Here is a 54,974-nt window from a genome sequence, read left to right on the forward strand (position 1 = left end):
TCGTCAAATCCGTCCCAGTGTACGTGCAGAGGCTTGTTCTTGCGGGTCGCACCGGCAAAACCGTCAATGAAATCTTCATGTGTACGTCCAATTTTACGCCACCACACTCTTAATTCTGTCAGCCAGCGCTGGCTGTCTCCGCGAATTAATAAGCTTTTCACCAGCTGAGCATCTTCACCGGTAAGCCATACCGACGCATAGGGACCATGATAATTACTGACATTAAAACGGGGCAGCGTCACATCGATATCCAGCGCAGTCACACCGGCATCATCCTTCCCCCGCCAGAAGGCAAAGTAACCGTCTGACGTATTCACCCTGCCTTTCTTATCAGTGGTTTTTACCAGCACATCCTGTTTGTCGCTGAGTAAATCCTGCATCTGTGTCGTTGTGGTTATCACCGCCAGTTGAGCGGCCAGAGCCGCATCAAACACATTTTTCGCCACCACATGAGACGTTAAACCGGAGGAAGGCCAGCCATCACTGCTGTCCAGCACGCCGGCTTCCTTTGCTCCGGCAACAACCTTTCTCGTGACAGTATTTATGACCGTGCCGGAAAAGGGTTCGTTATGATCAGCCACTGGTTCACCAAATAGCATACGGTCCTGCGGCGACGCCCCGTAAAAGGACACTGTATCGTTCACCTGAACGGAAAACGCAGCCCCGGCACCGGCTTTCTCAGTGAGATAACCGGAAATCCGGTTAACCATCAGCGCATCACCAATAATGCCTGTGTTCCAGAATGGTCCGTCAGGCATAGCCTGCGGCATGGTAAGTTGTGCCGGCGCAGTTAATGACACTGCCGTAACTCTGGATGCTCTCGCCAGTTTCCGTGCATCCCGCCGTTCCAAAGACTCGTTCCCGGCAACATACTGCTCCCAGTAACGGTACAGCGCACCATTACGGCAACTGACTTTCCCTTCAGTCAGTTGAAACCAGGCTTCACATTTCGCGATGCCCTCATACAACCAGGATGGCAATTCATGCTTTCCCCCGCGGGAGAGTTTAGTCAGTAAGCTGCCTTGCGGGTTTGTAGCCTCTGCCGTGTCGTGCACCAATGCATTCAGCGCTTCCTGCTCAACACTTGCATGGCCACTTTCCATGATGACCGTGACGTCGTAACCGGGCTGCTGAATGTGAAAAGATTGCTTTGCCGGCTCAGGTTGAGCTGAACCGGCGGCCTGAACAGTTGCCGCTGTCCAGGCACTCAGAAGGCAGACAATGAAGCGACGTTTCATGGATTACTGACTCTCGCAGTTTGCGTTGCCTTGTCGTCATTATCATTGCTTTCACGTTCAAATACCGGAGCCGGATCGTCGATGGTGATGAAACCATCACCGGTGGTATCGTAACGGCTGAAAGAACGGAAGCCGGACTGCATGTATTCGTTAAATGTCATATGCCCGCTTTCGTCTTTGTCCAGTACACCAAAACGCACGTAAGTTTGTTTTACCTGTCCCTCATAGGTTTTTTCATACTGCGCGTCCAGACGGTCTTCAAACTCCAGCACATATTCCTGCTCAGTCAGTACCTTATCGCCATTCTCGTCAGTGCGGGCAAATTGCTCATCTCTGACAGCCTGAAATTCAGCCTTATCGACTTTGCCGTCACCATTGGTGTCATATAAATCCATGAAGCCTTTGATATTATGTGTGGTCGGCATGCGCAACATGGGGCGCTGCTCCAGCTTTGGCTTGTCATCACTGTCTGCACTGCGGCCTTCGCGTACCGGGTCAGGATCAGAGGCCAGGATCAATCCGTCTTTATTCTGATCCATGAAGTCAAAGCCCCGACCGCCCACTGCATCCATTTCAGCTTTGGTGATTTGTTTATCGTCATCTTTGTCTATGGCGTTGAAGCGAATATGTGTCTGTTTCACCGATGCTTTTCTGTCAGCCGCCATGCGTGTTTTCATATGACCTTCCCACTCGTAAACATACTCATCTTCTTCGATGGTACCGTTGTGGTTGGTATCCGTTGCGGCAAAGCGCTGTCTGCGGGCATCAACAAATTCTTCCAGAGACAGCTTTTCGTTACCATCCAGATCGTAGGTTAAAATAATACCGCTGGCACTGTGAGGGGCGGCCAGTGGGCAGGTGCAGCTAAGCAGGGTTAAAACTGTAGCAATAAAAGAAATACGTGTTTTCATGATGGGCTCCTTAAAAAGCTTCTAACGTTAACGTGGTTGTGTAGCTGTAAAGCGGTACCGCTTCGCCTTCCGGTGCGGCTTCTTTCACGCGGACCTGCAGCAAGTACAATCCCTGTTTATCCAGGGTGGCCGATGCAACACCTTTTGAGTTGGTCGTTAACTTTTGAAAATCTGCTTCTTCGCTGAACTGATCATTGGCGAAATACACCGTTACCGTCTGCTCAGCCAGTGGTTTGCCTTCGTACTGCAGGGTGAATTCAAACCGGTCTCCCGCAAACAAACCATTAGGATGGGTCGCTGGCACAATCTCCAGTCCTTTACCCGTGCCGGCTAATACTTTTTCAGTAGGGCCTTTCTTCGTCACATAGGCAACCGCGCTGGTCACCGACTGAAAGTGCTCTGTCAACACAGCCCCTTCCGGTAAAGGTTCTTCATTTCCTCTCACCGAACCGCGCTCACCATTCAAATCGTAAACGCGAAAAATCGCCCCCAACCGCTTACCGGTGGAAAACTTATAGGTCCCTTCCTGTTCCAGTGTCTGTTCAAGGACATTACGGGTTTTCAGATTCACCACCGTTTCTACCGGTACGATACTGCCATCGGGTTGCTCAACCTCGAAAGGTGCATTACTGATGGCCACTTCGGGCACAAAAAACTGCTCTGCGAATGACGCATCCAGGGTCATCGAGTCACGGCTAACCGGCTCAAAACTAAGCGGTTTCAGGTAAGGAGTGTGGGCGTTCGCTATGGGTGCTAGCATCATCATTGAACTTGCCAGTGCTAAGGATTTTATTTTCATTTTTTAGTACTTAGGTTGTAAAAAGTTTCCCGATCTTATTGCAAATAGGAATTGTTATCAATATCATCCTCAATCAAATCTGAGCGGCGATAGTGTTAAACACCTTTTCTGCGCATCGCATAACTCTCCTTTTTTCGCCACTTAGATCTAAATACTAATTATTTGCACTTTTATTAATATTGCACGGAGCCACTCATGAACTTCAAACGGTCAGCCCTGTTTTTTGCAGTCACGGCGATCTTGTCTGGTAATGTTTTCGCACAAGAAAAAGAACAACTCGCCACAACCAAAGTACAGAGCGAAGACAGTAAAGAAATGACATCCACTGCGGTTACTCTGGATGCTAAAACGCTGGCAGAACAATCAATTACCAACATCGAAGATACCGCCCGCTATGAAGCCGGCGTTCAAATTAATGATTCGGGAAACCGCTTCGGTGATGACGGATTCAATATCCGCGGTCTGGAAGGCGATGCTGTTGCCGTAACCGTAGACGGTATCTCTCAGGGCGAAACTCTTAACCCGTCAAGCTTTGCGGCTTACGGCATGTTCGGTTCGAGTCGTGGTCAGGTAGAACTTGAACACGTTAAAACCGTAACAATTTCGAAAGGTCCAAGTGCTGTCGCAAACGGCTCAGGCGCACTGGCCGGGGCAGTAACCTATGTCACTAATGATGCCGCAGATTTTCTGCCTGTGTCCGGCGATGCAACCGGCGGCAGAGTCAAAACCGGTTTCGATTCACGTTCAAACGAATGGTTGATCAACGGCTCTGTTGCAAACCGTACCGGCAATTTTGAAAGCCTGTTGCAATACACCCGTCGTGACGGCAATGAAACGGAAGCCCACAGCAACGGTGCAGATATTTCCGGACCTGCACGTGGACAGGCCGATCCGATGGATAACACTTCAGATGCCGTGCTGCTGAAGCTGGCCTATAACTTATCTGAAGATGCGCAAATTGGTGTGGTTTACGAAAAAACTGACCGCTCTTCAGATGGCACGCCGTTATCCCGTGAACCGGCTGAAGGTGAAACTGCCAGCTATTACAATTTCAGCAGTAATGACGAAAATAACCGTGAGCGCGCGGGTATTTTCTATAAACAGGACAATGCCGGTAACCTTTTCTTCGACAGCATTGAAGTGAAAGCAGATTATCAACAACTGTACACATCCGGCCTGACCTCTTTTCTTTACTCAAGCCAGGGTGCCGTGATCCTTCGTCAGGAAGATCGCAGCTTTGAACAGGATTCCACCAGTCTGAATATCGACCTTAAAAAGTCGGTTGAGGGAGATATCAACCATGACTTTGCTTATGGTGTGAATTATCAATCTGTGTCTGTAGAAAACATCATGTATGACCGCCGCTACGATGGTGAAACCACCAGCGACCCGGTACTGGATGGTTACCCTATTCTGGATCAGGGCTTTGTTCCTGCATCAGATAAACATGTCCTGTCTGCGTATGCTGCCGACACCATGGCACTGAACGAAGTAGTAAAACTGTATGTAGGTGCACGCTACGACAAAACAGACTATGAGCCGGAATTAAATGACAGTTTTTCCGATCCGCTGGGCCAGAGCGTTTCCGATGCACAATTTAACGCTCTAATCGGTGAAGTAGGATTAAGCTATGAATTCATACCCGGTCAGGAAATTCAGGCAAAAATCAGTCAGGGCTATAAAGCACCGACGCTGCAGGAACTCTATTTTGGTACTAACTCCGGCGAAGAAATTACGGATACAGTTACCGGCACGGTTTATCAGGACATTGACGAAATATCGAATCCGAACCTGGATGCGGAAAAGTCTGTTAACTATGAAATCAGCTACCTGGCTCAGTTCGAACGAGGCTTTATCAGCCTGAGCGCGTTCAGAACAAACTATACAAACCGCATCCAAAGCGAAACCTTTTCTACCCCTTACGATGCTGAAGTAAATATTGAGACCTGCAGTTACTACACCGGTACCTGTACAAGTGAAGTACTGACAGAAGACGTCTATACCCAGGCACAGAACTCCGGTGAAATAAAAGTTGAAGGGATTGAATTCAGTGCCTTTTATTTATTCACAGACAACATTACCGGTCGCCTGACGTATTCTGCCCTGGACGGTGAATACCTGTCTGAATACACGCCGGCCAGCGAGGGTGATTTCGACTTTTATGATAAAGGAGATGATCTTGAGACGCTGGCACCTGACTCTGCGACGGTGAGCGTTGGTTACCTTTCAGACGAGCGCAACTGGGGTATTAAAGCCCACATGGTTTATTCAGCCGGAATGGATGAGTCTGATCAGAAGAGTTTCACCTCGCTGAATAACGGCAGTGGCCCTTTCTTCTACCCGCAAAGCTATACCGTGTTTGACCTCACAGGTTTCTATGCGATCACAGAAAACCTGACACTCACAGCGGCTATCTACAACCTGACAGATAAGGAGTTCTACAACTGGGGTGTTGTGGACAATCTTCGCTCAGGTAATGGTGGTTTCTTCTCAGGTGTCAGCGGTACCGGTTACCAGCGGTTCTCTGAACCGGGACGAAGCGCAAGTGCCTATATCACTTACACTTTCTGATAAGCAAATTACTCTGATATGACGATAACCGGCCTGCTATGCGGGCCGGCTTCACTTCAAAAAATAATAATTCCCATTATCATATCCCTATCCTGCTTTGAATTATGTTACAAAGCCTGTATTCCCGAATTAGAGTAACACTATGCGATTTTCCCTTGGCAGTGCCCGGCAATGGCACTGGATCTCAGCCGCCATCTGTATGATTGGCATGTTCATGTTCGCCATAACCGGTATCACGCTTAATCACGCGGCGGATATTGAAGTCGCCCCGCAGGTAAGAAATGTTGAGGCGGAATTACCGGATCATGTGCTGTCTGATATCAGTGAGTTGCCTGAAGGCTCTGTCGCTCTGCCCGCTTCATTAAGAAATTGGCTGGCTGACGCTCAGCGCATCACGCCGCCGTCAGATAAGGAAGGAGAATGGGATGGTGTTGAGCTGTATGTTTCCTGGCCCGGTCCGGGTCAGGATCACTGGTTGTCGGTGGATACCGAAATGGGTGAATTAGTGTACGAAGGCTCAGATCGCGGCTGGATAGCTTACTTTAACGATTTACATAAAGGCCGGAATACCGGCACAGCGTGGCAATGGTTTATTGATATCTTTTCTGTGGTAGTGATTATTTTCACCGTCACCGGACTGCAATTACTGATAAAACAGGCACCTCACAAAGCGTCAACCTGGCCTGTAACGGCACTGGGTTTCCTCATCCCTGTTTTCATTATGCTGGTTTTTATTCATTAAGGTATTCTGGTTGTGACCGATTTTGAACGACTACTAACGGGGCTTTTCATGGTAGCGGCCTATTCCCTCTGGGTTGGCTATCTGTTCTGGAAACACAAAGGGAAGCATTTGCTGAGGCAGCACACTCAGGAAAGCAACATTCTGATTGCCTGGGCAAGTCAGACTGGCACCGCACAGGCACTGGCAGAAGCATATGCTGCAAACCACAGTGAATTTAAACACGGTGTGCTGATGCCATTATCAGCCATCACACCGGAGCGTTTGAAAGAATTTGAAAGGGCTTTATTTGTAGTAAGTACTTACGGTCATGGTGAGCCGCCCGATAACGGACGTTCATTTTTCAAAGCCCTGAACCGTACCCGCAGGAACGAAACTGATTTATCTCATCTTGAGTATGAAGTCGTTGCGCTGGGAGACAGTAAATACCCGCATTTCTGTGCTTTCGGCGAACATATTGATAAGCGGTTGAATGCAATGGGCGCCAGTCCCGTTGCACCACTGGTTAAACTTGATCACAGTAAAGGTGAAGATGTTGCCGCACTGGCACAATACTCATCTGCAAGTGAGGCTGTACCCGCATATGAGGATTTCACGCTTATCCGCCGGCGACAACTCAACAGTGGTCCCCGTCACCCGCTTTTTGAAATCGATCTGTACGCCGGGCACAATGCTCAGCAATGGCAAGCCGGTGATATTCTTGATGTACTGCCTTTGAATACATCAGGGGAAATCGCCCGCAGCTATACTATCGCCTCTGTAAGCAGCGAAAGTAACATCATTAAATTGATTATAAGGCTGGCGATAAAAGAGGACGGCAGTCAGGGCCTGGCCTCAGGGTGGCTGACACAGCAGTTGAAGATTAACAACACAGTTAAAGCTAAGTTGCATGTAAACCCCGCATGCCACCTTACACTTAACAACAAACCACTACTTCTGATAGCTGCCGGCAGTGGACTGGCAGGTATTCGTGCTCAGTGGATGCAGGCAGCAGAACAGCAACATACAGCACCGGTCTATGTACTATTCGGTGAACGCACACGGGAACATGATGACATCCTGTCAGAAGTTATTCCTGCACAGGCGCTGAACGCAGCCAATGTTAACGTGAAACGGGTATTCTCACGTTGTCCGGACCATCCCATGTATGTGCAACAAGCACTGCAACAAAGCGAAGATGCGCTGCGTGATGTGGTAAACAATGACGGCCAGATATACGTTTGCGGCAGCTACGATGGTATGGGTGAAGGCGTACACCACACATTAATCAGGATGCTCGGAGAGGAACAGGTGCAACAGTTAACCGACAGCCACCGTTATCACAGGGATGTGTATTAAGTCGCTCTGATATCGCTGTGGAACGCAGTCATCCTTAAATCATCCTGTACTTTCAAACAATTCATTCTGTGCCTGAAATCAGGGCATAAAAAAACCGGCTTTTGAAAGCCGGTTTTCAATGCATTATTGAAACGGGATTAGCCGTTTACGAATTCAACACCAATTTTGATGTCGCCACGCAGGCCTTCCAACATGTCGTCTTTCGCCTTTTGTTCGAAAGCGCTCAGCTCGCCGTATGGCAGAATTTCTTCAACGCCGTTAGGACCTAAACGTACAGGGTGTGCGAAGAATGCCGCGTCATCGCTGTCGTCAGTTTGTACATAGGTGTACTCAACAACGTTTTCACCTTGCATTGCAGCAACCAGAGACAGACAGAAACGTGCTGCAGCCTGACCCATAGAAAGCGTCGCAGAACCGCCGCCAGCTTTCGCTTCAACAACCTCTGTACCTGCATTCTGGATGCGTGTAGTCAGGCTTGCTACTTCTTCGTCAGTGAAAGAAACACCTTCAACCTGGCTCAGCAGAGGCAGGATAGTCGTACCGGAGTGACCACCGATTACAGGAACATGTACGCTTGATACGTCCAGACCTTTCAGTTCAGACACGAAAGTCTCAGCACGGATCACATCCAGAGTAGTAACACCGAACAGCTTGTTCTTGTCGTAAACGCCTTTTGCTTTCAGCGTTTCAGCAGCGATAGCAACAGTAGTGTTTACAGGGTTAGTGATAATACCAACACAAGCAGAAGGACAGTTATCAGCAACACCTTCAATCAGGTTCTTAACGATACCGGCATTGATGTTGAACAGGTCAGAACGGTCCATACCAGGCTTACGCGGAACGCCGGCCGGAATAAGAACAACGTCACAACCGGTAAGCGCATCAGCCAGATCATCTTTACCATGACCGGTAACTTTCACCGCGGTGGGGATGTGGCTCAGGTCAACAGCAACACCAGGAACAACTGGCGCAACGTCATATAACGCTAATTCAGAACCTGCTGGCAATTGTGTTTTCAACAACAATGACAGCGCTTGACCAATACCACCGGCAGCACCTAACACGGCTACTTTCATACCATTTCTCCTATGGAATAGTTACTCGTCAAAAAAACGGAGCGTCACAGTAAATCAACGCGTAAAAAAACTCAATCACCCAATGGTCTTATGCATGCATAATGGGTATAAGCCGCAAGATTATGCAATAATTTGAATGGATATGCATAAATATTGCTTAAATGTGATGACTACGGCACAATAATAGCGGTTTGTACCCTTAAACACCAAATACGACAGGAAAATATGGCTAACGTAAAACAAGAAAAGATGATCAAAGCCTTCAAAGAGATCCTGAAAGCAGAAAGCTTCGGGTCTCAGGGTGAAATCGTTGAAGCACTGAAATCACAGGGTTTTGATAACATCAGCCAATCAAAAGTGTCCCGTATGCTGAGTAAATTCGGCGCGGTAAGAACGCGAAATGCCCGCGGTGATATGGTTTACTGTTTACCACCTGAACTTGGCATGCCTACGGCGAAAAGTCCGCTTAAACAGCTCGTGCTCGACATTGTACACAATAATGTGATGGTAATCATAAGAACCAGCCCCGGTGCCGCACAGCTTATCGCAAGATTGCTTGACTCTCTGAGTCAGAAAGACGGCGTGCTGGGTACCATTGCCGGTGATGATACGATTTTTATCGCCCCGGCTGACGTCACCCGTATCGAAGAAATTCGTCAGCGCGTAGAGAACCTGTTCGAAAACGTCTGACACAGTTGCTATTGCACAAAGCACCTTTTCAGGTGCTTTTTTTATTCCTTCAGCATTGTACCCCCTTTGTAAATGGCGCGTTCATTCACGGCAAAAACGCCGGTGAATGAGTAAATTCGTCCCGCTTTTTCGCTAATTTGCCTTCTCATAAAACCGCGTTAACCCTGCCTTAACCCTCCTTGTCGATACACTCTGCTTCAGCAAACTGACGGGAAAGCGCTTAGTGCCGTCAGCTCCGGATTAAACAAGGAATCGCCATGAAGATCGCCACCACCCTCTGTGTTCTCACCAGCCTGCTTACCCTTTCAGCCTGCAGTGACACAACACAAAATCAAAGCTCTGCGCCCCGCGCCACCGCCGTTAGTGCAATTACCATAGCCACACAAACGTTCCCGATTACCCGCACGCTGCAAGGCCGTGTTGTTGCACAACAAACCGCTCAGGTCAGGCCACAGGTCGGCGGCGTGCTCGAACAGCGTTTGTTTGAAGAAGGCAGTTTTGTAGAAAAAGGGCAACTACTCTATCAGATTGACGATTCAACCTATCGCGCCAGCGTAAACGAAGCCAAAGCAGACTTGGTGAGCGCCAAAGCGTCTGTGGAGTCAACCCGGCTTATTGATGAGCGCTACCAGAACCTGTTAAAGATAGAAGGCATTTCCCAACAAGATGCCGATAACGCCCATTCAGACTATCTGGTTGCGCAGGCCTCACTGGCGAAAGCCCAAGCAGCGCTGGATTCTGCCAACGTTAATCTTGCTTTCACCCGCATTACTGCCCCCATCAGTGGCCGTACCGGTATTTCTAATGTGACCGAAGGCGCATTGCTTACTCAGGGCCAGGACACGGCGTTAACCACCATTCGCAAACTCGACCCGATTTATATAGATATGACAGAAACCAGCGAAGGTGTGCTTGAGCGCCGTGCCATGATGCAGCGTGAGGGCGTAACATCCGGCTCAAGTGATGTTATCGCCATGCTGGAAAACAATACTGAATATGATGAAACCGGCTCCTTCACTATGCATGAAGTCGCTGTTGATGAAGCAACCGGCTCTATTACCCTACGGGCGACTTTTCCCAATCCGGACGGCATTCTCATGCCTGGCATGTTTATCCGCACCAAAGTCACCATAGCGGTAGACGAAAACGCGATTCTTGTACCCCAGCAAGCCGTGCAGTTTGACAATAAAGGCAATGCTTTCGCCTGGGTAGCTTCAGGGAGTAAAGCAGTGAAAAGGTCGCTGACCTTACAGGAAGCCACCGGTAATAAATGGCTGACTGAGTCCGGCATCAAGGCCGGTGAAAAAGTGATAGTGGAAGGCATCGACGGTTTACAGGACGGCGCAGACATCACCGTTACTGAAGTCACGCTGAACGAAGATGGCAGAGTGGCAGCGCCGAAAGCAAAAAATCAGGAAGGAAATGAGTAATGTTCGCCCGATTCTTCATAGATAAGCCCGTATTCTCCTGGGTTGTCGCCATTATTATTATGCTGGCGGGAACCGCTTCCATACTCTCTTTACCCATTGCCCAATACCCGGATATTGCGCCACCTACTGTGAGCATCAGTGCCAACTATTCCGGTGCCGACGCCCAGACCGTGGAGAACAGCGTTACCCAGGTACTGGAACAGCAGCTCACGGGTCTGGATGGACTGCTTTATTTTTCTTCCTCCAGCTCATCCAGCGGCAGTGCCAGTATCTCGCTGACATTTGAGCAGGGAACGGATGCCGATTACGCGCAGGTACAGGTTCAGAATAAAGTGCAACAGGTGAACTCCCGCTTGCCTTCTGCCGTGCAATCTGAAGGCGTGACGGTAACCAAATCGCAAAGCGATATGCTGCTTATTGCCGCCGTTTACGATGAAACCGATGCGGACTCTGAGTTTGACATCTCCGACTACATCGCCTCAAACATGCAGGACACCATTGCCCGTACTGAAGGTGTGGGTGACATCAACGTGTTCGGTTCCCAGTATGCCATGCGCATATGGCTCGACCCGGCAAAGCTGGCGGCATACGAACTGATGCCCTCAGATATTACCTCCGCCCTGAGCGCCCAGAACGTGCAGGTACCCGCCGGTAAAATCGGTGACATGCCCTCTCCCGATACGCAGGAGCTGAATGCTACCGTAACGGCTCAGTCCATGCTGCAGAGTGTTTCCGATTTTAAAAACATCATTGTGAAGTCTGACCGCCAGGGCACCGATGTACGGTTATCTCAGGTTGCCCGTGTTGAAATGGGCAGTGAATCGTACACAGCTGTTCCCCGTCTCGACGGTCATCCTGCATCCGGTATTGCCATTATGCTGGCTCCCGGTGCCAATGCGCTGGATACATCAGAACGGGTTAAAGCGGTATTGAGTGATCTGGAAAAGAATTTCCCGGACAACTACAAAATGGCGTTTCCGAAAGACGCTACCCCGTTTATCAAGTTATCGATTCTGGAAGTCGTGGAAACCCTGATTATTGCCATTGTTCTGGTGGTATTGATCATGTGGTTGTTCCTGCAAAACTGGCGGGCAACAATTATCCCGACCATTTCCGTGCCCGTGGTGCTTTTGGGTACATTCGGCATCATGGCCGCAATGGGCTACTCCATTAATACCCTGACTATGTTTGGCCTGGTGCTGTCCATCGGCTTACTGGTAGATGACTCCATCGTAGTAATTGAAAACGTGGAACGGTTGATGTCAGAGGAAAAGATGTCGCCCCGGGATGCCACGATCCAATCTATGAAAGAGATCACCTCTGCCCTTATCGGTACATCCATTGTGATCTGCGCCGTGTTCCTGCCTATGGCTTTTTTCAGTGGTTCAACCGGCGTTATCTACCGTCAGTTTTCGGTAACCGTGATTTCGTCCATGCTGTTATCGGTATTTGTAGCGTTAACGCTAACCCCAATGCTGTGTGCATCACTGCTAAAAGATACCGGCGCAAGCCGTCAGACAGGGGGCTTTTTCGGCTGGTTTAACCGTATGTTCGATAAGTTTGCCGACAAATATAACCTGCGTGCGGTATCGGCGATTAAGCGCCCTAAATTCTGGCTGGCCGGTTATGTGGTAATTATTGCGGTGATGGGCCTGATGATGGTGAAACTCCCTTCCAGCTTTTTGCCAGAAGAAGATCAGGGTGATGTAATGGTGATGTTTAACTTACCTGCCGGTGCATCGATTACCCGTACCACCGCCATTGCCGATGAAATTCAGACTTATATTCAGGAAGAGGAATCGGATCTGGTTGATCACTTCTTTACAGTTTCAGGCTTCAGCTTTTCCGGTAGCGGCCAGAACGCAGGTATGGGCTTCCTGTCACTGAAAGACTGGGACGAAAGAACCGGCGACGGTGAATCGGCATCAGACATTGCCGGTCGCCTGATGATGAAGATGAGCGAGCTCCGCGATGGCAGTGTTATAGCTATGCTGCCGCCGGTGATTCAGGGTCTCGGTCAAAGTAACGGCTTTACCTTTGAGTTGCAGGCAGCAGCGGGCACAACCCGTGACGAACTGACAGAAATAAAGAATGCTATTTTACAACAAGCCCGCACCAATCCGCTGCTGAGTGGTGTGCGTGAAGGTACGCTAAGTGAAACCCCGCAACTGGATATCGATATTGATAACGAGAAAGCGGTTGCCATGGGGTTAAGTTTGTCAGATGTGGCCGACACCTTATCTTCGGCCTGGGCCGGTTCTTATGTGAACGATTTTCTTGACCGCGGCCGGGTGAAAAAAGTCTACATTGAGGGCGACAGTAACTACAGCGCCAAACCGGAAGATTTGCGCCAGTGGCACGTGCGTGGTACTGACAGTGACGGCAACACCACCATGACACCATTCAGTGCCTTTTCCAGTGTTTCCTGGTCGCAGATGCCGCAAACCTTAAGCCGCTTTAACGGCCTGGCTTCCTATGAGATTCAAGGCAGCGCAGCGTCGGGCGTCAGTTCCGGCGAAGCGATGGCGGAAATGGAGCGCCTTGCAGATGAAGTGGGTAACGGCAAGGTGACCTATGCCTGGTCCGGATTGTCCTATCAGGAAAATCTGTCCGGCGGGCAATCTGTCTACCTGTACGCCATTTCTATTCTGGTAGTCTTTCTGGCACTGGCAGCACTTTACGAAAGCTGGTCTATTCCATTCTCGGTAATGCTGGTTATTCCGCTAGGATTAATTGGTGCAGCACTGGCTGCCACTTTCCGTGGCCTTGAAAACGATGTTTACTTTCAGGTTGCGCTGCTGACCACCATCGGGTTATCCGCTAAAAATGCCATCCTGATTGTTGAGTTTGCCGAAGCCGCTTATGAAAAAGGGCAAAGCGCCATGGATGCCGCCATTCAGGCAGCAGCACAACGTCTGCGCCCGATCATTATGACCTCGCTTACCTTTGTCTTTGGTATTTTCCCCCTTGTTATCGCATCGGGTGCAGGAGCAAACAGCCGGATATCCATCGGAACAGGTATCTTGGGCGGTACGCTAACCGCGACTTTGCTGGCCATATTCTTCATTCCCATGTTTTTCGTACTGGTAAGAACTGCGTTTCCGGCCAGAAAACCCGTTTATGACACTGCTGCGGATAAGGAGTAATCAATGCAACCTACACGTCATTTTAGCAAGATATCTCTGTGCGCCGTCGTTGTCGCCCTGTCGCTGAGCGGCTGCGCAACCCTGGCGCCGGATTATGAGCGCCCTGCATCACCGGTGCCCTCTGAGTGGCCGGCAGGCGAGGCTTACACTGATTCAACGAATGTTGAACAAACGTCGCTGCAGAATGCTGACGCCATTTTGCAGCTTCCCTGGCAGTCGTTTATTACCGACAGCAGAATGCAGAAAGTGATTCAGACGGCACTGGATAACAACCGCGATTTACGACAAACCCTTGCAGATGTAGAGGCAGCAAGAGCCACCTACCGCATTCAGCGGGCTGAATTGTTTCCTACGTTGAATGCGAGTGTAACCGGTACGCGGGCGAAATCGTCAGACGGCTCCGTTAGCACCAGCTATGAAGCTGATGCCGGCCTAAGCGGATACGAAATTGATTTGTTCGGCAAGAATCAGAGCGCAACCGAAGCTGATAAGCAAAGCTGGCTTTATTCTGTGGAAACAGCCAGAGCGGCAAAGATCACGCTTATTGCCGAAACCGCCAATGCCTGGCTGACGCTGGCGTCGGATCAGAGCTTGCTGAAACTGGCGGAAGAAACCGCACAAAACGCACAGAAAGCCATGGAGATCACCCGCCGCCGTAATGAGCTGGGCGTCGACTCAAAAGTGGATGTGCTGGATGCGCAAACCACCTACCACACTGCAATGGCAGATATTGCCAGCTACACCACGCAGGTCGCACAGGATATTAATGCGCTCATGTTACTCGCAGGCAGTGGCATAGATAAGCAATGGTTACCTGATGGTCTGCCGGAGAGCGATGATTTCATTAGCGTGATCCCGGCAGGGCTGACGTCCGACATTTTACTCTACAGACCGGATATACTTGCCGCTGAGCATAACCTTAAATCAGCCAATGCAGATATTGGTGCCGCCAGGGCAAACTACTTCCCGTCTGTTACGCTAACCGCGACCGGCGGCTTGGCCAGTAATGTGCTGGCAGACATTTTTAGCGGTGGCGCGTCCACAATCTGGAGTCTTATCCCTTCAGTATCGGTGCCAATATTCACTGGTGGCGCCAACGATGCGCAACTTGATTACGCGAAGGCCAATCGGGACAAAATGGTTGCCGCTTATGAATACAGCATCCAAACCGCATTTTCTGACGTGGCAGATGCACTGGCAAGACGAGGCACCATTGCCCGTCAGCTTGGTGCGCAACAGGATCTGGTAGATGTCGCATCAGACAGTTACCGCCTGTCACTGGCCCGCTATGAAAATGGCGTGAACAGTTTCCAGGATGCCCTCACCTCACAACGCACTCTTTACAGTGCACAGCAGTCGCTGATTTCTACACAGTTAATTGATTTAAGTAACCGCATCACTCTCTACCGTGTGATGGGTGGTGGTTTGGGTAATCTTGATGAAAGCAATGCTGAAACTGCCGGAGGGTAAATGCTGAGGTAGTTTTTCTTTAAGCTTAAAAAAACCGCCGTAAAAACGGCGGTTTATATGCTTTTTTCTGAGTTAAGAAGCTGAGCTTCCTGTTGTCAGATTAGAAGTTGTAGTTAACACCTACACGTACTTCCCACAGAGACGCATCACCCATACGGGCTTCAGGTTCTGAGGCACCGACTTCAACAGTGTTGAAAAGTACACGCTCAGCGACACCCCAGTCGTCGTTCAGGAAGTTAGTGAAGTTATCAAATACGATAAATGCACTGGCACTGTGACCATCTGTGAAACCAGGCAGTTGCTGAGTTAAACGCAGGTCAATCTTGTTCCACCATGAACCGTCTTCGCCGTTACGCTCTCCGCCAACTGGCAGCACGTTATTACTGTCCAGGTATGGTGTAAAGCCGAATACGCCGTTGGAGTCGTCTCGGGACAGCGTGTAGCTGTATGGCTTGCCAGACTGAATAAGACCGAAGGCGCCCAGAGTTGTAGGGTAACCATCAATCAGTTCGATGTCATAGCTCACATTCAGCGTGAAACGGTGTTCAATGTTGTAATCAGACAGCGAAGAAACCTGCTCATTTGGCGAGGTAAATGCACGGTACTGATAGTTAGAGAACGCCACAGAGCTGGTCATAGGCTGAACGTCTTCAGCATGGTTATACGCATAACCACCGGCCAGGTTGATGCCGTTTTCATACTGCTTCATTACACCGAAAGATACTGTGTAAGAGGTAGACTCAACATCAGAGTTAGTCAGTACAAAAGAACCAACACGGTTGCTTTCGTAAATGGCATAACCATCATCTGTAGTACCCACCTGGTCCAGGTCGCCACGCAAAACAATTGCCTGGTTTTGTGTGCGGGACACTAACAGGTCGGCCTGAAGGATATAGTTGTCTTCGGTCTGGTGAGTCACGCCCAGTGCCATTTTAAGCTCTGACGGAATTTCGAAATCAGGGTCAAGATAGTTGATTTCGTTATTCGCTCCGGTGCCTGCAGCAACGGCATTGTACATTTCAGATGGAATACCATAACCGGGACCGGCTGGTACACCGTCTTCTACGCCAAGATACACCACGTCTGCGTCAAACAGTGAGCGTGAGCCGTCTGTGTAACCGTAGTCCCGGCCACGGGCACCAAACTGCAATACGTTGTTGTTTGAGAAGTTGTTAGATAACCAAACGTTAGGGTTACCACCAGAGAACAGACCCAAGCCACCACGCAGTTCAGTGCTGTCGTTCAGGTAATAATTAAAGCCGATACGTGGCTGCAGCAGACCTTCGCCATCCAGCGTTCCGCTGTTAGAGAAACCGTAGCTTTCTACGAATTCTGCATTTTCTTCCGGCGCTGAATCTGTGGTGTACCAGTCATAACGTAAACCGACTGTCAGAGTCAGGTCATCGTTAAAGGCAAACTCGTCTTCCAGATACAGTGCGTTAATTTCATAGCTCCAAACCGCAGCTGCATCGTTAGGATCGCCGGATGGTGCGTTGTTGTAGTAAATCGCACCCGGTAAACCCGCTTCAAATGCTTCAATACCGCCGTAGAAACGCATTTCTGTTTCAGTGTGCTGAACGAACACGTTAAATACATCGAGAGCTTCGCGCTCGTAACCGAATGTCAGGTCATGACCATTATCCAGAGCGTAATAACCACGAAGAATAAGACCCGTCACATCGTAGTTCAAATCGTTAGCCTGACGGCTGTCGTCACCACCGATATACACAGTAACTTCTTCACCGGTATCCGGGTTCTCAACGTAAATCTGCATTTCACCGAAGTTCATACCACCAACAGCACCGGTCTGGTTTTCCAGAGAGTTCTGACGGTTATCAACATCAAGGTAAGAGTAACGGATTTCGGTAGAGAATTTGTCGTTCCAGTCAGAGTACAGTGACAGTACGTGAGATTGTAATTCAGTCCCTACTTCGTACAGGTGGTTTTGCAGTTCAAATTCATCCAGATCACCATCGGACTCAGCAAAGAAGTTACCGTCGTTATAGTTGTAGGTATAGCTCAAACGGTGTGCATCATTGATGTTCCAGTCAAGACGAACAAGCAGCTTTTCATCTTCTTCAGGAATGCTGGTAGGCACCGGGCCCGGGTCATACTGGTACAGCTCGTTAGAAATACGGACGATTTCATCCAGATCTTCCTGACGCAGGCCAACTTCATTAATGGCACCGGAACCAATTGCGCCACGGGTAAAGATGCTTGAACCTTGATACTTTTCATATGAAACGAAACCGAACACAGTATCTTTAAGCAGCGGAAAGCCTACATTAAAGCCGTAACGCTTATCGCTGTAGCTTGGAGAAGCAATAGAATCACCTTCCAGTGAGTCACCTTGCAGAGAATCAGAACCGTAATCGTAGAAAGCGCCACCGTGGATTTCGTTGGTACCGGTCTTCGTAACGGCATTGATATTACAACCTGTAAAGCCAGAGTAGATTACATCAAAAGGTGCAATTTCTACGGTAACCTGACTTAAAGCGTCATAAGAGAAAGGCATACGGATAGTCGGATAACCGTTTGAGCCTAACCCAAAGGAGTCATTCATTTTTACACCGTCAACAGTCAGGCTGTTGAAGCGGTTAGATTTACCCACACACTGAACAGGGTTCGAGTCACCACGGGTTTCGTCAACGTAAACCCGCGGGTCAATACGAATGATATCCGTGATGTTACGGTTAATAGCCGGCGCACTTTTCATCGACTCAAGATCGAAGCTCGCTGACGGTCCCATTTTACCGAATGCAGCAGCACCCAGCTGAGAAGCTGTGATTTGAATAACTTCAATGTTACTGGATTCTTCGAGCTGATAATTAAAGTTAAGTGGTTCACCCAGAGTCAGGTAGATGTCAGACACTTTAGTGTCATTGAAGGTGTCAGAATCCACAGTAATTTCATATGGACCACCAACACGCAGACCACTCAGTGAGAACTGACCTGCAGAGTTAGTAGAGATGGTTTTCACAGCACCTGTTGGGATGTGCTTCAGGGTGATAACTGTGTCAGGTGCAGGGTTCCCCATAGGACCAACAATGCTACCTTTAATCGATGACGATGTCTCTTGTGCAACGGCTGCAGCGGTAAGACCAACGGACAATGCCACTGCAAGCGCAATGCGCGTGAGTTTAACGGGTGTGTTCATGTGTGTTTTCCCTTGAGTATTTTAATTTATCCGCATTCAGGATGCCTGCAGGCATATCGTGCTGAGCGGTTAAGACCTGAGTACCCACACAGGATGACACTTTTATGACAAAAACAGCTTGCCGTGTTGGTTCCTGTACAGCGTATAGGCCAATCAGACCAACTGGTCTGAAACTGCCAAGACAACGATTAAAATCCTTTTTTACTAAAATGCTTTTTCTGTCGTTTTCGACGCAAATCTATGGCTCTTCCCAGCCGGTTCCGTACAAATGAAAAAATACGTAGCCAGGTTGCCGGAAAATTTTGGCATTTCATGCGCCGACCCCGTTTAATATTACTGGACATTATTTGCGCTATCCAGCAGAAATTTACGGTTTACTGACATAAAACGGTCCTAGTGAAGCAATATTTTGTGTCATATTTATTACAAGAGAGATTTTGTATCGAAGAGGTATATTGCGGAGGAAAAAAACATAAAGAAAAAAGCCAGCTATCCGGAAGAAAGCTGGCTCTGAATGGACTGTCGTCAGGTTATTATTATTATAATCCGTTAGTCATCTCTTATCAGAAGATGTACTTCACGCCTACCTTGATTCGCCAGGTTGACTCAATAGAATCAAACGAGTCGAAGTTGCTCAGGTTAGTACCGCCATACGCTTCATCGTAAACGTACTGACCATTTTCGTTGATGTCGTAGTCATACAGCAGGTTCTGCGGATATGACAGGTCATAAGTTTGACCCCACTCATCGTTCAGCAGGTTAGCAAAGTTGTCGATGTTCAGGTAAAACTTACCTTTATGACCTTCAACAAAGCCCGGGATTTCCTGAGAAATAGACAGGTCCATTGTCGTTACCCAAGGCTGAGTAGAAGTATACTTATCAGGATAACCACCCGCAGCACCGGCAATACCGGCAGCTTCAGCAAATGCCATTACTTCTTCGTAAGTCAGAGAACTGTTCGCCCAATCTACAGCAGGATCATCTGCACCTGTTGGTACATAAGGCAGATAGGTATCTGAACCAGCGAAGGTATACTGATCACCCAGACCAACATCGTTGTACGCGCCCAGAGTCCAGGAGAAAGGACGGCCTGAACGACGTTCAAAGAACATAGTTACGTTAGTGTTGTAACCACTGAAGAACTCGTGATCGTAGCCTAAAGTCATAACCAGACGATGCTTAATCTCGTAGTAAGCAGTTCCAACCATAGGAACGTTACGGTTAACACCCACTTCGTACTGGTAGTTAGACTCAGCGGTAGAGCTGGTACCCGGGTTTGCTTCAGTGATATCAGTGTAAGTGTAAGCTGCGCTCCACTTGATACCGTTATCCCATGATTTGTTCAGCATGGTAGTCAGCAGAATATTACGACCGCCATCGTCTGAGTTAGTCAGTTGAAGATCATAGTTACCTTCGTACTCAGTACCGTCATACACGCTGTCCCAGATAATACGACCGCCATCAGCAGTACGTCTGCCATTGTCTACGCGGGACAGGTCAACCCAGTATGCTGCGTTTTGCTTATCAGTATAGGTAAACTCAGTAGTCCACGCGAAGTCTTCGCCTACACCCGGAATATCAAAGGTGTAATCAGCGGCGATGTTATAACGCCAGTCTGAAGGCAGTTCGAAATCAGGATCGATCTGGTTAGTGCTACCAGCGCCTTGCGCAAGCTCAGCCTGCAGAGATGCCGGTACAGTAGTGAAATCAACTTCTGATGCATCGATGGAAGAAGATGTCGCGCCGTCTTTAGTCACACCATCGTTGGTATAAGCATTGGATACCCAAACCAGAGGCATACCACCGGTAAAGCGGCCAATACCACCACGGATAGTCAGATTTTCAGTGACGTCGTAGTTAAAGCTTACACGCGGCAGGAAGATGTTGAAGCCGTCCATGTTCTCTGTGTTAGAGAAGCCGTAAGTATTTACGAAGTTAGCATTTTCCTGTGGCGTATCGTCAATTGTCAGATACTCATAACGCAGACCGGCAGTCACTTCAAAATCATCAAACAGTTCGAAGGTCGCATCACCGTACAATGAGTACTGAGTGCTGCTTACGTCGTAGGCAATATCTTGCACGTTGTTGGTGTAGGCATTGGAGTATTCAACATAAGAAGGCGCTTTGTTCTCAAAGTCTTCAATGCTGTCGAAGGTCCAGGTACCGGCAGAGTCACGACCGTACAGGTTGTAGTTCCAGGTATCTTCAATTTCAACACCGAACTTGTACTCTACGTCGCCAGCCAGATAGGTAGCGTGCAGACCGAAGTTCCAGACTTCGTTAGCCAGTTCGTTGGCCTGACGGTTTTCGTCCTGACCTGCAACGATGGTACCGTCTGCAGTACGAATGTTAATTTCACCCCAGTTGGAGTTGGTGTTAGATGCTTGCTTGTATTCTTTGTAAGACAAAGAAGCTTCAGTCTGGAAATCCGCAGACCAGTCTGAATACAGGTGACCGGTGTAGAAGCGGTTGGTCTGTGCCATAGTCCATTGATTAGATAACAGACTTACTGTGTCTGAATATTGGGTATAGCCATTCAGTTCAGAGGTATCCTGGTCGCTGTAGGTGAAATCAGCACGATGGTCGCTGTTGATGTTCCAGTCCAGTTTGATCAGAATTTTTTCATCTTCGTTTGGCGCTGGTGCACCACCGATTGAATCAGTCAGACCATAGGTATTTTGCAGAATGCTAACTACCTGATCCACTTCGGCATTAGTCACATCATGACCAGAACCTTCAAGATTGCTGAGGTTATAATCGAAGGCTACATCTTCTTCCCAATGCTCATAGGCACCAAAGAAGAACAATTTGTCTTTCAGGATCGGACCACCAACAGTAAAGCCGTAAGACTCTTCGTCGTTGCTCACTTCAATTTCGTTGCCCGGATTCAGGCGATTGTCTTTCGCATCACCAGTCCATGGAACATTCTCAATGAAAGCTGTACCGTGGAATTCGTTAGTACCTGATTTAGTGACTACGCTGATGTTACCGCCACCGAATTTACCGGCACGGGCACTGAACGGAGAGTAATCGATAGAGACCTGAGATACTGCATCCAGAGAAATTGGCGGACGGTTAGTAGGGTAACCATTGCCTTGCAGACCAAAAGTATCGTTTACGCCCACACCATCGATTGTCAGTCCGTTGTACTTAGGGTTTGAACCGGCTACTGACAGTTCGTCACCGTCTACGACTGCCAGCGGGTTAGCACGCAGTACGTCTTTGATATCACGATTAAAGGTAGGCATTTTGTTCAGCTGTTCCTGACCGAACACTGAGCTTGAACCTTTATTAGCGAAGAAATCACGTGCACCGGTAACAGTGATACGTTCTACGTCGCCCTGGGCTTCCAGAGCCTGGTCAAGAACGAATGCATCGTTGATGTCCAGATAGACATCTTCAATAACGGCACTTTGAAACTTATCAGACTCGATAATAATTGTGTAAGGACCGCCAACACGCAGACCACGGGCAGAAAACTGACCGTCAGCATTTACAGTCACTTCCTTTACCGTACCGGAAGGCTGGTGAAGAATAGTAATAACACTGCCCGCTGCAGGATTACCCTGAGGACCCGAAATTACACCACGCATCGCAGAAGACTGGCCTTCGGCTGCAACTGCAGCAGATGCTACGCCTACTGAAAGCGCAACAGCCATCGCAATGCGATTGAACTTACTTTTAGTGAACATGTGTGTTTCCCTATCGTTTTTTAAAAACTCTCTGAACGTTGGGTTTTTATTTTTGTCCAACGGATCAAGATAACTACTTTCCCGTGATGCTGACTGGCCATGACCTCAGAAATGTGACAGTTCATGACACTTTCGTTTTCAACTTCACGCACATCACGATTCAGAGCGAACTATCCGGTGACTTAACCCGGAAGAAACATTCACTCTAAAGAAATACTATCCAGTCTTATTTTTCACAGATAAACCGCCACTTCCCTCTGATACAACGGAAAGGAACCAGCCAACAATTGCTTGTTGGCTGGTAAGTTTTCTGACGCCAGGTGACCGCAAATTTGACCACTGTGGCTGCAACAACCTGCCTTCTTATTCTTCTTACAGGTATGTTTTTGTGATTCTGACCGGGGAAAAGCCATGCACTTTGGAGATTTGGCTTTTCCCCTGGTCATAATCGACAAACGGTAGCAACATCAAAACAGAGAAAATGGCGCTACCGGCATTAACTGGAAACGGCTGCAATTCTTCGCGAGTTTTATGTCAGCTTTATGACAGCAATGTAAACGAAGGAACTTCTAACACACTGACCATGCTGATTTTTTTATTATTATCCGGAACAAATGGTCCGGAAAATTTACGCAAAAACTTCAGAACGTGCAGCTTATCGCCAGCCCGACTATTCAACGCAGATTTTTTTCAGATAAACACCGCTTATTTGAATTCAGCTTCATTGATTTAAAGTTATTTAATTACAAACATTTACACGATTAAAATAATCTTACCTATTGCATTAAATAAGCTTAACTGGTGAAATTGCGCCAACAAATAAACCTACGTAAATTTATTCAAGTGGTCAGTTTTTCATTTTTGAAACAATACAGGGTCATCATCGTCGTGCTTATTGCTGCATGCTGCCTTGCCACAGGTTTTTTTCAAAAATTTAGAAATCTGCCCTTAGTTGCGCCGCAAACTGGTCAGGTTTTGAGCTGCGAGGACCGATTTTCGTCTAATGCAGACGATTTCGACATCTATCTGACAGAGCAAACCTTCTCAGAAAGTGCGCTGAAAGCTTTCTGTCAGAACCCGGTGATTAAGCGTCAGTTTGGTAATGTGAGAATTACGGTGGGACAAAATGACTACGATACATACCGCTACATCAACCACGGCGTAAGTGATCTTGCCCTCGTAAAGAACAATGTTGTCAGTGCCTTTGGTGCCAGTGAGATTTATGGCTACGAAGAAGTTGCCTCCCATCAGGACTATGCAGCCTACTTTATCGCTTTAAAGGAAAAACCGGTGCTATCTAAAGAGTATTTACTGGGCAAGCGTATTGGCATACTGGATTATCCGAGCAGCCGCTCAGGCCATATTGTGCCTAAGAAGGTACTGAAAACTCTAGATTTGAATCCGAATAATGTAGAGCTGCATTATTACAGCTCTCACAAAGAGATGCGCAGAGCGTTGCTTTCCGGTGACGTCGATATTATTTCATCCTACTGGGATAAAAATGACGGCGAAATCCTGTCGCGCACTTATATCACACCGCTTGAAAACAGTGTAAAAGGCATGCGCTGGTACCTGAAAATGCAGACCCGCAACACAGATTTAAAATGCGCCGTGCAAAACGTGATTCAGGCCATTTCTGCCGCACAAAATAAAAAATACTATCAGCAGGTAGAACTGAAGGAGCCTTGTGTAAATGCAAACGCTCAGTGAAATGACAGCCTCTCAGTGGGGACGAACAGCGGCAGCCGCGCTGGGACTATTTGCTCTGTTTCAAAGCTGTATTTTCACGGGTCAGTTTGCCGGTGCCTGGCTTAACCGTCACCAGGCTATTGATAATGTGGAACGACGGATAAGTCTTGATCTCGCCTATCTGGATGTGGGCAATGAAACACTGAAAACACCGGTGAATGATGCCGCGGTCCGTCATTATATGCGCCGCATTAATGCAACTCTGGCGGAGCAGTCTTACCCCCTTACAATCAGTGAAATCCAGCACGTTACTGCCACTGCAGAACCGGTGGAAGAAACGGTTGAAACCGCCACATTCACATTATCCACCGCAGAACAAAATATCGACATTGGTTTGAGTCTTACCCCGCTATACTTTTCGGTGCATATCCATCCGCTGGCCATTCTGGCGGCTTTGATTGCTGCTCCGGTGTTAATTGGCTACAAACCGCGGGCCAGAAGTAAGCGTAAATCTGCGAAAGAAGAAGCACCGCCACCACCCCAACCTAAACTGGTTATCGATCTGAACACGAAATGTATCGGCAACGGCGCAGACGGCCGGGCTATCCTGATGCAAAACAAACCGTTCTGCTTTTACGCAGCGCTGGTCAGATACTGCATTGAGAATCCTGATGCGACCTTGCCACAAAATAAAGATGTGCCCCAGGAACTCATAACGATTGCTAACCGGGTTTTCCTGCGTCTGATCGAACTGGGCCATACCAAACGTAAAAGACCGGACTTTAATGCCAACCTGGATAAAACTTTAAGTGAGATCCGTGCGACGCTGGATGAAACTTTTGAGCCCTTCCCGGTGGAAAAAGAAAAATATTACCCGCCCAGAGCACAGGGTGAAGGCTCCAGATCCAAACAGCATTCTTATGCACTTCCCCCGATTACTGATGAGGACATTGTTATACTCGGAAAATAAGCCTGATTGCTCCACCAGCCCAGAGAAAACGCCGTACCAGGTACGGCAGGTATTAGCTCAACCAGTTGTGTCCGGTCTGCAAAGACTGAACCACTTTTTGACTGATCGTGAATTATACGTTGATTCGCGAGGGCCAAATGCGTATCTTTGCAGGAGGAATATCAGCCGTCCAGAGTTATGCAGTCGCCATTAATTATCGCTATATCCGGAGCTTCGGGCTCCGGAAAATCACTTTTTACTAAAAATCTGTTAAATGCCTTCAGTGCGCAAGGTCGCCCAGTACAAATATTACGGGAAGATCACTACTACCGTGCGCAGGACCACCTGCCAATGGAAGCGCGGGAGAAGAATAACTATGATCACCCTAATGCATTCGAACACGAATTGCTGAAAGCGCACCTGCAGGCGTTGCGCAATGGCGAACCCATTGATTACCCGCACTATTGCTTTAAAACCCATACACGTTTACCGGAAACAGAGCGTCTGAACCCGGCTCCGGTGATCATTCTTGAAGGTATTATGCTGCTGGCAAGACCAGAGTTATTACCTCACTACGATGTAAAAATCTTCATCGACACACCGCTCGACATTTGCCTTATGCGCCGCATGATGCGTGATGTTAAAGAGCGTGGCCGTACCCTTGAATCCATTGCCAAGCAATACGAATCAACGGTAAAACCGATGTACCATCAGTTTATCGAACCAAGCAGGTTCACAGCAGATGTCGTCGTTACACAAGGTGGCAAAAACCAAATCGCCCTGGATGTGATCAAGTCACATATACAACAGGCATTACAATAACAAAGGAACGTCATTATGGTGAGTTTACTGGGCATACTGCTATTGCCCGGAATTGCATTCTTATTGTCCTCTGCACGCCGGAATATTAACTGGCGCACAGTGGGCGGAGCATTCGCGATTCAGGCATTGATCGGCGCATTTATTCTTTATTTTGAGCCGGGCATTCAATTACTGCTCAGTATGACTGACTTCGTGGGCAACATCATCGGCTACAGTCAGGAAGGCATTAATTTTGTTTTCGGCGTGGTCGGTGACAAATCCCTCGGCTTCATTTTCGCCTTCAACGTGCTGCCGGTCATCATCTTCTTCTCATCATTGATTGCCGTCCTGTATTACCTCGGTGTGATGAGCTGGGTCATCAAACTCATTGGCGGCTTCTTACAAAAGGTCCTGGGTACCAGTCGTCCTGAGTCTATGTCCGCCGCGGCTAACATTTTTGTTGGCCAGACCGAAGCCCCCCTGGTAGTCCGCCCGTTTATCCCCCACATGACAAAATCTGAGTTATTCGCTGTTATGGTCGGCGGCCTGGCGTCTATTGCCGGCTCGGTCATGGCGGGTTATGCCGGCATGGGTGTGGAGCTTAAATACCTGTTGGCGGCCAGCTTCATGGCGGCTCCCGGCGGCCTGTTGATGGCAAAAATCATGTTGCCGGAAACTGAGAAAGCGAAGGACGGACTGGAAGAGATTGATGCGTCTGAAACCGGCTATGCTAACGTGTTCGACGCGGCTGCCAGCGGTGCTGCATCAGGCTTGCAACTGGCACTGAACGTAGGTGCTATGTTGCTGGCATTCGTGGCACTTATCGCCATGCTGAATGGTCTTATCGGCTGGACAGGCACCTTGTTTGGCTATGAGGATGTAACCTTCCAGGGCATTTTAGGCTACTTACTACAGCCGCTGGCCTGGATCATCGGCGTTCCCTGGGAAGAAGCTCGTCTGGCAGGCAGTTTCATCGGTCAGAAGTTTGTGGTGAACGAATTCGTGGCATACCTCGACTTCCTTAAGCATCAAAGTGAATTATCCGAAGTGTCTCAGGCAATCATTACCTTTGCCCTGTGCGGATTCGCGAATTTCTCCTCCATTGCTATTCTCATGGGAGGCATTGGTGCAATGGCGCCAACCCGCCGTAAAGAAATTGCACAACTGGGTCTGAAAGCGGTTTTCGCCGCAACACTGTCGAACCTGATGAGTGCATCACTTGCCGGCTTTTATCTCTCGCTTGGCTGAGCCGGATACACCCGGCACCGTAAAAAAGTGAGCGTGGCTCACTTTTTTAACCAGACAAACCAGACTAAATGGTCAGCTTTGTAACGAAAACTGACCACTTAACCTAACGGTAATTGACGTATATCAAAGGCCGTTACTTTTACGAAGACGCGGGATTCCCTATAATTCTGCGGTCATTTAATTAAGGTATCGTTATGCAATTAGAAGCTGTTGACTATCAGGCTCCCGGTGCACAGGAAGCATTCGTAGAATCCCTCCGTGAGACAGGGTTTGGCGTACTGAAAAATCACCCAATCAGCCAGGCAATGGTGACCGGCATTTATCAGTCCTGGCAAACTTTCTTCGACAGCGAAGAAAAGAATAACTACGTCTACAACAAAGGGACTCAGGACGGATTCTTCCCGCAAAGCGTATCTGAAGTGGCAAAAGGATTTACCAAAAAAGATATTAAAGAGTACTTCCACTTCTATCCCTGGGGTCAGTGCCCGCAAGCGTTGCGTCCTCAACTGGCGGAATACTACGCAAAAGCTAACACGCTGGCAGAAGAGTTACTGGGCTGGATTGAGAAGCATTCGCCGGCTGAAGTCAGTAAGCTGTACAGTCAGCCTTTGTCGAATATGATCAAAGACAGTGATCAGACCCTGCTACGGGTACTGCACTATCCGCCGTTCCAGGGTGATGAAGAACCGGATGCTATCCGTGCGGCAGCCCATGAAGACATTAACCTTATCACCATTTTGCCCGCCGCGAACGAGCCGGGTTTACAGGTTAAAGGTAAAGATGGCAGCTGGATTGATGTGCCTTGTGACTTTGGTAACCTTATCGTCAACATTGGCGATATGTTGCAGGAAGCATCAGGGCATTATTTCCCGTCAACCACTCACAGGGTGATTAATCCTGCCGGAACGGACATGACTAAGTCACGGATTTCATTACCCCTGTTCCTTCACCCGCGCCCTAATGTAGTGTTGTCAGAAAGACATACTGCACATTCCTATTTGCAGGAACGTCTCAGAGAGCTTGGCGTTATCTAACGGGCGCTTTGTAAGTCAGACAGCTTACTCATGTAACGATATTCATCCTGGCGGTTTTGCGCATGCTTAGCCGCCAGCTTCATGAAGTCAGCGGCGCGGTCTATATTGCCCAGCTCATAGTGCGCCTTCCCCATTCCGAAAAAAATTTCATGGCGGCTGTTATCCAGCCTGCGGGCACGGTTGTAATGGATAAGCGCCTGCTCCGCGTCACCGAAATCCAGCGCCTCTTCACCCAGAATGAAGTGATAGAAGGGGTTACTTTCCCGTTTATTACGCACACTTCTGGCAATGTCTCTGGCTTGCGCTGTACGACCTTCGAGTTCATGCAGTAACGCCAGGTTTTCCCATGCGGTTAAGTTTTCACTGTCGAGCTTCAGTGCCAGCTCATAGCTTTCACGGGCGCTGTCCAATAATCCGTGACGCCGGTACAACACCCCGAGGTTCACCCATGTGGAACCAAACTCAGGATAGAGCAAAGCGGCTGCACGTAAATACGCATAGGCTTTTATGTCGTCATTGTTGAGCAACGCATCAGCACCTTTGTTGTTATAGAACATAGCCGTGATTTTCTCTTTGCTGATGGCATTACGGGGGAAATGGGAGCGGATGGTCTGCGGATCAAAGTCCACATCGATGAAATGCGATGAAATCTGGTTCTTTCTCAGCGTGTCCGCAACGGATACCCGCAAATTAATATGACCATTGAGTAAATTCACTCCGCTGCGGCGGGTCCAGTACTCCGGAATATCCACTTCGTAGAATACGGCATTAAACCCGGCATAATCCGCCATGGCTTTCGCCATGATAGTCAGCGACAGGCAATTCGCGGCACGGTTCGCAAATGTCTCAGAAGCGATAGTGTTCGCATTGGTGATATAGCGGATCCCCAGTTTTCCGCCATCGAAGATTTGTCGGATCAAATTCTTAAGATTGTCTCCGTCGCCGGATAAAGGTGACTGTGAATTATCGACAAATTCTCTGGCAGCTGCATCAAGCTTAAATATTTCGTCTGCGGATTCCGGCGTATACTCATGGTACTGAGTAAATACGTCATCGTTGAGGGGCAATTCGCTGGCGGTAAAGGATTCCGGTAAAGATGCACAGCCGGACATGAGGACAACAAACAGCATACCGGTTAAAAGTCGAATCTGCTTCATATCGTCACCCCTGCTCAATTGGCGTGACTCAAGTATAACCCATAACAATTATTTTACATTTAATTCACACTGTATATTCAACCGTTCATCGCAGAGCAGGAAATCTCACCGGTACCCCTGATTATTTTCAATGTGAACCGCTGATCCCTTTACAACAGTGACCAAAATCGGACATATTTTAACCTTACCGTCGAACTCTCACCGGAGATCCAATGAAACGTGTCGTGTTCAATCAGAAAGGGGGCGTGGGAAAGTCGACTATCAGTGCTAATTTAGCCGCGGAAAGTGCCAGAAACGGGTTCAGAACGCTACTGGTCGATTTAGATGCCCAGGGAAACAGTACGCATTACTGCGGGGTGGATATAAACGATGACAGCCTCACTGTTGCAGATATGTTTAAACAGGTTGTTGGCTGGTTTTCCAAACCTCAGCCGCCATCGGCTTTTGTCAGACCAACAGCATTTGAAAACTTGTCTGTTTTACCCGCCCATCCCAGCCTTACCGAGCTGGAGCGGGAACTGGAAACCCGTTATAAGATGTTTAAGCTGAAGGAAACACTGGCAACGCTGGAGGAAGATTTTGACCGCGTGTACATTGATACGCCGCCCAATTTCAACTTCTATTCCAAGGCTGCATTAATTGCTGCAGACAGCTTCATTATCCCTTTTGACTGCGATGACTTCTCTGTTCAGGCTATCGGCCGTCTGCTCGACAACGTTCTGGAATTGCGTACCGATCATAATCCGGAGCTGGAGCTGGAGGGCATCATCATTAATCAGTTTAACCCGCAGGCAAAGTTACCGGGAGAACTGATTGCTTCACTCAAAGAGAAATCCTTACCTGTGCTGGACAGCAAAATTAACAGTACAGTAAAAGTGAAAGAGTCCCATTCGAAACGTATTCCGCTTCCGTATCTCGCGCCTTCACACAAGGTCAGTCAACAACTGGCTGCATTGTGGCAGGAACTGGAAGGGCAACGCTGACCGGGTTGCCCCCTGCCCCTCTCTGATCTTATTTTCCGGCTGACCCACGCTACTAGTTCCTGCATATCGTCAGCCCTTCCGGGACGGCGAACTTTTTTCTGTTCTGCCCGTAAACACCGGTAGTAGTATCAAATAATATACGGTATCACGTCGAACAAACGTGTGTTTGCCGCGTATTGACAGAAAAATCAAACTTAAAGAAGTATCATTCTCAATATAGTCTACAATTAACTACCGGATTACGGAGTAACAATGCCTACATTACATCAGTACCTGCACTGCCCCTATTGTGTCCGCGCAGACATGACAGCTAACTATCTGGGCATAGAGCATAAAAAGTCGTATTTGCTTAATGATGATGAAGCGACCTGTCACAAACTCATCGGCGCAAAAATGGTTCCTATTCTGGAAATTGACGACGGCACAGCCATGGGTGAAAGCCTGGATATTGTCGAAAAGCTGATTGAAATGGCCCCTGCGGGGAAGAAGTTGTTACCGAAGACAGAACCGGAAAAGTATACCAAATACCTGGAATCCGTCTCGTTTGAAATAAATGCGTTGCTGTTTCCCCGTAATGTCATGATTGAGCAGCCGGAGTTTGCAACAGAAGAAGCCCGCGAGTATTTCAGGAAGAAGAAAGAGAAATCCCTAGGTATGTCATTTGAAGAGGCTTTTGATAATACAGAGAAGTATAAAAAGGCAGTAGAAGTTGCACTGGCAGATATGCCTGCCCCCCCTTTGCCGGCTCAGCAAATGAACCAGTTGGGATGGAATGATATCTTTGTTTTCCCGGTTTTAAGAAACCTGACAATGGTTAAAGATTTGGCGATGCCCGATGAACTGGCACAATATGTTGCTGCGGTGGCAGAGCTTACAGATATAAAGTTGTACACAGTTTTGGCTAAATAATCCGTTCATAGAAAATAAAAAGTTGTACTTAAATTTGGCTTGCCGTTAATGTGGCATTTATAGTAGTCGAATGAGTACAACCAAAGGAGTAATCAGGTGGTAATCCGGTCGACTTCCCGCTCACTGGCAGATTGTCATGTTCTTATCGTTGATGACCAGGCGTCAAGTCGTCTGGTCATGTCGACGTTGCTGGAGAACGTGGCCCGTTGTGATTCTGTTGCCAGTGCAGAAGAAGCCCTGGAGTTTTGCAGCAGAACCCTGCCTGATTTAATCCTTATGGATGTTTTTATGCCCGATATGGATGGCCACGAAGCGTGTCGTCAACTGGCTAACAACCCTAAAACCCAGCATATTCCCGTCGTCTTCGTTACTGCTTCAGTGTCCGATGAAGAGCAGGAAAAGTGCTGGAATGCCGGTGGCGTGGATTTTGTGCAAAAGCCGGTTAATGCCACCACACTGATAAATCGCGTAAAGTCTCACCTGGCCCATAAACTAAAAACTGACCTGCTTGAGCAGCTTATTTATACCGACAGGCTAACAGGCTGCTTTAACAGGCATTATCTTGAAGAAAGCTTACCGGATATTGTCAGAGAGGCTGATCGCACAGGAACACCGCTCTCGATTGCGATTTTCGATATTGATTTATTCAAGCAGTACAACGACAAGTATGGCCACATTGAAGGTGACACCTGCTTGTGGAAAATTGCCAAGGCTTTGAAAGGCTCACTGCTAAGACCGATGGACAGGTTAGTTCGGGTAGGTGGTGAGGAATTTCTGATTATCCTGCCGGGCACCCATGAAGAAGGCGCGCAAACAGTATGTGAGCGCATACTTCAGACAGTGAGTACTGAGCGTATAGCTCACGCCCTGTCTCCTTCCGGTTTTTTAACCGTCAGTGCCGGTGCTGCAACTTATCACCCGAACTCTGCAGACATGATTGATGAAATCATGCTTGCGGCCGATAAGTGTTTATATCTGGCAAAAGAAAACGGCCGTAACTCCTATGCGTTTGTCGGTCCGGACGGAGAATCACGGGTAGGTGCAGGATGAATGACTTTCCGGTATTAGATAAAGAAACCGCATTATCGCGGCTGGCAAATAATCACAGCCTGTATAACAAAGTGCTGGTCATGTTTACTGAGCAGGCCGGGGAGATGCTGACCATGCTGGAAGCACTGCCGCAAGACCAGATAGCAGATCAGCACCTTGCACTGCATTCACTGAAAGGATCTTCCGGAGAAGTGGGTGCCACCAGACTGTTTTACACCCTGCAGCAAATTGATCAGACCCTGAAAACAGCGCCGGAGCATGTCACTGCAGATCAAATTGAAGATGTGATTGCGGAAATCCGGCGCATACTGAACATAACGGCTCCCGGTAACCCCGCCGCCTGAATTCCGGCATCAGGATACCGCTAACCGGTAGCCCTTATTTTCTGAATCATCGCAGGGCTATGCCGTACTTCATGACAAAAGCGCAACAGTGCATCCAGTGAGTCCGGTTTTGCAATCAGGTAACCCTGGAAATAACGGCAACCCAATGCAATAAGTTTATCCAGCTGCTCTGCGGTCTCCACCCCTTCTGCAACTACGTCATACTGACATATGCGGGCAATTGACACGATAGCATCCACAATCACCGCACTTTTCTCACTCTCCAGCGTCCACACAAAGCTGCGGTCGATTTTAATTTCATTAACCGGCATATTCAGCAAATGTTGAAGAGAAGCATGACCAGTACCGAAGTCATCCAGCGATAACTTAACACCAAGATTGCGGATGGCCTGAATAGACTCAAAACAGATGGTATTTACATCAATAAAAAAGGTTTCTGTGACTTCAAGACACAGACTGCCCGGCCTGAAATGATACTGGTCAATCAGCCTGCTGAGCTCTTCCGCAAACCGGGTATCCATCAACTCTTTTGAAGAAATGTTTACCGATAAGACAAAATCCGGCTGCTGGATCTTCTGTAATGCCAGAATAGCCTGCTCAAGCACCCAGAAGTCTATTTCACGAATGAGTCCGGCCTTTTCTGCCACTCTGATATAAACTTCGGGAGAAAAGCTCTTAAGGGGCAAATGGGACGTTCTCAACAACACTTCTGCACCGGCAATCCGGTTTTCCTCACTGTCGTAAACAGGCATAAAGACCAGATGAAAGGCTTTGTTCGCCAGTGCGATCCGCAGTTCCTGCTCAACGAATCTCGCCTGACGATACTCTTTCCTAAGTTCAGGCTGATAAATTTTATAGCCAAGCTCGTTGTCCATGATCGCGTCGATGGCAATAGTCGTCTGAGCGAGTAACTCATCAACAGTCATCCCTCTCTCACCACGGGCAATCCCCAGCTTTACATCCAGTCTTAAATGCCCCAGAGAAGGAATATTCACCCCTTTCCGGGAAGCCGAGATTAAATTACCGAAGAAAGCCTCGTCGAAGTCTTTCAGCACCAGCAGGATATTCTCATCCTGCTTCCGGACCAGAAATGCTTCACGGTGTTTGTCCTGAGTGAAAGGACCAAATGTGGCTTTAATCAGTGATGTGACCGTTTCCTTTGAGAATTCCCGTTGCAGGGCAAGGTAATTCCTCACTCTGATATTCACAATCGTCAGCGGGCTATTCAGCTTACCCGGATAAAGTCGCTTAAGACCATTCAGGTTAATAAATCCCGAGTCGGGGTCTCTGTCTGCGAGCAGTTGGAGCTTTTGCATTTCTACCCGCTTGATGACAACAAAGTGACACAGAAAAACCAGCATTACCGCCGGCCAAATCAGTGCGAGAAACAAATTCACCGATGCAGGTGTAATGATGTGATGTTTTAACAAGAAACTATTGAGATACAGTTTATAGCGTCCGGGATCCAGTTGATTCAACGTTTCAACCGACACCAAAATACTGGCTACCGCAGACAAATCACTTGCCGCGATGTCGTAGGGTACCTGATAGTGCTTTTCCCACCAGGCATCCACCACGATGCGATCACGGTTAATAAGCTGTACGCCGTCATCAGGTAAAAAATAGACGGACTGAAAGCGCTTGGTACTGAGATCGTCTTCGTCGTACTCAACGTCATCCCTCAGCGAAATAAATGTCACACCGGCGCGGTGCTGAGCCCCCGGGTTATCTGTCTCAATGAATGCATCTATTTCAACTTCGTCCAGATTCGCATATGAAGGCAGTGATGAAGTGTTATCCGCGGCAATGTATTTGAATGTTAAACCACATAATTCAAATAACCTTGGCTCAGACACAGAACAGTCGAGAACGTAGCCTGATTTTGTTTTTTCAAACTGACTTTCTTCCCGGTAGCCGGCTACATCCACCACGCTTCCACTGGCAAGCACATCTTCAGTGACCAGGTTAAACGGCGAATAGCTGAACGTCACCAGCATCAGACTGATAAAAGCAAGGCCGGAAAAGGCATACTTATACAGATGCAGTGAAAAGAGTGCTGAATGTAGTGAAGAAGGAGTTCTGCTGACCATTTCCGGTAAAATTGTTAAGTATTTATAAATCCAATAACCCATTGGTTAATGTCAATGATATTACCGATATGACAGTTTTATAAAGTATAGTTTTCGATAAGCTGTTATGACCAACATGACGAATCACTGAACTTTCGTCTAATAATACGGCGGGGAATCAAGCGTTTCCGCTATCAAAAAAAAAGGAACAAAATAATAAGTTTATAAGTAATTTGCGCTGAAACAGCTAAAAGAATAACTAAAACAGAGAAATAATGAATTTTTTGCAGAATATCAGCAGGTTGCTGAGAATATTAATTGTACTGTTTTGAAATTTACTAAAGAAAAGTATAAAAGAATGGTGCCCAGGGGCGGACTTGAACCGCCACGCCCGTTAGAGCACTAGCACCTGAAGCTAGCGTGTCTACCAATTTCACCACCTGGGCATAAGAGACTTTTTGTATCGGGCGTTTGCCCCGTCTCGTTGTGGATGCGCAATTTACGGATGTTCGGTGTCTTTGTCAATCAACAAATTCAGTTTTTTTCCATTTTTTTGCAAGAAATGGCCTGAGTGTGCAGTAAATCGCCAACACTGACTACTTTCCCGCCATTCAGCACCTGATTTTGCGCAAACCAGAGTTGCAAGGTTGCCATAGCATCATCCAGCGCATTGTGAGCTGGTGCAGCAGGTAACCCCAGGCGCTGCCGGCAAACCGTTAACGTTGCACTGTTTGGCGGCAGTACTTCATGGTGCTTTTTAAGTTGATAGACTGCCAGCTTTAACGTATCCAGTACCACCACCGGCGGACAGGATATTTGCTGAGCCGACAATGCCGCCTGTAACACGCTTAAATCCAGATTAGCGTTGTGACATACCCACAGATGCGTTCCGGCATAACCGACCAGTTGCTCCAGTACCTCTTTAATATGCGCCCCCTGCGCTATTTCTGCACCGGTAAGACCGTGGATGACCGGGCTTTGGGCAAGATCCGCACGGGTTCTGACAACCGAATAAAAGCAACGGCTGATATCTATGTGACTTCCCCGTCCTTCTACCCAGCCGGCAGAGGTAATTTGCGCTTCACGGACATCCAGTGATGTCAGTTCCAGATCAACGGCCAGCAACGGCAGTGTTGCCAGCGACTTCTCCGCCCAGCCTTCCGGCAGTGGCGGGGCTCCTGCCAACCAGCGCTTTAACATACTCAGCATGCTCAGCTCATGCCTCCGGAGAAATTCATCACCGCACCCTGCTGCGCTCTGTCGATAGCCTTAAACGCGGCTTTAAGCTGATGCTTTTCTATGGATGACAATGAAGATACTGATACCCGGTTGTCTGTGACATTGCCGGACAACTGATGACGCCAGCGCAGACGGTTCAGAAACAGCCAGATATCCCGGAGATTTTGCGCATCTTTAGTCGACAATCCGGAACCTGACGGCAATGCCGCCAGCCGTGCCAGTGTAGAGGGCATGGTTAAGCCGTTTGCCAGCGCATAAATGCGGGCAAGATTATTGATGATTGCGATGGCCTTAACCTTCAAATCAATCACATCCTTTTCTTCGTAACCTTTCTCGTAAACAAATTTTTGAAACATCGAGAGAGGGACGGGAATATCATTATTGTGACGCGCCAGCGCGGCCAGAAACATCTTTTGCTTCAAAAGCGGCACTCTGACAAGTTGCATCTTTCTGAACAGCTCTGCGTCTCCCGCAGCACAGCGGGCATCCAGAAAAATATTGAAATGCATAATCGCTTTAGGCGTAGGTTGCCTGACCCATTCACCGGCTTCCTTCTCAGCCTGTGCCAGTGACAAACGCAATTCCGGATTCGATGCCATGATATTGCCGTCACATAACTTGATACCGCACTTCGCCAGACCATTGCATACATAGTCCGCCATGCCGGCAAAGTAGTCTGCCTGGCTGTCAGACGGCGTGGTTTCCAGTAACAGACCATTATCCTGGTCTGAGCCCATTGTTTGATCTTCACGGGCCTGGGAACCATACACCACCCAACTGTAATGCAACGGTGCCGGTCCGTGCTCCCGCTGGTAATAATGTATCAGTTTGCGGGTCATAATATCCGTGGCCTGAGACAATACTTTACCGGCAATATCGAAGTCACCGGGCCGTTTTGCATGGGTGGCAAAGTAGTGTGGCATTTGCCAGGACAGGCGGGTGAGTTCATAGAGGTTATCGGCTTTCGACAATTCACCGATGATGTAAAGCACGTTACCCCGCTGGTGACGGACAATATCTGATGCGGTGATCATTCCCAGCGGTTTACGACTGTTCCTGTCCACCACCGGCAGGTGATGGATATTACGTTCACTCATCAGTGCCATAGCGTCGAACATGGTCCGGTACTGATGAATCATGGCCGGCGTAGCCGTCATAATGTCAGCGACAGACAGAGAAATATCAGCGCCTTTTGCCACTACACGGTTGCGCAGATCTCTGTCGGTTACAATACCCACCAGCTTTTCGTCACGGGTGATCAGCAAAGAAGACACCTTGTTTTCCGACATGATTTGCGCGGCCTGCTGAATACTGACAGATTCTGCCGCCTGAACTGGCTCATGTTCAATGACCTCATGCAGTGCCTTGTATAGCCACATGGAGTTAGATTCCACGACAGCCTGATTTTGCAATGCACCGGTACGGGTACCGTGAAAGAAATCAGCAATCGCAGGGAAACTCAGGGCACGGTGAAACGCAGCGGCGGTGAAACAATACACCAGCCCGGGTTTATCGACTTTTACCGACAAGGGGTAATCTATGTTATCCAGCAACTTGGGATAACCGAAATAGTCTCCCTCGCTGAGGTGACGTTCACTCTGCTCTGCGTCTTTCACCGAAAACTGACCATTCTGGATCAGAAACAACCGCCCTTTATTTTCTTTCAGCAACGTCTCTGTGTTGTCAGCAGTGAGGTAAATCAGGCTGGCTTGTTTCGCCAGATGAATCATCTCTTCTTCATTCAACTGATCAAAAGGTGCAGAGGTTTTCAGAAAGTCTGTGACTTGTTGTGGCACAACGCTCATTGTTTAATCCTCAAAAAGAATAAAGCTCACCGCTGAGGGTGAGCTTTACAGTTTCTGTCGTCAGTAGTTAAGTGCAACAGGTTTTAGTGCGCTGACGCTTCACCTGCACCTTTCGGATAACGGATATCCTCTACCATTTGCTGGATTTCTGCAGGTGCTTCACCGGTCATCTTGAAGACAACGAAGGCAACCACGAAGTTAACAATCATACCCAGCGTACCGATACCTTCAGGTGAAATACCGAACCACCAGTTATCAGCCGTATTCGCTGCCGGATTCACAAACTTGAAGTAAATGATATAGGCCGCAGTGAACGCAATACCCGCCACCATACCAGAGATTGCCCCTGCACCATTCATGCGCTTGCTGAAGATACCCATGATAATAGCAGGGAAGAAACTGGAGGCAGCAAGGCCGAAGGCAAAGGCGACCACCTGTGCTACGAAGCCCGGCGGATTAATACCGAAGTAACCGGCAATTGCAATCGCCACACCGGCAGCCAGACGGGCATAGAAAAGCTCAGCCTTATCGGTAATATTCGGTGCAAAGTTACGTTTCAACAGGTCGTGAGACACTGAAGTGGAAATTACCAGCAACAGACCCGCAGAGGTAGACAGCGCCGCAGCTACCCCACCCGCAGCAACCAGGGCGATAACCCATGCCGGCAGATTCGCAATTTCAGGGTTAGCCAGTACCATGATGTCACGGTCAACATTCACTTCGTTCTTGCTCGCCGGATCATCAATGCTACCCGCTGCATAGAACATTTTGCCGTCACCGTTTTTATCTTTAAAGGTGATCAGGCCGGTTTTTTCCCAGTTCTTAATCCACGCCGGAGCCTCAGCATAATCAGTACCCGCCATATCAGGACCGTTGATGGTTTCAATCATGTTTACACGACCGAAGGAAGCCAGTGCCGGCGCAGTGGTATACAGGATGGCGATGAACAACAGCGCCCAGCCAGCGGATTTACGGGCATCACGTACTTTAGGTACGGTAAAGAAGCGAACAATAACGTGTGGCAGACCGGCTGTACCCACCATCAGGGCGAAGGTGATAAAGAACACATCAATGGTACTCTTAGTGCCGCTGGTATACTCATTAAAGCCCAGCTCCACCGAGAGACTATCGAGTTTCTCCAGCATATATATCCCCGACCCGTCGGCCAGTGTGGCGCCAAATGCAGTTTGTGGCAGGATATGACCGGTAACCATCATGGAGATGAACACACAAGGTACAAGGTAAGCGAAAATCAGAACGCAGTACTGAGCAACCTGTGTATAGGTAATGCCTTTCATTCCACCCAGTACGGTGTAGAAGAATACGATTGCCATACCAATAACCACGCCAGTTACGATATCTACTTCGAGGAAGCGGCTGAATACCACACCCACGCCGCGCATCTGGCCTGCTACATAAGTAAAGCAAACGAAGATGGCACAGAATACCGCCACGGTACGGGCAGTCTGCGAGTAGTAGCGGTCACCGATGAAATCCGGTACAGTGAACTTACCGAATTTACGCAGGTAAGGTGCTAAACAAAGTGCCAGCAGTACGTATCCACCGGTCCAGCCCATCAGGTAAACGGCACCGTCGTATCCCATAAAGGAAATCAAACCGGCCATGGAAATGAATGAGGCAGCAGACATCCAGTCAGCGGCTGTCGCCATACCATTCATGACAGGGGGTACACCACCACCTGCTACGTAAAAGTCGTTAGTTGAACCGGCACGGGCCCAAATCGCAATAGCGATATACAGGGCGAAAGATGCGCCGACGATGATAAAGGTCAGTAATTGAACATCCATGGGCCTACTCCTCGTCTACGCCGTATTTTTTATCCAGTGCATTCATCTTTGCCATATAAACAAAAATAAGTACTACGAATACATAAATGGAACCTTGTTGTGCAAACCAGAAGCCCAGTTTGAATCCAAAGAATTGGATCTGGTTAAGTGCATCGGCAAAAATGATGCCTGCGCCAAATGACACAACAAACCAAATCACCAACAATTTGGCGAGGAGGGAGAGGTTCTCCTTCCAGTACGCCTGCTTGTCGTCTTCATTTCTAAATGCCATCTTTCCGTCCTCATGTCAGGTTAAGTGGATGTTTTATTTTTACATTTATCTAACGACCGGATTTTTGTGTGGCCTCAGTAATCTTTTTTCTGTTTACTTTTGTCAAAAACCACGCAAAAACCCTGTCGGGTCTCGCTTTTTCTATACTCTAGTCGCGGCTTGGCTTTCGAGGAATGAGACCATGGTCGTAGGTAGGAGGATTATAGAGTGAGTATAATACATACAGACATGTTAAAAGGATGTATATAAAACTATGACATTCGCCTGGGTTTCACTTGCACTGGTTTATCTGTTTTTTCTCTTTTATATTGCCAGTTGGGGAGACAAAAACTCCCCCACCGCACGCTGGCTGACGTCCCATCCCGCTATCTATTCCCTTGCACTGGCCATTTACTGCACCGCCTGGACATTCTTTGGTGCGGTCGGATCTGCCAGTCGTGACACCTGGATATATCTGCCTATTCTTTTAGGGCCGGTACTGGTTTACGTGCTGGGCTATAAGTTTATTTATAAAATGACGCTGGTCAGTAAAAAGCAGCACATCAATACCATTGCCGACTTTATTGCCTCGCGCTACGGCAAACGTCAGGGTGTGGCGCTGTTGGTAACACTTATTGCACTGCTGGCGACCATTCCTTATATCGCACTGCAACTTAAGGCCATCGGTTCAACATTTCAGCTACTGACGCAGCAACCGAACAGCCACTTCATCATTATTGTGGCGACCCTGTTCATCGCTATTTTTGCGATTTATTTCGGCACAAAACAAACCGATGTCACAGAGTACCGCCGGGGGTTGATGCTGGCCATTTCGTTCGAATCCAGTATCAAACTGACCGCGCTGGTGCTGGTGGCCATTGTGGGTTACAGCGCCTGGCAAGCCACTGATAATCCTGAGCAGTTCAATACTTTTTTCAGCGACGAAGCCCTGTCGCAGTTCGGCTCTTACTCCTTTATATCCCAGACAATCATGGCCGCCGCGGCGGTAGTGTGCCTGCCAAGACAGTTCCACGTGGCAATTATAGATAACCTGAGCCTGGGGCACCTGAAAACAGCACGCTGGCTTTTTCCCCTGTATCTGGGGATCACCGCCGCAGTCATTCCGGTCATCGCCATTGCCGGTAATGCCATATTTGCAGGGCAGAATGTGGAGCCCGATACCTATGTACTGAGCATGGCAATTTACTCGGAGTCAGCGCTGTTGCAGATCATTGTCTTTATTGGCGGGCTGTCGGCCGCCACCGCCATGATCATCGTCGCCACACTGACCTTAAGTACCATGCTGACAAACGACGTGATCCTGCCGCGGGTTCTGCTAACCAAACACAGTAACCCGGGCAATAAAGATTATGGCCGGCGTATCCGGCTGATCCGGCGTATTGTCATTGGCCTTATTCTGTTGCTGGCTTTTCTGTACCACCAGCAAATGACCAATAGCCGTTCGCTACACTCCATCGGTCTGATTGCCTTTTCACTGGTGATCCAGCTCATTCCTGCCATTGTTGGCGGGCTTTACTGGAAACGTGCTCATGCTCATGGTGTGTATGCCGGTCTGGTTGCCGGACTGGTTACCTGGGTACTCTGGCTGGTGCTGCCGCTGGTGAATGACAGCGCGACCACATTGCAGCAAAACGAACAAATCAGCCAGGGAGCACTAATCAGCCTTGCTGCAAATTTTGCTGCCTACATCGGCTTCTCGCTTTTTGCTCCTGCAAGATTAGTTGACCGGATCCAGGCGGAAGCCTTCGTTTCTCCGGCAGATAACAGAACGGCATCGAACCGCCGGCACAACACCCATGTGACCATTGCTGACCTCATTACTCTGCTGTCCACGTTTATGGGCAGCGGCCGGTGTGAGCAACTGGTGGAAGAATATCAGCAACTGAATCACTGCAAAATTAACCGTGACGAAACGCCCGATGAATCTTTTATGGCCTTTTCCGAACGGGCACTAGGCGGTGTAATCGGTGCATCCAGTGCTAAAGCGTTAATCGACTCCATCCTGAAAGGAAAGAAGCTGGATTTTACCGAAATCATTAACTTCTTCGACGATACGACTCAGGCTATGCAGTTCAACATGACTGCCCTGCTCACTTCGCTGGAGAATATGGATCAGGGGATCAGTGTGATAGACAAGCACCTGAATCTGGTTGCCTGGAATAAACGCTATACCGCTTTATATAACTATCCTGACGGCATGCTGGCAGTGGGTACACCGATTGAAAAGCTGGTGCGGTATAACGCAGAGAAAGGTGAGTTCGGTGCCGGTGATGTGGAAATCCAGATAGAAAAACGGCTGGAACATTTACGCTCCGGTACGCCTCACCGGTTTACCCGCCAGCGCAGTGATGGCCGTGTGATTGAAATGGTCGGCAACCCGTTACCCGGCGGCGGCTTTGTAACCAGTTTCAATGACATCACCGGTCACATCGAAATTCAGCAGGCGCTGGAAGAATCGAACATCAACCTGGAAGCCAGAATTAAAAAGCGCACGGAAGAAGTACACTCCATCAATGCCGAATTGAGACTGGAAATAGAGCGTCGCTCTGAAGCTGAAAAAGAACTTATCCGCGCAAGAAAAGCGGCAGAAGATGCTAACGCCAGCAAAACCCGTTTTCTGGCGCTGGCCAGTCATGATGTTTTGCAGCCACTTAATGCGGCGAAGCTTTATGTGACCGCGCTCGAAGAAGCTGAACTTTCTGCACCGGTTAAAGATATCGTTACGAAGCTGAATCATTCAGTCACCTCCAGTGAAGCGCTTATCGGCACCCTGCTCGACATATCCCGTCTGGATCAGGGCGAACTGAAACCTTCTGTGGAAGCCGTACACCTTCCCGCCCTGTTGTCTCAGTTAACCGACGAAATGGGTATGCGGGCCAGGGAGAAAGGTCTTCAGTTACGGGCCAGGATCCGGGACTGCTGGGTACTCGGCGACAAAACCTTCTTGTACCGTATTGTGCAAAACTTGCTGTCAAATGCAGTGAAGTATACAGAATCCGGTAAGGTACTGCTCACCGTACGTCCCAGGGGCGATCGTGTGCTGATTGAAGTCAGGGACACGGGTATCGGTATCTCGTCTGAGCAACAGGGCATGATTTTCAGTGACTTTTACCGTACCCACGAATCCGCTGAACACGGTGTTGGCCTGGGTCTGGGAGTGGTACGCAGACTCAGTCAGCAGATGCAAAGTAAAATACAGGTGACCTCAGTGCCGGGCAAAGGCAGTTGTTTCACCCTGACCATGGGCCAGGCGTCGCCCCGCCGTCAGACTGATCCAACCAAACTGAGCCGTTCTTCAACCTTCAGAGGGGTCCGTGTATTGTGCGTAGATGATCAGCAGGAGAACCTGGATGCACTTCAAACCTTACTGGAAAAATGGGGAGTCACAGTCGTGCTGGCGAATAACTGGGACGACGCGATACGTCAGGCAGATATATTCTCGCCGCAAATTCTGTTAATGGATTATCAGTTAGGACCGGGCCAGAACGGGCTGGACCTGATTGAGGCTATCCGCCGGCATCTGAATATCGTCGTGCCGGCATCTCTTGTCACGGCCAATCATGAAGAAAGTCTGATTGCACAGTGTAAAGAACAGGGCGTGAACTACCTCACCAAGCCTTTAAAACCAGCCAAACTGAGAGCGTTATTACAAAGTTTGACCCGGCATATAAAAGATAGCCGCAGGGAGCCACGGCAGCAGTAGATTGCCGGCTGGCTCCGGAGAAGAAATTTACGCTTTGGGCGGGCTTTGCCCCTCGCCCTGAACGGGTGAAGTGGCCGGAACAGGCTGTACCGGCGTCTGGCTGTCTGCTGATTGCACGTTCGTACCGTTAGCGGCAGTGACCTTGCCTAATGTTCCCCAGCGCCCCTTGGGATTAACCAGAACAGGCCGGGTAAGAATAAGGTTATTCGGATACAGCACCGTTTCGCGATCCTGCGTGACCAGACGGGTGTTGAACAAATTGATGTCGGCTATGTAACCTTCAATGAAGTTGTCGCCATCGAGAATACGCACATAGTTCCCCCGCCGGTATGTCACATTCGTCAGCAGAATAAAGTATGCGGTAACGTTACTGATCAGCGACCAGTTCGCGAACAGGGCAACACCCAGTAAGGTAAGAATTGACGTAGACAGCACCAGCAGGCCGGAAATATCCACTCCCCAGGCAATCAGTATTAACGCCAGGGTGACAGTGGCACTTAAAATTCTGGCAGTAAACAACCCTTTCAGCGCACTGGAAGATTTGAGTTTACTCTTTTCTACATTCTTTTCGAGACGGGGGATGGCAAAACGGGTCATCAGCAAATAAAGCAACAGCATGACCGCTGTCCAAATCACGTTGGTCTGGTAAGTTTCCAGCCAGCGCGTCACTTGTTCCAACCACTGCATGGTAAGTTCCTGAACAGATGTTAATTGTCGCGTTTGCGGGGGCACAAAAACCGGAAAAAAGTAAACCGGACAACCCCTGACCGGGTTCCCTATACTGAGTTATCGACACGACAAAAAATGAAAATGACAAAGAGGCAAAATTATATCACCTCTTATGTCCGGTTCGTATTATATTATCAACTAAAGCTTTGGTCTGTCTGTGTTTTCATCCGCACCTGTTCGCCGGATGCAGCAGCCCTTATTCTACCATTACAGGTGTAATAAAAATTATGCGTATCGCAATTCTGTCCCGCAATCCTAAACTTTACTCCACCCGCCGGCTACTGGAAGCAGGCAGAGAGAAAGGCCACGAAGTCGATATTATCGACACCATGCACTGCTACATGGATATTACCAGTGCCAGGCCTTCAGTAAGGTACAAAGGTAAGCGGTTGCCGTTCTATGACGCGGTTATCCCCCGTATCGGTGCATCAGTCAGTTTCTACGGCACCTCTGTTGTCCGTCAGTTCGAAATGATGGGGACTTACAGTATTAACGAATCGGTTGCTATCAGCCGTTCGCGGGACAAATTACGTTCATTGCAGCTGTTATCCCGTAAAGGCATTGGTTTGCCACGAACAGGCTTCGCCCATCATCCGGATAACATTGAAGATCTGATTAAAAACGTGGGTGGCGCACCGGTGGTGATTAAACTACTGGAAGGTACTCAGGGTATTGGCGTGGTACTGGGGGAAACCCAGAAAGCCGCAGAGTCAATCATTGAGGCCTTTATGGGTTTGAATGCCAGCATTCTGATCCAGGAATACATCAAAGAAGCCGGTGGCTCTGATATCCGTTGTTTCGTTGTCGGTGATAAAGTGGTTGCGGCCATGAAACGCCAGGCGGCGCCCGGTGAATTCCGCTCTAACCTGCACCGGGGCGGCTCAGCCAGTCTGGTGCGCTTGTCACCGGAAGAAAGAAAAACGGCTATTGCAGCGGCAAAGACCATGGGTCTGAATTGCTGTGGTGTAGATATTCTCCGCTCTAACCATGGACCGGTGGTGATGGAAGTAAACTCGTCACCGGGTCTGGAAGGTATTGAAGCAGCCACCAAAAAAGATGTGGCGGGCATGATTATCGACTTTATTGCCAAATCAGCAAAACCGGGCAACACCCGTACACGAGGTAAAGGTTAATGGCAGAAAAAGCACTGGAAATTGGTGGTCAGCGTATTCTGCCCGGCGAAAGCAAAAAGATTGAGCTTGAAATGCCGCCGCTTTATACCGCTACCAACATGAGTATTCCGGTCTATGTAAAACGAGGTAAACGACCCGGCCCGACTATGTTCGTGTCGGCGGCTATCCACGGTGATGAACTGAATGGCATTGAAATTGTGGGCCGTCTTATTCATTCCAAAGCTATTGAAAGGCTTCGCGGAACACTTATCGCTGTTCCTATGGTGAATGTGTACGGTGTACTGAACCAGTCACGTTACCTGCCTGACCGCAGAGATCTAAACCGCAGCTTTCCAGGCAGCAAAAAAGGCTCTCTGGCAGGCCGTCTGGCGAACCTCTTTTTTAAAGAAGTGGTGAGTAAGTGTGATATCGGCATCGACCTGCATACCGGAGCCATACACCGCAGTAATCTGCCGCAGATCCGCGCGAATCTGGATGATCCGGAAGTGCTGGGAATGGCGAAAGCATTTGGTGTACCGGTATTACTGAACGCAGATTTGAGAGATGGCAGTCTGCGTCAGGCCGCCAGCGAAGATGGCGTAAAAATTCTGTTGTACGAGGCTGGCCAGGCACTGCGTTATGACGAGTTTTCTGTCCGCGCCGGCGTAAGAGGCATTATTAACACCATGCGCCACGTGGGCATGCTGAACAAGAGTCGCAGTAAAGGTCACGACATTAAGCGCTTTATTGCCAGAGAAAGTGGCTGGGTGCGGGCACCGGAAAGTGGTCTGGTGAATCATATCGCCCAGTTAGGTGACCATATTGTTAAAGGTGACAAGCTGGCGACGATTTCCAATCCTTTCGGTGAGGTACTGGAAATTATGTACAGTCCTATGGATGGTGTAATTGTAGGTAAGCAGAATATTCCGCTGGCGCAGGAAGGCGAAGCGATTTATCACATCGGCTACTTCAAACAACCGGACACGGTGGCTGAACACGTCGAATTACTACAGGATAACCTGGTAACAACCGAACAATCCCAACCATAGGTTGACTACCTTTGTTAGAGGAACACTGATGCAAGAGCAACAAAAACGCTTGATAGGTGCACTGGAATATTGTGATTTACCCGAGCTGACCATTAACGACCTGACAATCCGGGTCGATACGGGGGCGGCAACGTCGTCATTACATGTCGATAATATCGACGAGTTCGACCGTGACGGCGATTTATGGGTGAGTTTCGATATTCATCCTGACATTCACAATGTAGACAGCATTGTGCGCCGTGAGGCGAAAGTCGTCGCCCGCAAGAAGGTGAAAAGCTCCACGGCAACCCTGGAGCGCAGATATGTTATCGACACGGAAGTGGTGATGTCCGGTGAAGCCTGGCGGATCCAGTTAACACTCACCGACCGGCGTGAAATGACTTATCTTATGTTGTTTGGCAGAGAAGCCATGAACGGGCGCTTTATTGTAGACCCGGAACATGAGTTTATTCTGACGGAAAAACGTCCCGCCGGATAATTATTTCGGCGGCTCGAGCTCAAGCTGGGAGGCAATCAGTACCGCCTGTGTACGGTTGTTAATACCCAGCTTCTTAAAGATAGCGGTGACATGTGCTTTCACCGTTGCCTCTGCGATATCCAGGTTATAGCCAATTTGCTTATTCAGCAAACCATCCCGCATGTAACACAGCACTTTGTACTGAGAAGGTGTTAACGACGCCACTTTATCTGCCAGTTCGGAAAACGCTTCGTCGACCTCTTCAATCTTTTCACTCACCGATTCCGGTAACCAGATATCACCGTCAAGAATAGACTGCACAGCATTAGCGATATCACCGGAACTGGCTGTTTTCGGAATAAATCCCAGCGCGCCTACACCGACAATTTTAGAGATAATGGCAGCGTCCTCTGTACCGGAGACAACGGCTACAGGAAGCTCGGGATAAAGTTTACGGATGTGCACCAGACCAAACATGTCATGGCTGCCGGGCATATGTAAATCGAGAAGAAGCAGGTCGATATCTTCTTTTTCGAGGATATCGACCGTGGTAGTCAGATCGCCGGCTTCCCGTAGAATGAGATCCGGCAGGGTTAACGATAACGCTCCCCGCAGTGCATCCCGGTACAGCGGATGGTCATCAGCAATCAGCAGCGTTATCATTCTTTTCCCTTATTTGTTTAAGCGCTCCTCGATGAGTGTATCAACAACGGAAGGATCCGCCAACGTTGAGGTATCACCAAGTTGCTCATGCTCGTTAGCGGCAATCTTACGCAGAATGCGGCGCATAATCTTACCTGAGCGAGTTTTAGGCAGTCCGCGGGACCACTGAATCATATCCGGTGTGGCAATCGGGCTCAGTTCCTGACGTACCCACGCACGCAGTTCTTTCGTCAGCGCCTCGTCCGGCTCAATACCTTCGTTAGGGGTAACGTACACATAGATACCCTGCCCTTTGATATCGTGGGGATATCCCACCACCGCAGCTTCAGCCACTTTAGGGTGAGCCACCAGCGCACTTTCAATTTCAGCAGTACCTAAGCGGTGACCGGAAACGTTCAGTACATCGTCCACGCGACCTGTGATCCAGTAGTATCCGTCTTCATCACGACGGGCACCGTCACCGGTAAAATACACGCCTTTGTAGGCACTGAAGTAAGTCTGGATAAAGCGCTCGTGGTCACCGTAAACAGTACGGGCCTGGCTTGGCCAGCTGTCTTTAATCACCAGGTTCCCTTCAGCGGCACCTTCCAGATCATTACCGTCTGCATCAAACAGCGCAGGCTGGATGCCAAAGAACGGACGGGAAGCCGAACCAGGCTTAAGTGGCGTCGCACCCGGCAGCGGAGTAATCATCATGCCGCCGGTTTCTGTTTGCCACCAGGTATCCATAATGGGACAACGGCTCTGACCAATCACGCGGTAATACCATTCCCATGCTTCCGGGTTAATTGGCTCACCCACAGACCCTAACAGACGCAGAGAAGACAAATCGCAACCTTCCACCGGCGCTTCACCATGGGCCATCAGGGCGCGGATTGCAGTAGGTGCTGTGTACAGGCTGTTCACCTTGTACTTTTCTACTACCTGAGCAATACGGCGTACGTCAGGGTAAGTAGGCACACCTTCAAAGAATACCTGAGAAGCACCATTGATCATCGGTCCGTAAACCATATAGCTGTGACCTGTGATCCAGCCCACATCCGCTGTACACCAGTAAATGTCATCTTCACGATAATCAAAGGCGTACTTAAAGGTCATAGATGAATACAGCAGGAAACCACCGGTAGTATGCACCACACCTTTTGGCGTGCCGGTTGAGCCTGATGTATACAGAATAAACAGCGGGTCTTCCGCGTTCATGACTTCCGGTTCGCACTGGGCTGAACAGTCTTCAGTAAGCTCGTCCCACACCACATCAACGTCGCTGTTGTAGTTAACATCGCCGCCGGTCAGCTTGTGTACAATGACATTAGTGATAGACGGGCACGCACCGTTAGCCAGCGCTTTATCTACATTCACTTTAAGAGGGACAGAACGGCCTGCACGGCGGCCTTCATCACAAGTAATAACAACTTTAGCTTTACTGTCGTTAATACGGTCCGCGATTGCATTAGGCGAGAATCCGCCGAAGATAACAGAATGCACCGCACCGATACGGGCACATGCCAGCATGGCATAAGCAGCCTGCGGTACCATAGGCATGTATACCGCAACGCGGTCGCCTTTACCGACACCCAGCTTTTTCAGGCCGTTTGCCAGTTTACATACTTCGTAATGCAGTTCCTGATAAGTGATTTCCTGGCTGTCTTCAGGGGAATCACCTTCCCAGAACAACGCCGTTTTCTTTGCATTCTTCGCCAGGTGGCGGTCGATGCAGTTGTAGCTGGCGTTGATTTCGCCGTCTTCGAACCACTTGATTGAAACGTTATCTGCGCCAAATACCGTATTCTTGGTTTTAGTTGGTTTCTTGTACCATTCTAACGTTGAAGCGTACTCTGCCCAGAAGCCTTCCGGGTCTTCTACAGAGCGCTTATACATCTGATCATACTGCTCTTGCGTCAAATGCGTGTTTTCCAGAATGTTGTCCGGTACAGGATACGTCTTGCTGGCAGTCATGGATAATGCCTCCGATGTCATGTTAATCCAGTAATAATTGTCTGTTAAACAGGGTAGCCATTCTAAGGTAAAGCAAAATGAGACTTTGGTCTTAGCGATTTTGCTCTTTTAAGACAAAAAGATACAACCTTAGTCTCATAGACCAACAGCCAGTTTTTTAATTCAGAGGAATACATCCTCTTTTGAAAAAATAACGAAAAAATCACAATTATCTTACCTTTAACCTGACTGCGTAAAAGAAGATAATCCGGATAAATTGCTCAACAGACCCGATGAACAAAAGCTGAAAGTATTCAGATAAACAGTGCCACCCTCACCGGCTATTTGCGCAACTGATAGTGAATATCACGCAGACAGCAGACGGGGTGGCAGGATGCCGCTAAATTTGCCTCAGAACTTAAAGATCACACCGGCACGTGCAACCACGGTTGTGAAGCTTTCAAAGTCAGAACCATACTCAGTATCGAAGTGAGTTAACTGAGCAAAAGTGGTTAAGCCTTCGGTAGCCTGATAGCCATAGTTAATATAGGCAGTCGTGTTTTCGTTCAGGCTGGTTGCAGACAGGCGATCACGGTCACCGGAGTCTACCGACGCACTACCGTAACCTACTTTCACGTTATGCCCTGCTGCCGGCGTCCAGCTTGCGTACATCATATAGCCACTCTCTGAGAAGCTTTCGCTAACCACACCGCCACTTAATGTCACTGCCGGCGCTACACCCAACGCATTCTGGTTGTTCAGTGCTTCACCGGTGTAGTATTCACCATTCAGGCTAACCGCTCCGAAGTTAAGTGTTGTGTACACTTTAAAGAGGTTGGCATCCTGGTTACTGCCTTCAACATAGCCCGGCTCATCTTCAAACTGCAGTTCGGCTACGTGTGCCGCAAAACCGATGACGTGGCCGGATATTTTGTAGTTAGCATCTACAGCGAAGCCCGGCATACCACCCAGCTCATTATTATTCACACCGCTGCTACTCAGGTTACGGCCCTTACCGGTGATTGCGCCGGTCAGGGTTAAGTTATCAACTTTATAAGTTGCACCCGCTTCCATGGCGAGGAAGCCGGAATTACCTGCACGGTAACCATTACCAACCCAGTTGTAGCTGCCGCTGGATTTGATCCCTGATGCAGTAGACCATTTCTGGCCGGCAAACAGCGTCAGATTATCGCTGTAATCGTAATAAAGCGTTGCCAGACGAAGTCTTGGCTCCTGCGCCTGCAATGCGGTTTGGTTAGTAAAGCCGTCTTCACCATCAATGAAATCCAGCTCAAGTACTCCGCGAATTTTATCGTGCTTCATATTGAGGGAGAAACGGGACTGAGAAGCCTGGAAAGAAGTAGACTGGGATTCCAGATAATTCGTTTCTTGCGCAGTTGCAGGGGCACCGCCGAAAATATCCGTTCTCAGTGCATGTGTTGGTGCAACATGACTGTAAGTACTTCCGTAACTGCCGACCCCCTGACTGGATGTCACGACTTCCGTTTTGATCATGCCTTTGAAGCTGAAATCATAAGCGTAGACAGGGCTACCCGCCAGGATAAGTGCGCACGAGGCTGCAATGCGTGTATACATGTGTTTTCTCCCGATTCATTTTTAAAATCAGATTTGGTTTTTAAATGGTGTTCTTTTTTCTTATTGAGGATAAAGCGAAGGGACGAACAGGTACGTCACCCTCAACCTTCTAACGAAAAATTAACATTAACAAAACAATTTCATTGTGAGACAAATTACAGCGGATTACCCTATAAATCATGAATGTTGCGACCAAAGTCTTACGATTCAGGGAGGATACGAACCTTTTCCGGCTCATTTATTGTTTTTGCTGTGACTTAATAAAATCAGTCACTTAATTATTGTTGATGAACCCGGATTCTGCGAGCTTTTTGCGGTGTAATCTGCATTTTCCGGCGGGGATGACAGGGCCGCTTCAGATTGATGTGAAGCGGCGGAATGTAAATCACTGTGAAATAAAAATCACAGACAGCGGCATAACAAAGAACAATCCGGCAATATAAGCAGCACCGTAAATTTTACGCTCTGCTGCCAGACCGGCCAGTGATGATGACAGACTGAGTGGAATGTTACGCAGAAAGGGCAGACCAAATATCAGCAGCACTGAAAAGATATTAAATAACAGATGCACCAGCGCAATCTGCATGGCAACACCACCCATCGGGCCAGTCACCGCCAGCGCAGCGATAAGCGCGGTAATACAGGTACCGATATTTGCACCCAGTGTAAACGGATAAATATCACGGGCTTTCAGAATGCCACTACCCACCAGCGGAACCATCAGTGACGTGGTGGTAGACGATGACTGGACCAGCACTGTCATTACAGCCCCTGAAGTAATGCCTGATACCGGCCCTTTGCCGATACTGGTGTGCAGAATATCTTTCGCCCTGCCTACCATAAGCACTTTCATGACTTTTCCCATCAGTGTGATTGATGCCACAATCAGCAAAACACCCAGCAGGATTTTAACGACCCCGGGATACACAGACGGCAGGAACATAAGGCCCTCTGTGACCCAGTGTACAACCGGTTCAGTGACCGCCTTTACCGGATTCACGCCGGACATTGCCACACTGTTGTCCATCTGCAGCAGCGAGACAAGATACTGACTGCTTTTTTCTAATATCCCTGTCGCCATTTCGAGCGGCAGGAAAATCATCACCGACATAACATTAAAGAAATCATGAATTGTCGCGGCATGGAAAGCCCGTCTGAACTCATCTTTGCGGGCTACATGCCCCAGGCTCACTATGGTGTTGGTAATACTGGTACCGATATTCGCTCCCATTATCATCGGCACAGCAATAGGTACGGGCAACCCGCCTGCAACCATGGCAACTATGATGGAGGTCACCGTGCTGGATGACTGAATGAGGGCGGTACTGACCATGCCGATGATCAGGCCCATCACCGGATTTGAGGCAAATTCGAATAAACCCCGCGCATGGTCAGCGGTGGCGAATTTAAAGCCACTGCCAATCATCGATACTGCCAGCAGCATCAGATAAACCAGGGCAAGGAGTACAAACCAGTTTTTTATTGAATGACGTGGCGTTCCTGCCGCAACCGTCGGTTCCATGTTGGTATGGGATAGCGTCATAATAAAGCATACACTCACTTATGTTCAGATAAGCAAGTGTATGGCGGATTTATGACAGCGAAATGAACGCGGCAGTCATGCCTCAGAAAGGAACAGGATACGCTCTGTAAACGTCTTCGATTTGGCGCAGTACGGCAGAATCCAGCGTTAAATTAAACGCATCAATGTTCTCTGCCAGTTGCGCTTCAGTAGTGGCACCGATGATAGTTGCAGTGACTCCCGGTACCTGCTGACACCAGGCCAGCGCCAGTTGCGAAGGTGTAATCCCTGCACGGGAAGCAATTTCCACATAACGCCGTGTTGCATCGTGGGCCGGCTGCTTATCACGGAACAGACCCTGACGCTGAACATACGTCCAGCGGGATCCTTTCGGTCTCGCATCGTCCAGATATTTACCGGCCAGCATTCCCGTTGCTAATGGTGACCATGGCAAATAAGCAATATCTTCCAGGTGGCACATTTCAATCAGGTAGGGTAGATCCTTTCCGTGCAGCAGGCTGAACTCGTTCTGAATGGATACCGGTTTCGGTATACCCATTTCATCACATAAACGCAGGAAAGTATGAATGCCCCAGGGCGTGTCGTCAGACAGTCCCCAGTGACGGATTTTACCGGCATCGATGGCGGTTTTCAGACCGCTGAGGATATTGCGCATTCCTTCCGTTTCTTTTTCTTTATCGAAGGTGGTGGGATCCACTTTGCCTGGCCAGTGTTTACCGAAATGCGGAGAGGTACGGTTCGGCCAGTGCAACTGGTACACATCAATGTAGCTGGTCTGCAAACGCTTCAGCGAACCTTCAATGGCAATACCAATATTCTCAGCGTTGATAATATCGCCGTTGCGGATCCAGCTGATACCGCTGCCTGCGATCTTGGTCATGATGATGAGCTCTTCACGCTGGCTCTGGTTGCGACTCAGCCAGTCGCCCAGTTGACGCTCCGTATCACCGGATGTCGGCTCGTTCGGCGGTATCGGGTACATTTCAGCTGTATCAATGAAGTTTACGCCTCTGGACAGTGCCAGAGCCATTTGCCCGTCAGTATCCTGCTGGGTATTCTGAATGCCCCAGGTCATCGTACCCAGGCACACTTCAGAGACTGACAGCCCGCTGCTGCCCAACGTTGTATATTTCATATTGCAGTTAACCTGTTTCTCATTCATTTTTGGTGTGGCTGTCTGCCGCTTAGCCTCATTTCGCTACAGAATTCTGTTCCTGAAGCCGGGCTTCGGCTTTCGCCAGCTTTTTCTCGATATCCCTGCGGGATTCCACCATCTCGTTTGCCAGCTCAGCCAGCGACTTAAATTCCGCAAACCCGAGCTGCCGGGTATCAATTTTCTGATATTGCCTTTTACAACGGTAAAAGAACATGACGAAATTAGCAAAAGCACGGTGAAATGTGGCGAAGCTTTTGACAAGCAGTAAAATCAATGCGATGGATGTCACTGCCGCAATCGACAAACTGTACACCCTGACTTTGTTTTGCTGATCGGTGATCAACGGCTGCAATGCGGTTTCCACACTTCGCAGCTTGTCTTCCACATCATGGGCCTGACGCCTGAAGGCTCCCTGCAGGCCATCATTATGGGTGACGCCCATTGTCGTAACAGCGTCAGCCAGTTGATTAAATACCCGTGTGTACTCTGCCGTCAGAGTTTGTGCCTGCCCGTCATTACTGATCACCGCCGCATGCTGCAACTTCTCAAGGGCCTGACGTACAGCCTGACGGTGAAAGCTCTCACGGGTCAGTAGATAACTACGGGTAGCCAGTTGCAGGGCGACTTTCAGCTGATAAGCCTCACTACCATAGGCAAAGAATGGCACCCGCGACATGTCATCCTCAATGCTAGTGAGTTTGCCCTGAAAACCGGACTGGCGGGTTAACCCCAACTGACTTTGCAGGGTAACCACTTCACGGAACAGGCGCTGGTAATCATGCATGCTTTGCGCAAGTTCGCCGGTTTGCTCTACCGGCAACGCATAGTCGGCCAGCAGCGGCGACAACCCGGCAAGATCATTATTAAACCGCTCAGAGCGCACCGTGAACCGGTGGTAATAATCCATCTGATGTCGCAGCAGGAAGTCTTTTTCGTGACGCCTTAATTGCAACAACTCCTGCTCCAGATGCAGCAATAAATTGTGTTGCTCATGTAAATGGAAGAGGCGCTTAGTGAATAAATGCTGGTTTACCACCAGCAAACTCATTCCTGACACGCAGATCAGGGTCATCAACATCAGGCGGGACTTAATGGAATCAAATTTCATGGCGAACACCATTTTTGTGGAAACATCTCAGGGTAACGCAGCTATGTGAAGGGATTGTTGCATCAGGCATTATCATCCACAGCTCGAAAAGCGGCGGCGATGATAACACTTCCGGTAAAAGATGCACCTGCTGATACTTGCAAAGGAAACATTATTGGCAGGTCATCAGGTTTAACGGGTCACTAAAAACAAAAAAGGCCGCTTGCGCGACCTTTTTCCGGACTAGTGTGTAGTCATCAATTACTTGATGATTTTAGCTACAACACCAGCACCTACTGTACGACCACCTTCACGGATTGCGAAGCGCAGA

Annotated in this window: 40 protein-coding genes and 1 tRNA gene (1 of these 41 only partly in view); 20 read left to right on the forward strand and 21 right to left on the reverse strand. The window is 48.8% G+C overall.

The genetic code is table 11. The features are described 5' to 3' along the window. The 3 genes in view from ACXAGR_RS22455 to ACXAGR_RS22465 are tightly spaced (at most 10 nt apart) and all read right to left on the reverse strand, a layout consistent with a single transcriptional unit that may run on beyond the window. Positions 1-1,238, reverse strand: the 5' portion of a protein-coding gene (locus tag ACXAGR_RS22455; RefSeq protein ID WP_474852620.1) for a DUF2271 domain-containing protein. It extends 169 nt beyond the left edge of the window; only the first 1,238 of its 1,407 coding nucleotides appear in the window; it begins with the start codon at positions 1,236-1,238; its stop codon lies beyond the left edge, outside the window. Beyond that, positions 1,235-2,149 (reverse strand): calcium-binding protein, encoded by a 915-nt coding sequence (locus ACXAGR_RS22460; RefSeq protein ID WP_474852622.1) that lies wholly within the window; start codon positions 2,147-2,149, stop codon positions 1,235-1,237. The genes ACXAGR_RS22455 and ACXAGR_RS22460 overlap by 4 nt, the downstream gene beginning before the upstream one ends. 10 nt (positions 2,150-2,159) lie before the next feature. Beyond that, a complete protein-coding gene (locus ACXAGR_RS22465) occupies positions 2,160-2,948 on the reverse strand; it encodes a DUF4198 domain-containing protein (protein WP_474852624.1) in 789 nt (262 codons plus the stop codon). Between the two features lie 195 nt (positions 2,949-3,143). Here ACXAGR_RS22465 and ACXAGR_RS22470 point away from each other — a divergent pair, with 195 nt between their 5' ends. The 3 genes from ACXAGR_RS22470 to ACXAGR_RS22480 all read left to right on the forward strand — a co-directional run bounded on the left by ACXAGR_RS22470 (position 3,144) and on the right by ACXAGR_RS22480 (position 7,596). Further along, positions 3,144-5,519, forward strand: a complete 2,376-nt coding sequence (locus ACXAGR_RS22470) for a TonB-dependent hemoglobin/transferrin/lactoferrin family receptor (protein ID WP_474852626.1) — start codon at positions 3,144-3,146, stop codon at positions 5,517-5,519. A gap of 142 nt (positions 5,520-5,661) precedes the next feature. Then, the gene (locus ACXAGR_RS22475) at positions 5,662-6,261 is read left to right on the forward strand and encodes a PepSY-associated TM helix domain-containing protein (protein ID WP_474852628.1); all 600 of its coding nucleotides are present in this window, start codon (positions 5,662-5,664) and stop codon (positions 6,259-6,261) included. A 12-nt stretch (positions 6,262-6,273) separates the two neighbouring features. Further along, a complete protein-coding gene (locus tag ACXAGR_RS22480; protein ID WP_474852630.1) occupies positions 6,274-7,596 on the forward strand; it encodes an NADPH cytochrome P450 oxidoreductase family protein in 1,323 nt (440 codons plus the stop codon). A 137-nt stretch (positions 7,597-7,733) separates the two neighbouring features. On the opposite strand, the gene mdh is transcribed toward ACXAGR_RS22480, so the two are convergent. Beyond that, on the reverse strand, positions 7,734-8,672 hold the full coding sequence (gene mdh, locus ACXAGR_RS22485; RefSeq protein ID WP_119502582.1) for a malate dehydrogenase: 939 nt from the start codon (positions 8,670-8,672) through the stop codon (positions 7,734-7,736). Positions 8,673-8,897: 225 nt separating this feature from the next. Here mdh and argR point away from each other — a divergent pair, with 225 nt between their 5' ends. The 4 genes from argR (at position 8,898) to ACXAGR_RS22505 (ending at position 15,408) form a co-directional block, all read left to right on the forward strand. Beyond that, positions 8,898-9,362: a transcriptional regulator ArgR gene (gene argR / locus ACXAGR_RS22490; protein WP_119502583.1), complete on the forward strand. Its 465-nt coding sequence runs from the start codon at positions 8,898-8,900 to the stop codon at positions 9,360-9,362. A gap of 257 nt (positions 9,363-9,619) precedes the next feature. Beyond that, positions 9,620-10,792, forward strand: a complete 1,173-nt coding sequence (locus ACXAGR_RS22495; protein ID WP_474852632.1) for an efflux RND transporter periplasmic adaptor subunit — start codon at positions 9,620-9,622, stop codon at positions 10,790-10,792. Next, a complete protein-coding gene (locus ACXAGR_RS22500; protein ID WP_474852634.1) occupies positions 10,792-13,938 on the forward strand; it encodes an efflux RND transporter permease subunit in 3,147 nt (1,048 codons plus the stop codon). The genes ACXAGR_RS22495 and ACXAGR_RS22500 overlap by 1 nt, the downstream gene beginning before the upstream one ends. 3 nt (positions 13,939-13,941) lie before the next feature. Then, positions 13,942-15,408, forward strand: coding sequence for an efflux transporter outer membrane subunit (locus tag ACXAGR_RS22505; RefSeq protein ID WP_474852636.1), 1,467 nt, complete (start codon positions 13,942-13,944; stop codon positions 15,406-15,408). A gap of 100 nt (positions 15,409-15,508) precedes the next feature. On the opposite strand, the gene ACXAGR_RS22510 is transcribed toward ACXAGR_RS22505, so the two are convergent. Together ACXAGR_RS22510 and ACXAGR_RS22515 are read right to left on the reverse strand one after the other, a co-directional pair. Next, the gene (locus ACXAGR_RS22510; RefSeq protein WP_474852638.1) at positions 15,509-18,565 is read right to left on the reverse strand and encodes a TonB-dependent receptor; all 3,057 of its coding nucleotides are present in this window, start codon (positions 18,563-18,565) and stop codon (positions 15,509-15,511) included. 563 nt (positions 18,566-19,128) lie between these two features. Further along, complete coding sequence (locus ACXAGR_RS22515) at positions 19,129-22,257, reverse strand: TonB-dependent receptor (RefSeq protein ID WP_474852640.1); 3,129 nt, start codon at positions 22,255-22,257, stop codon at positions 19,129-19,131. A gap of 975 nt (positions 22,258-23,232) precedes the next feature. Between ACXAGR_RS22515 and ACXAGR_RS22520 the strand changes: the two genes are divergently transcribed. From ACXAGR_RS22520 to ACXAGR_RS22540, 5 genes are all read left to right on the forward strand, one after another. Beyond that, the gene (locus ACXAGR_RS22520; protein WP_349589436.1) at positions 23,233-23,967 is read left to right on the forward strand and encodes a PhnD/SsuA/transferrin family substrate-binding protein; all 735 of its coding nucleotides are present in this window, start codon (positions 23,233-23,235) and stop codon (positions 23,965-23,967) included. Continuing rightward, positions 23,951-24,916: a hypothetical protein gene (locus ACXAGR_RS22525; RefSeq protein WP_474852642.1), complete on the forward strand. Its 966-nt coding sequence runs from the start codon at positions 23,951-23,953 to the stop codon at positions 24,914-24,916. The genes ACXAGR_RS22520 and ACXAGR_RS22525 overlap by 17 nt, the downstream gene beginning before the upstream one ends. A gap of 177 nt (positions 24,917-25,093) precedes the next feature. After that, positions 25,094-25,717, forward strand: coding sequence for a uridine kinase (udk, locus tag ACXAGR_RS22530; RefSeq protein WP_119502591.1), 624 nt, complete (start codon positions 25,094-25,096; stop codon positions 25,715-25,717). A gap of 15 nt (positions 25,718-25,732) precedes the next feature. After that, the gene (locus ACXAGR_RS22535; protein ID WP_119502592.1) at positions 25,733-26,944 is read left to right on the forward strand and encodes a NupC/NupG family nucleoside CNT transporter; all 1,212 of its coding nucleotides are present in this window, start codon (positions 25,733-25,735) and stop codon (positions 26,942-26,944) included. A 194-nt stretch (positions 26,945-27,138) separates the two neighbouring features. Beyond that, the gene (locus tag ACXAGR_RS22540) at positions 27,139-27,978 is read left to right on the forward strand and encodes an isopenicillin N synthase family dioxygenase (RefSeq protein WP_474852644.1); all 840 of its coding nucleotides are present in this window, start codon (positions 27,139-27,141) and stop codon (positions 27,976-27,978) included. On the opposite strand, the gene ACXAGR_RS22545 is transcribed toward ACXAGR_RS22540, so the two are convergent. Further along, the gene (locus ACXAGR_RS22545; protein ID WP_474852646.1) at positions 27,975-29,135 is read right to left on the reverse strand and encodes a tetratricopeptide repeat protein; all 1,161 of its coding nucleotides are present in this window, start codon (positions 29,133-29,135) and stop codon (positions 27,975-27,977) included. The genes ACXAGR_RS22540 and ACXAGR_RS22545 overlap by 4 nt on opposite strands. Positions 29,136-29,347: 212 nt before the next feature. Here ACXAGR_RS22545 and ACXAGR_RS22550 point away from each other — a divergent pair, with 212 nt between their 5' ends. From ACXAGR_RS22550 to ACXAGR_RS22565, 4 genes are all read left to right on the forward strand, one after another. Next, positions 29,348-30,118: a ParA family protein gene (locus tag ACXAGR_RS22550; protein WP_474852648.1), complete on the forward strand. Its 771-nt coding sequence runs from the start codon at positions 29,348-29,350 to the stop codon at positions 30,116-30,118. A gap of 252 nt (positions 30,119-30,370) precedes the next feature. Continuing rightward, entirely contained in the window at positions 30,371-31,027 is a 657-nt protein-coding gene (gene grxB / locus ACXAGR_RS22555; protein ID WP_474852650.1) for a glutaredoxin 2, read from the forward strand. A gap of 96 nt (positions 31,028-31,123) precedes the next feature. Beyond that, complete coding sequence (locus ACXAGR_RS22560) at positions 31,124-32,077, forward strand: GGDEF domain-containing response regulator (RefSeq protein ID WP_474852652.1); 954 nt, start codon at positions 31,124-31,126, stop codon at positions 32,075-32,077. After that, positions 32,074-32,421, forward strand: a complete 348-nt coding sequence (locus ACXAGR_RS22565; RefSeq protein WP_474846188.1) for an Hpt domain-containing protein — start codon at positions 32,074-32,076, stop codon at positions 32,419-32,421. Before ACXAGR_RS22560 ends, ACXAGR_RS22565 begins: the two co-directional genes overlap by 4 nt. A 20-nt stretch (positions 32,422-32,441) precedes the next feature. On the opposite strand, the gene ACXAGR_RS22570 is transcribed toward ACXAGR_RS22565, so the two are convergent. The 6 genes from ACXAGR_RS22570 to ACXAGR_RS22595 all read right to left on the reverse strand — a co-directional run bounded on the left by ACXAGR_RS22570 (position 32,442) and on the right by ACXAGR_RS22595 (position 39,613). After that, a complete protein-coding gene (locus ACXAGR_RS22570; protein WP_474852654.1) occupies positions 32,442-34,511 on the reverse strand; it encodes an EAL domain-containing protein in 2,070 nt (689 codons plus the stop codon). 338 nt (positions 34,512-34,849) lie between these two features. Continuing rightward, positions 34,850-34,936 (reverse strand) — tRNA-Leu (locus ACXAGR_RS22575). Between the two features lie 88 nt (positions 34,937-35,024). Next, a complete protein-coding gene (locus tag ACXAGR_RS22580) occupies positions 35,025-35,699 on the reverse strand; it encodes a 3'-5' exonuclease (protein ID WP_474852656.1) in 675 nt (224 codons plus the stop codon). Positions 35,700-35,701: 2 nt separating this feature from the next. Beyond that, a complete protein-coding gene (locus tag ACXAGR_RS22585; RefSeq protein ID WP_474852658.1) occupies positions 35,702-37,534 on the reverse strand; it encodes a DUF294 nucleotidyltransferase-like domain-containing protein in 1,833 nt (610 codons plus the stop codon). An 83-nt stretch (positions 37,535-37,617) separates the two neighbouring features. Next, on the reverse strand, positions 37,618-39,342 hold the full coding sequence (locus tag ACXAGR_RS22590; RefSeq protein WP_474846196.1) for a sodium:solute symporter family protein: 1,725 nt from the start codon (positions 39,340-39,342) through the stop codon (positions 37,618-37,620). 4 nt (positions 39,343-39,346) lie between these two features. Further along, positions 39,347-39,613: a DUF4212 domain-containing protein gene (locus tag ACXAGR_RS22595; protein ID WP_303574923.1), complete on the reverse strand. Its 267-nt coding sequence runs from the start codon at positions 39,611-39,613 to the stop codon at positions 39,347-39,349. A 253-nt stretch (positions 39,614-39,866) separates the two neighbouring features. Here ACXAGR_RS22595 and ACXAGR_RS22600 point away from each other — a divergent pair, with 253 nt between their 5' ends. Continuing rightward, positions 39,867-43,316, forward strand: coding sequence for a PAS domain-containing hybrid sensor histidine kinase/response regulator (locus tag ACXAGR_RS22600; RefSeq protein ID WP_474846198.1), 3,450 nt, complete (start codon positions 39,867-39,869; stop codon positions 43,314-43,316). A 27-nt stretch (positions 43,317-43,343) separates the two neighbouring features. Here ACXAGR_RS22600 and ACXAGR_RS22605 read toward each other — a convergent pair whose 3' ends face one another. Then, the gene (locus tag ACXAGR_RS22605; protein WP_474846200.1) at positions 43,344-44,003 is read right to left on the reverse strand and encodes a mechanosensitive ion channel domain-containing protein; all 660 of its coding nucleotides are present in this window, start codon (positions 44,001-44,003) and stop codon (positions 43,344-43,346) included. Positions 44,004-44,272: 269 nt separating this feature from the next. Between ACXAGR_RS22605 and rimK the strand changes: the two genes are divergently transcribed. From rimK to ACXAGR_RS22620, 3 genes are read left to right on the forward strand one after another with little or no spacing between them, the layout of a single operon-like run. Continuing rightward, positions 44,273-45,178, forward strand: coding sequence for a 30S ribosomal protein S6--L-glutamate ligase (rimK, locus tag ACXAGR_RS22610; protein WP_119502605.1), 906 nt, complete (start codon positions 44,273-44,275; stop codon positions 45,176-45,178). Next, the gene (locus ACXAGR_RS22615; protein ID WP_474852660.1) at positions 45,178-46,206 is read left to right on the forward strand and encodes a succinylglutamate desuccinylase/aspartoacylase family protein; all 1,029 of its coding nucleotides are present in this window, start codon (positions 45,178-45,180) and stop codon (positions 46,204-46,206) included. The genes rimK and ACXAGR_RS22615 overlap by 1 nt, the downstream gene beginning before the upstream one ends. Before the next feature lie 28 nt (positions 46,207-46,234). Further along, positions 46,235-46,684: an ATP-dependent zinc protease family protein gene (locus ACXAGR_RS22620; RefSeq protein WP_119502607.1), complete on the forward strand. Its 450-nt coding sequence runs from the start codon at positions 46,235-46,237 to the stop codon at positions 46,682-46,684. On the opposite strand, the gene ACXAGR_RS22625 is transcribed toward ACXAGR_RS22620, so the two are convergent. From ACXAGR_RS22625 to ACXAGR_RS22655, 7 genes are all read right to left on the reverse strand, one after another. Then, a complete protein-coding gene (locus ACXAGR_RS22625) occupies positions 46,685-47,326 on the reverse strand; it encodes a response regulator transcription factor (protein ID WP_119502608.1) in 642 nt (213 codons plus the stop codon). It lies immediately after the preceding gene. Between the two features lie 9 nt (positions 47,327-47,335). Then, positions 47,336-49,282 carry an acetate--CoA ligase gene (gene acs, locus ACXAGR_RS22630; RefSeq protein WP_119502609.1) on the reverse strand — a complete coding sequence of 649 codons (1,947 nt, stop codon included), beginning with the start codon at positions 49,280-49,282 and terminating at the stop codon, positions 47,336-47,338. Positions 49,283-49,672: 390 nt separating this feature from the next. Then, positions 49,673-50,857: a hypothetical protein gene (locus ACXAGR_RS22635; protein WP_303574927.1), complete on the reverse strand. Its 1,185-nt coding sequence runs from the start codon at positions 50,855-50,857 to the stop codon at positions 49,673-49,675. Positions 50,858-51,242: 385 nt separating this feature from the next. Continuing rightward, positions 51,243-52,379: a Na/Pi symporter gene (locus tag ACXAGR_RS22640; protein ID WP_474846307.1), complete on the reverse strand. Its 1,137-nt coding sequence runs from the start codon at positions 52,377-52,379 to the stop codon at positions 51,243-51,245. Positions 52,380-52,482: 103 nt separating this feature from the next. Continuing rightward, positions 52,483-53,535: an aldo/keto reductase gene (locus ACXAGR_RS22645; protein ID WP_119503489.1), complete on the reverse strand. Its 1,053-nt coding sequence runs from the start codon at positions 53,533-53,535 to the stop codon at positions 52,483-52,485. A 55-nt stretch (positions 53,536-53,590) separates the two neighbouring features. Further along, positions 53,591-54,664: a chemotaxis protein gene (locus ACXAGR_RS22650; protein WP_474852663.1), complete on the reverse strand. Its 1,074-nt coding sequence runs from the start codon at positions 54,662-54,664 to the stop codon at positions 53,591-53,593. Between the two features lie 240 nt (positions 54,665-54,904). Next, positions 54,905-54,974 (reverse strand): EF-Tu C-terminal domain-related protein (locus ACXAGR_RS22655; protein WP_078536286.1); only part of this gene is annotated, 70 nt, incomplete at its 5' end.

It is taken from the genome of Alteromonas sp. ABH4_457 (assembly GCF_056160625.1).

Excerpts from the sequence above, each read along its gene's own strand:
- udk (WP_119502591.1), top strand. The coding sequence starts at position 25,094 with ATGCAGTCGCCATTAATTATCGCTATATCCGGAGCTTCGGGCTCCGGA.
- ACXAGR_RS22635 (WP_303574927.1), bottom strand. The coding sequence starts at position 50,857 with ATGTATACACGCATTGCAGCCTCGTGCGCACTTATCCTGGCGGGTAGC.
- ACXAGR_RS22505 (WP_474852636.1), top strand. The coding sequence starts at position 13,942 with ATGCAACCTACACGTCATTTTAGCAAGATATCTCTGTGCGCCGTCGTT.
- ACXAGR_RS22525 (WP_474852642.1), top strand. The coding sequence starts at position 23,951 with ATGCAAACGCTCAGTGAAATGACAGCCTCTCAGTGGGGACGAACAGCG.
- ACXAGR_RS22535 (WP_119502592.1), top strand. The coding sequence starts at position 25,733 with ATGGTGAGTTTACTGGGCATACTGCTATTGCCCGGAATTGCATTCTTA.
- mdh (WP_119502582.1), bottom strand. The coding sequence starts at position 8,672 with ATGAAAGTAGCCGTGTTAGGTGCTGCCGGTGGTATTGGTCAAGCGCTG.
- ACXAGR_RS22495 (WP_474852632.1), top strand. The coding sequence starts at position 9,620 with ATGAAGATCGCCACCACCCTCTGTGTTCTCACCAGCCTGCTTACCCTT.
- rimK (WP_119502605.1), top strand. The coding sequence starts at position 44,273 with ATGCGTATCGCAATTCTGTCCCGCAATCCTAAACTTTACTCCACCCGC.
- ACXAGR_RS22590 (WP_474846196.1), bottom strand. The coding sequence starts at position 39,342 with ATGGATGTTCAATTACTGACCTTTATCATCGTCGGCGCATCTTTCGCC.
- ACXAGR_RS22585 (WP_474852658.1), bottom strand. The coding sequence starts at position 37,534 with ATGAGCGTTGTGCCACAACAAGTCACAGACTTTCTGAAAACCTCTGCA.
- ACXAGR_RS22565 (WP_474846188.1), top strand. The coding sequence starts at position 32,074 with ATGAATGACTTTCCGGTATTAGATAAAGAAACCGCATTATCGCGGCTG.
- ACXAGR_RS22460 (WP_474852622.1), bottom strand. The coding sequence starts at position 2,149 with ATGAAAACACGTATTTCTTTTATTGCTACAGTTTTAACCCTGCTTAGC.
- ACXAGR_RS22595 (WP_303574923.1), bottom strand. The coding sequence starts at position 39,613 with ATGGCATTTAGAAATGAAGACGACAAGCAGGCGTACTGGAAGGAGAAC.
- ACXAGR_RS22645 (WP_119503489.1), bottom strand. The coding sequence starts at position 53,535 with ATGAAATATACAACGTTGGGCAGCAGCGGGCTGTCAGTCTCTGAAGTG.
- ACXAGR_RS22550 (WP_474852648.1), top strand. The coding sequence starts at position 29,348 with ATGAAACGTGTCGTGTTCAATCAGAAAGGGGGCGTGGGAAAGTCGACT.
- ACXAGR_RS22545 (WP_474852646.1), bottom strand. The coding sequence starts at position 29,135 with ATGAAGCAGATTCGACTTTTAACCGGTATGCTGTTTGTTGTCCTCATG.
- ACXAGR_RS22640 (WP_474846307.1), bottom strand. The coding sequence starts at position 52,379 with ATGGAACCGACGGTTGCGGCAGGAACGCCACGTCATTCAATAAAAAAC.
- ACXAGR_RS22475 (WP_474852628.1), top strand. The coding sequence starts at position 5,662 with ATGCGATTTTCCCTTGGCAGTGCCCGGCAATGGCACTGGATCTCAGCC.
- ACXAGR_RS22615 (WP_474852660.1), top strand. The coding sequence starts at position 45,178 with ATGGCAGAAAAAGCACTGGAAATTGGTGGTCAGCGTATTCTGCCCGGC.
- ACXAGR_RS22600 (WP_474846198.1), top strand. The coding sequence starts at position 39,867 with ATGACATTCGCCTGGGTTTCACTTGCACTGGTTTATCTGTTTTTTCTC.
- ACXAGR_RS22605 (WP_474846200.1), bottom strand. The coding sequence starts at position 44,003 with ATGCAGTGGTTGGAACAAGTGACGCGCTGGCTGGAAACTTACCAGACC.
- ACXAGR_RS22580 (WP_474852656.1), bottom strand. The coding sequence starts at position 35,699 with ATGCTGAGTATGTTAAAGCGCTGGTTGGCAGGAGCCCCGCCACTGCCG.
- argR (WP_119502583.1), top strand. The coding sequence starts at position 8,898 with ATGGCTAACGTAAAACAAGAAAAGATGATCAAAGCCTTCAAAGAGATC.
- ACXAGR_RS22620 (WP_119502607.1), top strand. The coding sequence starts at position 46,235 with ATGCAAGAGCAACAAAAACGCTTGATAGGTGCACTGGAATATTGTGAT.
- ACXAGR_RS22650 (WP_474852663.1), bottom strand. The coding sequence starts at position 54,664 with ATGAAATTTGATTCCATTAAGTCCCGCCTGATGTTGATGACCCTGATC.
- ACXAGR_RS22470 (WP_474852626.1), top strand. The coding sequence starts at position 3,144 with ATGAACTTCAAACGGTCAGCCCTGTTTTTTGCAGTCACGGCGATCTTG.
- ACXAGR_RS22570 (WP_474852654.1), bottom strand. The coding sequence starts at position 34,511 with ATGGTCAGCAGAACTCCTTCTTCACTACATTCAGCACTCTTTTCACTG.
- acs (WP_119502609.1), bottom strand. The coding sequence starts at position 49,282 with ATGACTGCCAGCAAGACGTATCCTGTACCGGACAACATTCTGGAAAAC.
- ACXAGR_RS22510 (WP_474852638.1), bottom strand. The coding sequence starts at position 18,565 with ATGAACACACCCGTTAAACTCACGCGCATTGCGCTTGCAGTGGCATTG.
- ACXAGR_RS22625 (WP_119502608.1), bottom strand. The coding sequence starts at position 47,326 with ATGATAACGCTGCTGATTGCTGATGACCATCCGCTGTACCGGGATGCA.
- grxB (WP_474852650.1), top strand. The coding sequence starts at position 30,371 with ATGCCTACATTACATCAGTACCTGCACTGCCCCTATTGTGTCCGCGCA.
- ACXAGR_RS22465 (WP_474852624.1), bottom strand. The coding sequence starts at position 2,948 with ATGAAAATAAAATCCTTAGCACTGGCAAGTTCAATGATGATGCTAGCA.
- ACXAGR_RS22515 (WP_474852640.1), bottom strand. The coding sequence starts at position 22,257 with ATGTTCACTAAAAGTAAGTTCAATCGCATTGCGATGGCTGTTGCGCTT.
- ACXAGR_RS22500 (WP_474852634.1), top strand. The coding sequence starts at position 10,792 with ATGTTCGCCCGATTCTTCATAGATAAGCCCGTATTCTCCTGGGTTGTC.
- ACXAGR_RS22540 (WP_474852644.1), top strand. The coding sequence starts at position 27,139 with ATGCAATTAGAAGCTGTTGACTATCAGGCTCCCGGTGCACAGGAAGCA.